This window comes from Kitasatospora sp. NPDC034023, from assembly GCF_055575795.1.
In genome coordinates this window covers 1-40,460 of the sequence record NZ_JBVIRY010000057.1, presented here as the reverse complement: position 1 = coordinate 40,460, position 40,460 = coordinate 1, and the positions used below count along the sequence as shown (strand labels likewise).

The following is a 40,460-nucleotide window of genomic DNA, read 5'->3' as shown; positions in this document are numbered from 1 at the left end:
GGCCCAGACCCCACACCTGCGCCTGCACCGGATCCGCCACCCGCTCCGAACGACCCGTAGCCACCGCCCCACGCGTCACACACCACAACGGCGCACCGACCCCGGCATCGCCCAACGCCTGGACGAGCAGGGTGGTGAGCAGCAGGCCGGTCGACACGCCGTCGGTCCGGCGCTCGTCGAGGGCGAGCAGCGACAGGACGCCTGCGACGGCTGCGCCGTCGGCGACGCGCTGTCCGAGGAGTTCGGTCAGGCCCGAGCGGTCGGTGCGGGCGGCGTCCAGCTCGATCGGGCGGACGTCCACGCCGCGGTCGGTGAGGGCCCGCACCGTGCCGAGCACGGCGGTGCCCTCGGCCGAGCCGGTCGGGACGGCGAGCAGCCAGACGCCGGCGGTCAGCGCGGTGGCGGCCTCGCCGATCGGCTTCCAGGTAGCGCGGTAGCGCCAGGCGTCGGTGGTGGCCTGCTCGCGGGTCCGGCGGCGCCAGGCGGAGAGGGCCGGGAGTACCGAGCTGAGGGGCTGGTCACCGCTGAGGGCGAGAGTGCTGGAGAGCGCGTCGAGGTCGCCGGTGTCGACGGCCTCCCAGAACCGGGCGTCGACGGCGTCGACCGCGGCCGCGGCGGGCGCGGGGGCGGCCAGGTTCTCCAGCCAGTACCACTGGCGTTGGAAGGCGTAGGTGGGCAGGTCGACCCGGCGCGCGCCGGTGCCGGCGAAGACGGCAGGCCAGTCGACGACGCTCCCGCGCAGGTGCAGCAGGGTGAGGGCGGTGGTGAGGGTGCGGGTCTCCGGGCGTCCGGCGCGCAGGGCCGGGGTGAAGAGGGCGTCCTCGGTGAAGCAGTCCTGGCCCATCCCGGAGAGCACCCCGTCGGGGCCCAGTTCCAGGTAGGTGCGGACGCCCCGGCCCTCCAGGACGGAGACGGCGTCGGCGAAGCGGACGGCCTCGCGGACGTGCCGCACCCAGTACCCGGGGTCGGTCAGCTCGGTCGAGGCGAGCGCGCCGGTGAGGGTGGAGACGATCGGAATCCGCGGGAGTTCGTAGGTGATCTGCTCGGCGACGGCGCGGAAGTCGTCCAGCATGCCGTCCATCAGCGGGGAGTGGAAGGCGTGGCTGACGGTCAGGCGCTTGGTGCGGCGGCCCGCCAACTGCGCGACCACGGCCTGGACGGCGTCCTCGGCACCGGAGATCACCACGGAGGTCGGGCCGTTGACGGCGGCGATGCCGACGCCCTCGGTCAGCAGCGGCAGCACCTCCTCCTCGGTGGCCTGCACCGCGACCATCGCACCGCCGCGCGGCAGCGCCTGCATCAACCGGCCACGAGCTGCCACCAGCTTCGCGGCATCCGCCAGCGAGAACACCCCGGCGACGTGGGCGGCGGCCAGCTCGCCGATCGAGTGGCCGGCCAGGTAGTCCGGGCGGACCCCCCAGGACTCGAGGAGGCGGAACAGCGCCACCTCGACGGCGAACAGCGCCGGCTGGGTGCAGCCGGTCTCGCCGATCAGTGCCTCGTCGGCGATCGCCTCGCGCAGCGGGCGGTCCAGGTGGCGGTCGAGTTCGGTGCAGACCGCGTCGAAGGCCGCCGCGAAGGCGGGGTGGGCGGCCGTCAGCTCCGCGGCCATGCCGGCCCGCTGGCTGCCCTGCCCGGTGAACAGGAAAGCGGTGCGGCCGGCGGTGACGGTGCCCTGCAGGACGTCGGCGTTCGACTCGCCGGCGGCCAGGGCGGCGAGGCCGGCCAGCAGGTCGGCGCGGTCCTCGGCGATGACGGCGGCCCGGTGCTCCAGGACGGCGCGGCCGGTGGCGAGCGAGAGGGCGATGTCGCCATCGGTCGCCTCCGCGGGCGTGCCGGCGGTGCGGTCCAGGTGGGTCAGCAGGGCGCGGGCCTGCTCGCGCAGCGCGTCCTCGCTCTTCGCGGAGAGCACCCACGGCTGGACGGCCGGGGCCTGGTCGGCGGGCTTCCGGGTGCGGACGGCGGCCGGGGCCTGCTCCACGATGGTGTGGGCGTTGGTGCCGCTGAAGCCGAAGGAGGAGATGCCCGCGCGGCGCGGACGGCCGGTCTCCGGCCAGGGGCGGGCCTCGGTGAGCAGTTCGACCGCGCCGGACGCCCAGTCGACGTTGGGCGAGGGCTCGTCGAGGTGGAGGCTCTGCGGCAGCGTACCGTGCTGCATCGCCATGACCATCTTGATGATGCCGGCGACGCCGGCGGCGGCCTGGGTGTGGCCGATGTTGGACTTGAGGGAGCCGAGCCAGAGCGGCTGGTCGTCGGTGTGGTCCTGGCCGTAGGTGGCGAGCAGGGCCTGCGCCTCGATCGGGTCGCCGAGGGTGGTGCCGGTGCCGTGCGCCTCGACGGCGTCCACGTCGGTGGCGGTCAGGCCGGCGTCGGCGAGGGCCTGGCGGATCACCCGCTGCTGGGAGGGGCCGTTGGGGGCGGTGAGGCCGTTGGAGGCGCCGTCCTGGTTGATCGCCGAGCCGCGGACGACCGCCAGCACCGGGTGGCCGTTGCGCCGCGCGTCGGAGAGCCGCTCGACGAGGAGCATGCCCGCGCCCTCGGACCAGCTGGTGCCGTCGGCGGCGGCGGAGAAGGACTTGGAGCGGCCGTCGCGGGCGAGGCCGCGCTGGCGGCTGAAGTCGACGAACGCCTCGGGCGTGGCCATGACGGTGACACCGCCGGCCAGCGCCATCGTGCACTCGCCCTGGCGCAGCGCCTGGACGGCGAGGTGCAGCGCGACCAGCGAGGAGGAGCAGGCGGTGTCGACGGTGACGGCCGGCCCCTCCAGGCCGAAGGTGTAGGAGACGCGGCCGGAGGCGATGCTGCCGGAGGTGCCGGTGCCGAGGTAGCCCTCGACGCCCTCGGGGACGGCGCCGAGCCGGGTCGCGTAGTCGTGGTACATCACGCCGGCGAAGACGCCGGTCCGGCTGCCGCGCAGCGTCGCCGGGTCGATGCCGGCCCGCTCGAACGCCTCCCAGGAGGTCTCCAGCAGCAGGCGCTGCTGCGGGTCCATGGCGAGCGCCTCGCGCGGCGAGATGCCGAAGAACGCGGCGTCGAACAGGCCGGCGCCGTGCAGGAAGCCGCCCTGGTCGGCGTACGAGGTGCCGGGGTGGTCCGGGTCGGGGTCGAAGAGGTGGTCGAGGTCCCAGCCGCGGCCGGACGGGAACGCGGAGATCGCGTCGACGCCGCCGGTGACGAGCTGCCACAGCTCCTCGGGCGAGGAGACGCCGCCGGGGTAGCGGCAGGCCATGCCGACGATGGCGATCGGCTCGTCGTCGCGGCGGGCGGGGGCGGCCGCGGGAAGGGCGGACTGCTCCGCGGCGCCGGCGATCTCGGTGCGCAGGTGGGCGGCGAGCGCGGCGGGGGTCGGGTGGTCGAAGATCAGCGTGGGCGGCAGGCGCAGCCCGGTGGCGGCGTTCAGCTCGTTGCGCAGTTCGACGGAGGTCAGCGAGTCGAAGCCGAGCTCGTTGAAGGCCCGGCCGGCGTCGATGGTGTCGGAGGACGCGTGGCCGAGCACGGCGGCGACCCGCACGCGCAGCAGTTCTAGGAGTTCGCGGTCGAGCTCGGCGTCGGAGAGGCCGGCCAGGCGGCGCATCAGGTCCGTGCCGCCGGAGCGGCCGGCGCGGGCGGTCCGCCGGGTGGGTGTGCGGACGAGGCCGCGCAACTGGGCGGGGAGGGTGCCGGCGGCGGCCTGGGCGCGCAGCGCGGCGAGGTCCAGGCGCATCGGGACGAGCACCGGTTCAGCGGTCGCGGTGGCGGTGTCGAAGAGGGCGAGGCCCTCGTCGTCGGCGAGGCCGGTCAGGCCGCTGCGGGCGAGGCGCTGCAGGTCCGCGCTGTCGAGACCGGCGGCCATCCCGCCGTCGGCCCACGGGCCCCAGGCGAGGGAGGTGGCGGGCAGCCCGGTGGCGCGACGGTGTTCGGCGAGGGCGTCGAGGACGGCGTTGGCGGCCGCGTAGTTGGCCTGGCCGAGGCCGCCGAGCACACCGGCGTTGGAGGAGAAGAGGACGAAGGCGGTGAGCGGCTGGTCGGCGGTCAGCTCGTGGAGGTGGAGGGCGGCGTCGGCCTTGGGCCGCAGGACGGTGTCGAGGCGCTCGGGGGTGAGGGCGTCGAGGACGCCGTCGTCGAGGACGCCCGCGGTGTGGACGACGCCGGTGAGCCGGTGTCCGGCGAGTGCGGCGGCGAGGGCTGCGCGGTCGGAGACGTCGCAGCCGGTGACGGTGGCCTCGGCGCCGTGCTCGGCGAGGTCGGCGAGGAGTTCGGCGGTGCCGGGGGCGTCGGCGCCGCGGCGGGAGAGCAGCAGCAGGCTGCGGACGCCGTGCTCGGCCGCCAGGTGGCGGGCGACCAGGGTGCCGAGGGCACCGGAGGCGCCGGTGACCACGACGGTGCCGTCGGGGCCGAACGCGGGGGCGGCGCCGGCCCCGGCCGGGTCCGCGGCGGTACGCGCCCGGGCGAGCCGGGGGACGTGCACCGCGCCCTCGCGGACCGCGAGTTCGGGTTCGCCGGAGGCGAGGGCGCCGGCCAGGACCTCGCCGGGGATGCCGTGCGCGTCGAGGTCCAGCAGGACGAGCCGGTCGGGGTGCTCCAGCTGGGCGGAGCGGATCAGGCCGCGGACGGCGGCGCGGGCGAGGGCGCCGGGGCCGTCGGCCGTGCCGCCGGTCGTGAGGACGAGGCGGGCGGCGCCGAGGCGGTCGTCGGCGAGCCACTGCCGGGCCGCGTCGAGTGCCCGGTGCAGGGCGGCGCGGAGGGCGGCCGGGTCGTCCGGTTGCTCGGCGTCGACGGGGCCGACGGGCAGGAACACCGCGTCGGGGGCAGCGCGGCCGGCCTCGACGGCGGCGGTGAGGGCGGCCGGGTCGGGGTACTGCTCGGCGCCGAGGGCGGCGAGCTCGGGGGTGGCGGCGCCGAGGACGGCCCAGCGGCCGGTGGTGGCGGCGGAGACCGGCAGGGCCGTCCACTCGACACGGAACAGTGCGTCGCTGCGGGCGGCGCGGGCGGCGTCGAGCTGCTCGGCGGAGATCTCGCGCAGCGCCAGGGACCGCACCGACAGGACGGGCTGCCCGGTGGCGTCGGCCGCTTCGAGGGCGACCTCGCCGCGGCCGAGGACGGTGGCGCGCAGGCGCAGCGCGGTGGCGCCGGCGGCGTGCAGGGTGACGCCGTGCCAGGAGAACGGCAGGCCGCCGCGGACGGCGTCGTCGGCGGTGTCCGCGCCGAGGGCGTGCAGGGCGGCGTCGAGCAGGGCGGGGTGCAGGCCGTAGCGGTCGGCGCCGTCGAGGGCGGGCTCGGGCAGGTCGATCTCGGCGAGGATCTCGGTGCCGCGCAGCCAGACGGCGCGCAGGCCCTGGAAGGCCGGTCCGTAGCCGAAGCCCGCGTCGGTGAGCCGGGCGCGGACGTCCTGGACGTCGACGGGCCGGGCGTCGGCGGGGGGCCAGGCGGCGAGGTCGGGTCCGGCCGGGTCGGCGGCGGGGGCGAGCAGGCCGCCGGCGTGGCGGGTCCAGGGCTCGTCGGCGTCGGCGTGCTCGGGCCGCGAGTGCAGGGAGAGGGTGCGGCTGCCGGTCCGGTCGGCGCCGCCGACCACGATCTGCAGGTGGACGCCGCCCCGGTCGGGCAGCAGCAGCGGCGCCTCCAGGGTGAGTTCCTCGACGAGGCCGCAGCCGGCCTGTTCGGCGGCGCGGACGGCGAGTTCGACGAAGGCGGTGCCGGGGAGCAGGACGCTGCCCTGCACGGCGTGGTCGGCCAGCCAGGGGTGGGTGTCGAGGGCGATCCGTCCGGTGAACAGGATGCCGTCGCCGTCGGCGAGCGCGACGGCGGCGCCGAGCAGGGGGTGGTCGACGGCGCCGAGGCCGACGGCGGTGACGTCACCGCCGTCGGAGCCGGGCGCGAGCCAGAAGCGCTCCTGTTCGAAGGCGTAGGTGGGCAGGTCGACACGGCGGGCGCCCTGCCCGGCGAAGACGGCGTCCCAGTCGGGGGCGGCGCCCCGGATGTGGGCCTGGCCGAGTGCGGCGGTCGCGGTGTGCACCTCGGGGCGGTCGCCGCGCAGCAGCGGGACGAACACGGCGGCGTCCGGGTCGGCGAGGCAGTCCGGGCCCGTCGAGGAGAGCACCCCCTCGGGACCGAGCTCCAGGTAGGTGGTGACGCCCTGGGCCTCCAGGGTCCGGACGGCGTCGCAGTAGCGGACGGCCTCGCGGACGTGGCGCACCCAGTACTCGGGGTCGCCGATCTCCTCAGCGGTGACGGTCCGGCCGGTGAGGGTGGAGACGAGCGGGACCTTGGGTTCGGCGTACGAGACGGCCTGGGCGCAGCGGCGGAACTCCGCCAGCACGGCGTCCATGTGGGGCGAGTGGAAGGCGTGGCTGACCGTCAGGCGGCGGGTCTTGCGGCCCTGCTCGGCCCAGTGGGCGGCGACGGCGAGGACGGCGTCCTCGTCGCCGGCGACGACGACGGAGGCGGGGCCGTTGACCGCGGCGACGGCGACGGCGGCCTCGCGGCCGGCGAGGGTGGTGCGGATCTCGTCCTCGGTGGCCTGGACGGCGGCCATGGCGCCGCCGGCCGGCAGTGCCTCCATCAGGCGGCCGCGGGCGGCGACCAGCAGGGCGGCGTCGGCGAGGGTGAGCACGCCGGCGGCGTGCGCGGCCGCGAACTCGCCGATGGAGTGTCCGGCGACGGCGTCGGGACGCAGGCCCCAGGACTCGACGAGCCGGTGGAGGGCGACCTCGACGGCGAACAGGGCGGGCTGGGTGTAGGCGGTGCGGTGCAGCAGCTCGGCCTCGGGGGTGCCCTCGGCGGCGAACAGCACCTCGCGCAGCGGCCGTTCGAGCTGGAGGTCGAGGTGGCCGGCGGCCTGGTCGAGGGCGCGGGCGAAGACCGGGTACGTCTCGTAGAGTTCGCGGCCCATGGCGAGCCGCTGGCTGCCCTGGCCGGTGAAGAGGAAGGCGGTGCGCCCTGGGGCGGTGCTGCCCTGGAGCAGTCCGGGGGCGCCGAGGCCGTCGGCGAGGGCGTCCAGGGCGCGCCGGAAGCCGTCCCGCTCGCCGGCGACCACGACGGCGCGGTGCTCGAAGGCGGTGCGGGTGGTGGCGAGGGAGTGGCCGAGGTCGGCGAGGCGGTGCTCGGGGTGCGCGTCGAGGTGGGCGGCGAGCCGGCGGGCCTGCGCGCGCAGCGTCTCCGGGGTCCGGGCGGAGAGCACCCAGGGCAGCGCCGCGGGCGCGCGGGTGGCGGGTTCGGCGACCGGGATCTCCGAGGTCTGCGGGGCCTGTTCGAGGACGGCGTGGGCGTTGGTGCCGCTGAAGCCGAAGGACGAGACGGCGGCCCGGCGGGGGCGGCCGGTCTCCGGCCAGGGGCGGGCCTCGGTGAGCAGTTCGACCGCGCCGGACGCCCAGTCGACGTGCGGGGAAGGCTCGTTGACGTGCAGGGTCCGCGGCAGGACGCCGTGGCGCATCGCCATGACGGTCTTGATGATGCCGCCGATGCCGGCGGCGGCCTGGGTGTGGCCGATGTTGGACTTGAGGGAGCCGAGCCAGAGCGGCCGGTCGGCCTCGCGGTCCCGGCCGTAGGTGGCGAGCAGGGCCTGCGCCTCGATCGGGTCGCCGAGGGTGGTGCCGGTGCCGTGCGCCTCGACGGCGTCCACGTCGGCGGCGGTCAGGCCGGCGTCGGCGAGGGCCTGGCGGATCACCCGCTGCTGGGAGGGGCCGTTGGGTGCGGTGAGGCCGTTGGACGCGCCGTCCTGGTTGATCGCCGAGCCGCGGACGACCGCCAGCACCGGGTGGCCGTTGCGCCGCGCGTCGGAGAGCCGCTCGACGAGGAGCATGCCGACGCCCTCGCCCCAGGCGGTGCCGTCGGCGGCCTCGGCGAAGGGCTTGCAGCGGCCGTCTGGAGCCAGGCCCCGCTGGCGGCTGAAGGCGACGAAGGAGCCCGGTCCGGCCATCACGGCCGCGCCGCCGGCCAGCGCGACGCCGCACTCGCCGCGGCGCAGCGACTGTACGGCCAGGTGGAGGGCGACCAGCGAGGAGGAGCAGGCGGTGTCGACGGTGACGGCGGGGCCCTGGAAGCCGAAGGTGTAGGAGATCCGGCCGGAGGCGACGCTGGCGGCGTTGCCGGTGACGAGGTAGCCCTCCATGCCGTCAGCGGCCTCGTGCAGCCGGGGGCCGTACTCCTGGGCCTCGGCGCCGATGAAGACGCCGGTGCGGGACTCGCGCAGGCCGGTCGGGTCGATGCCGGCGCGTTCGAACGCCTCCCAGGCGGTCTCCAGCAGCAGGCGCTGCTGCGGGTCCATGGCGAGCGCCTCGCGCGGCGAGATGGCGAAGAAGCCGGGGTCGAACTCGTCGGCGTCGTGCAGGAAGCCGCCCTCGCGCGCGTACGAGGTGCCGGCCCGGTCGGGGTCGTCGTCGAAGAGGCCGGCGAGGTCCCAGCCGCGGCTGGTCGGGAACGGGGAGACGGCGTCGACCTCGTCGGCGACCAGCTGCCACAGCTGTTCGGGGCTGCGGGCGTCGCCGGGGAAGCGGCAGGCCATCGCCACGATGGCGATGGGCTCGTCGGAGGCGCCGACGGAGGCCGGCAGCGGCTCCGACTCGGCGGCCAGGCCGAGCAGTTCGGCACGCAGGTGGCGGGCGAGCGAGGCCGGGGTCGGGTGGTCGAACACCAGGGTGACCGGCAGGCGCAGCCCGGTGGCGGCGGTGAGCCTGCTGTGCAGGTCCACGGCGGCGAGCGAGTCGAAGCCCAGTTCCAGGAAGGGCCGGTCGGCGTCGACGGCGGCGCCGGAGCGGCCGCGCAGCGCCTCCCTGGCGCGGTCCAGGACGAGGCTCAGGACGGTCCGCTGCTGCTCGGCCTCGGAGGAGTCGGCGAGCCGCGCGCGCCAGGACGAGACGCCGTCCGAATTTGCGACATCCGCGCCGGCCGGCTCCGGAATGAATTCCTCGGACTGGTTCATCATCGCGCGCTCCACTACCCGGCTGACGGTATCAAACACCGTTGGCCAGCGTGGCACGGGAATGCGCCGCCGGATAACCCCTTACGGGGCCCCTCAGCACCCCTACGATTTCGGCCGGCTACCCCTAGGAATTCTCGGGGGTGCCGACCGGGAGGAAATCGCGGAATGCGCCCGGCGAATTCCTCACCCACAATCGGGCCACGCTAGCGCGTCCCGGCGGGCCGGTAAAGCGGGCCACCGGAACTCGCGCCCGAGTGGGGCACCGGGGTGCGGGACGTTCACCCCGGGCCGCGACCCGGGTGAGCCGGGTGCCGGTCCGGTCAGTCGCGGACCAGGAACGGCGCGAGGAGCCCGGGCACGGCCTCCTCGGCGAAGGCCAGCCCCTCCCCCTCGGCGACGTCGCGCACCCGGTAGACGCCCGCACCGGCCGCGGTGGCGGCCCCCAGGGTGAGCAGCCCGGCACGGCGCTGGAAGTAGGAGCGGGAGACCGTCCAGCCGATCACGCCCTCGCGCCGGAGGGCGACGGTGCGGCGGACGAAGGTGCCCGACCTGGCCACCAGGTAGGGGCCGGTGAGGCCGTGGCCGAGGGCGCGGTGGGCGTCGGCGGCGAGCAGGGCGCCGGCGGGCAGCAGCACGGCGGCGCTGATCCCGGCGGCGACCAGGAAGGCGGGCAGCCAGATGCCCGGCAGCGCCACCGCGCCGACCACCGGCAGGACGACCAGCAGGGCCCGGTTGAGCCTGCGGCGCAGCGCCCGGCGGGGGTGGCGGTGCAGGTCGGCGCGCTCGGTCGGCGACCGGTCGTCGCCGAGCACCGCGGCGGCGACCCGGAGCACCTCGGAACGCGGTGAGGGCGGCATCAGGGCCCCGCGGGAGCGGTTCTCCTCGGCCGAGCCGAGTCCGCCGGCGACGGCCTGGAGCCGGGCGCCGCCGCCCGAGCGCAGCAGCAGCGGCTCGACCAGCTCGACGCCGCGCAGGCGCCGCTCCTCGATGGAGACCGACCGGTGGATCCACAGTCCGCGCCGCACCCGCAGAATGCCGCCCTCCTCGCGGGCCAGCCGGAAGCCGGACCAGCCCTCGACGTACAGGGCCACCGCGCCGGCGGTGCCGACGGCGGCGACGGCCAGCAGGGTGACCGGGACGGCGACCCAGACGGGCACAGCGGTGAAGGCGTCGGCCGCGCTGCGGACGACGCCCAGCTCCAGCGGGTCGACCTGCATCTCGTGCAGGGTGCGGTAGGCGGCGCCGAGCACGGCGAACAGGCCGCCGACGCCCCAGACGGTCAGCGGGGCGTAGCGGGTCCAGGACGGGTCGAAGGCGGCGATCGTGTCGTCGGCGGCCTGTTCGACCTGCCCGTCGTGGCCGGCGGCGAGCAGCGCCGCGCGCCGGTTGAGCAGGTCCCGGCGGAGCGCGGCGGCCTGGTCGCGGGTGACGCCGTCCAGGGTGAGCGAGCCGCCCGAGGAGCCGACGGCGGCGACGCCGACGGTGACCGCGGCGAGGCCGGCGAGGCGCTGCAGCGGCTTGGCGGTGACGTCGGCGTTGCGGATCCGCCCCAGCAGGACGGTGCGGCGGCTGCGGAACAGCAGGCCCTTGTGGACCTCCAGCCGGTCGTGGGTGACGCGGTAGCGGGTGGTGAGGCAGCGCATCAGATTGATGCCGGCGACCACCCCGAAGGCGATGGTGAGCGAGGCGACCGTGATCAGGGCCTGCAGGTTCGGCGTGCCGTGGCCGCCCAGCGCGGTGCCGGCCGCGGTGGCGGCGGGGGCGAGCAGCCAGCTGAGGTGGACGGGGACGGAGCGCAGGCTGAGCCGCTGCCAGTCGGGGCCCTCCGGCCCGTCGACGGGCGCGGTCCCGGCGCGCTGGCCGGGGACGGTGGCGGGGTCGGCGACGGAGTCGGCGGTGCCGGGCTGCTCGGGCCCTGCGGGTTCGGTACTCATGTGGCGTCCCCCGGGGTGGCCTGGGTGGTGCGGGTCAGGTGCTCGACGACCTCGACGGCCCTGCGGTGGTCGATGCCGCGGATGGTCACGTCGCCGGCGGCGGAGGCCGTGGTGACCTTGATCCCGGCGAGCCCGAACAGCTGCTCCAGCGGACCGCGGACGGTGTCCACGGTCTGGATCCGTGACAGCGGGGCGACCCGCCAGCGCTGCCAGAGCCAGCCGGAGGTCGTGTAGACGGCCTCGTCGGTGGTCTCCCAGCGGTGCACCCGGTAGCGCCACTGCGGCATCACCGCGATGTACGCGACGCCGGGGACGGTGACCGCGAGCAGCACCCACCCGAAGACGAACCGGGCCGGCGGGATCAGGAGGTAGAGCGCGGCGGCGGCCAGGATGAGCGGTACGGGGATCAGCGAGGCCTGCACCGTCCACCAGGCGAGGGCGCGGCGCTCCACCCGGTGCCGCGGCGGCCGCAGCCGGAGTCCTTCGGATGAGGGCATTTCCTGTCCTGTTCCTATCGGATGGTGACCCGGAGGCGTCGGCGGCGGTTCAGCACCACGACCGTGCGTACGAGTACGGTGGCGAGTGCCATCAGCACGAGCGAATTCGAGAACACGTCGGGCCCGCTGATCCGGTACTTGATGGCGAACTCGATGATATCGGCGGTGTACCAGTGCTCGATTCCGTAGACGAAGACCACCCGGGCCGCCGACATCAGGAGCCAGAACAATGCGTAAAGCAGGCCCGCCCGGGTGTACACGTTCCCGTCGGAATCCAGCTCGCCGGGGAGCATCGCCCCGGCGGTCAGGCCCAGGATGATGCCGATGCCGATGCCGACCAGTTGCAGCGAGAGGTCGTTGCCGGCCAGCTGCGGGCTGTGGAAGAACAGCACCATCACGGCGGCCACCGCGATCAGCGGCCGGATCAGGCGCATGGTGGTGACCCGGCGTCGGCCGAGGTCGCTGGCCAGGATGACGGCCAGCACCGTCCCGCTGACCACCAGGGTGGTGGTGAACCCGCTCATGTGGTGCGGCTCCCGAGGATCGTCCGTCGAGGAACGCGGTTCGTCCTCGCTGATCTCCACGCTAGGGACGCGGCGCGGGCGCCGGAACAACCGGTGGACGGACCGGGTGTCCACCGGTCGGTGGACACCCGGGGCGACGGCGCGGCGCGGACCGGCCCGGCCGACGGGCCGCCGGTCGGCGGGTGCACGCGGCGGAGGGCGCGTGGTAGGACTGGTCAGCGTGCCAGCCCGTGCCCTGCCCGACCAGCCCCCCGCCGCCGTCCGTCCCGTCCCCTCCGACCCGCCCGACCCGGGTGCGCCGGGTGCGCCGGACGTCCGCGCCGACGGCGCGCAGGCGGCCTTCCGACAGGATCCGATGGCCCGTTGGGCCGGCCTGTGGGACGCCTACTTCGGGCTCTGCTACCTCGTCACCGCCGGGCTGCTACTCACCTCGCAGGCCGCGCCGGGCCGGGTCGCCGGCGCGGTCGCCGCACTGACCCTGATGGTGCCCTGGTACGCCGCGTTCGGGCGGCCACTGCTGCGCGGCGGCGAACGGCCGCCCCGCAGCCGCTGGTTCGCGGCCGGTCTGCTCACGCTGTTCGCGGTGGCCGCCGTCCTCGACCTGGCCGCCGCCTTCGCACTGTTCGCCGTCTGCCCGATGCTGCTGATGAGCCTGCCGTCCTCGCTCGGGATCGCGGTGGTGCTCTGCGCCAACCTGGTGCCGCCCGCCCTGGTGTGGGTCAGCAGCGGACGGCTCGGCCCCGAGGTGCTCGGCGTGCTGCCGCTGACCCTGCTGGGGATCGCGCTGACCGTGCTGCTGGGCCTGTGGATCACCAGGGTGATCGAACAGAGCCGCGAACGCGGCCGGCTGATCGATGAGTTGGAGCGCAGCCGGGAGCGGGAGGCCCGGCTGTCGCGCCAGGCCGGGATCGCCGCCGAGCGCGAACGCCTGGCCCGCGAGATCCACGACACCGTGGCCCAGGGCCTGACCAGCATCATCGCGCTGATCCAGACCGCGGAGGCGGAGCTGGAGGACGACCCGCAGCTGGCCCGGCGGCACCTCGCACTGGCCGCCAGGTCCGCCGTCGACAACCTGGCGGAGACCCGCGGCTTCGTCGCCGCGCTCACCCCGGCGGCGCTGCGCGGCGACTCGCTGGGCGAGGCGCTGCGGCGCCGGGGCGGGGCGTTCGCCGCCGAGACCGGGCTGACCGTCGACTACACCGCCGAGGGCACCGAGTTCCCGCTGCCGACGGCGGTCGCGGTGGTGCTGCTGCGCGCCGCGCAGGAGTCGCTGGCCAATGTCCGCAAGCACGCGGGCGCCCGACGGGTCGCGCTGCGGACCGAGTTCACGGACGGCGAGGTGCGGCTGACGGTCACCGACAACGGCTGCGGGTTCGACACCGCGGGGCCGACCGAGGGGTACGGGCTGCGCGGACTGCGGGCCCGGCTCGCGGAGACCGGCGGCACCGCCCGGGTGTCCAGCAGGCCCGGCTTCGGGACGGTGGTGGACGTCCGGGTGCCGCTCGGCACCGTCGGCCCGGCCCGGCCCGACGACAGCACCCGCGACGATCCCGACGGAGGGAACCGATGACGCCGCCCGCCCCCGCTGCCCGGGCGATCACCGTGCTGATCGCGGACGACCACCCCGTGGTCCGCGAGGGCCTGTCGGCGATGCTGGAGTCCGCGCCGGGGATCGCCGTCGCGGGGACGGCCGGCGGCGGCGAGGAGGCGGTGGTGCTCGCCGCCTCGCTCGACCCGGACGTGGTGCTGATGGACCTTCGGATGGGCACGATGGACGGCGTCACCGCGACCGCGCGCATCCTGGCGCACTCGCGTCGCCCTCGCGTGGTGGTGGTGACCACGTACGAGAGCGACGCGGACATCCTGCGCGCGGTCGAGGCGGGCGCGGCGGGCTACCTGCTGAAGGGCACCTCGCGCAGCGACCTGATCGACGCGGTGCGGGCCGCCGCCCGCGGCGAGACGGTGCTCTCCCCCGCCGTCGCGGGCCGGTTGTTCCGGGCGCGGGCGCAGGAGGCGCCGCCGGTGTCGGCGCGCGAGCGCGAGGTGCTGCAGCTGGTCGGCCGGGGTCTGACCAACGCCGACATCGGCCGCGAACTGCACATCGGCGAGGCGACGGTGAAGACGCACCTGCTGCGGATCTTCCGCAAGCTGGAGGTGTCCGACCGGACGGCGGCGGTGCTGGCCGCGATGGAGCGCGGGCTGCTGGACTGACCGGGCGGCCGCGGCCGGACGCGCGGCGGGGCCACCGTCCGGGTGCCGGACGGCGGCCCCGCCGAGCCGACCCGGCTCAGGCGTCCGGCGCCGCCGGGCCCGCGCCGGCGAGGGCGAGCTCGGACATCCGGCGCTTGTCCGGCTTGCCGTTGCGGTTGAGCGGGAAGCCCTCCACGACGACCACCCGGTTCGGCTGCTCGTAGACGGGCAGCAGCTCGCCCAGCACTGCCCGCCAGTGGGCGGCGTCGCGCAGCTGCTCGTCCTCGACGAAGAACACCAGGCTGCTGCCGCGCCGCTCGTCCGGTAGCGCGACGATGCGGGTGGCGCAGCCCCCGGCGGCGGCCTTGCGCTCGACGATCTCCGGGTAGAGCGTGTGGCCGTTGCGGTGCACGGCGAACTTCCGTCCGAGGACGAAGAGGTTGCCGTCGGCGTCCAGGTAGCCGAGGTCGCCGGTGCGGAAGACGTCCTGGGCGACCGGGTCGATGCCGCCCTCGTCCGTCAGGTAGCCGATCATCACGTCCGGTGTCTCGACGAGCAGTTCGCCGACGACTCCGGCCGGCACCTCGCGGTCCTCGTCGTCGACGACCCGGATCCGCAGGCCGTCCATGACCCGGCCGCAGGAGACCGCGTTGTCGGCGGTGGCGAACGCGACGTTGCCGGCCTCGGTGCTGCCGTAGCTGTCGAGCAGCGGCAGGCCGAGACGCTCGACGTACAGGTCGGTGAGCGACTGGTCGAGCGGGGCGGCGCCGCTGCAGAACATCCGGACGGCGCCGAGCGAGCGCTCCAGGACGGGCCTCTGGCGCAGGATGCCCAGGATGCTGCGGTAGGTCGCCGGGGTGGCGTCCAGCACGGTGGCCCCGGAGGGGCCGGCCATCCGCAGCGCCCGGTCCAGGCGCTTGTAGGGGGCGATGACCAGCGAGCCCTGCACGATCCACGCGATCAGCACCATCGACAGGCCGTACTGGTGCGAGAACGGCAGCAGCGGCAGGAGCACGTCCTCCGCGGTGTGGCCCATGTGGTGGGCGTTGCGCTCCAGGTTCTTCAGGAACCGGCCGCCGTTCTTGACGATGCCCTTGGGTGCGCCGGTCGAGCCGGAGGACCACATGATCAGTGCGTCGTCGAGGTCGCACCAGGCGCCGAAGTCCAGGTGCTGATCCGTCACCCTGACCTCGGGGGCGACGGAGATCAGCTCGTAGAGGTGGACCGGATCGGCCTCCGGCGGGACCGGCGCGTCGTCGTCCACCAGCACCAGCTTGGTGCCCGCGCGGCGGATGATCGAGCCGGTCGCCTCTCGTTTCTCCTGCTGGTCCACCAGGACGACCGAGGCGCCCAGGTGCATCAGGGCGAAGAGCACGGAGACGTAGCTCACGGAGTTCCCGGCCTTCAGCAGCACCCGGCTGCCGAGTCCGACGCCGCGCTCGCGCAGCACCTGCGCGACCCTCAGGGTGTCCTGCTCGAACTCGGCGAGCGTCGCCGCCGAGTCCTCCGCAAAGATCTTTGCCGCCATCGGCTCACTCTTCCTTCTCGTACTCGGCGGCCACCGAGGGGGCGCGCCCGCCACTGCGGCGCGCGGGCGTCGGATCCGGGGCCGAGGGGGAGGTCCGCGGCAGTCGGCTGACGCGGCCTTGGGTCGGGCGCCCGTGGCGCCGGGCGCGCCGCACGACCGGCGGTCGGGGCCCGGCCGGGATCGCCGGAGCTCCGCCACGTCCGGGACGTTACCGACGGGTCGGCGGCTGCAGTACCCCTATCCGCCCCCACCCCTGCGGGGTCGCCCCGGCCCGTCAACTCCCCTTCACCGCAACCGTGCTGGACGTTCAGGGCCGCGGCACGGCGATCGCCGTCAGGACCAGGCCGGACGCGGCCAGCCAACGCCCCCGGAAGCCGGGCAGCCGGCGCCCGGCCACCACCGGGCCGGGGACGAGCAGCCGTGCCGTGAAGGTGCCGTCCGGGGAGAGCACCAGGGTCGCCTCGGTGAAGTCGAGCATCAGCCCGGTCAGCGGGAACCACGCCTTGTAGACGCTCTCCTTCGCGCTGAACAGCAGCCGGTCCGGGTGGAGCTCGGGCCGCGCGCGGCGCAGGGCGGCGAGCTGCGGCAGCTCCTCCGGGCGGCCGATCGCCTCCAGGACGCCCTCGGGCAGCGGCAGGTCGGACTCGGCGTCGATGCCGAGGCTGAGCAGGCGGTCGGCCGGGGCCAGGGCGGCCGCGCGGTAGCCGGCACAGTGCGTCATGCTGCCGACCAGGCCGTCCGGCCAGCGGGGTTCCCCGCGCGGACCGGGCACCAGCGGGACCGCCGGGCGGCCGAGGGCGGCCAGGGCGCGTCGGGCGCAGGCCCGGACCGCCCGGAACTCCGCCTGCCGCAGCGGCACCGACGCCGCGATGTGCTCCTGCTCCTCGGGGAAGAGCTCCGGCGCCTCGGCGGCCGCGGTCGGCAGCACCCCGGTGGACTCCGCCACCGCGACCCCGTCGGGCAGGATCCGTTCGATCACCGGGCACCCCGCTCGGGCAGGATCCGGGTCAGCCCGGCCGGCGCGCCCGGTCCGCGTCGGCGCCACTCGCGCGGGTAGCCGACCGACACCTCCTCGAAGCGGACGCCGTCGTAGCGGGTGCTGCGCGGGATGTGCAGGTGCCCGTAGACGACGGCCGCCGTGCGGAACCGGGTGTGCCAGTCGGCTGTGGCGGTGGTGCCGCACCACTGGGCGAACTCGGGGTAGTACAGGACGTCGGTCGGGGTGCGCACCAGCGGGTAGTGGTTGACCAGGACGGTCGGCACCGCCGGGTCCTCCGCCGCGAGCCGGCGTTCGGTGGCCGCCACCCGGGCCCGGCACCAGGCCTCGCGGCTCGGGTAGGGGTCGGGGTGCAGCAGGTACTCGTCGGAGCAGACCACGCCGCTCTCGTGGGCCCGGGCCAGGGCCTGCGCCTTGGTCCGGGTGCCCGGCGGCAGGAAGGTGTAGTCGTAGCCGACGAACAGCGGCGCGATCCGCACCGGGCCGCCCTCCCCGTGCCAGAGCGGGTAGGGGTCCTCCGGGGTGTGCACGCCGAGGCCGCGGCAGATGCGCACCAGGTGCTCGTAGCGGGCGACGCCGCGCAGCGCGACCGGGTCGGAGGGGTGGGTCCACAGTTCGTGGTTGCCGGGTGCCCAGACGACGGTGGCGAAGCGCTCGGCGAGGACGCCGAGGGCCCACTCCACGTCGGCCGCGATCTCGCCGATGTCACCGGCGACGATCAGCCAGTCGCGCGGGCCGTGCGGGCGCAGGCCCTCGACGATCGCGCGGTTCTCCTGGTAGCCGATGTGCAGGTCGCTGGTCGCGAAGAGCGTGCCGTCCGCCGCACCGGGGTGGTTCGTCAAGGGGTGGTGCCTTCCTCGGGGCCGCTCGGCCGCGCGTGTGCGCCGACGGCCGGTCAGGCGGCTGGTGTGAGTGCCGTTTCGGGGGCGAGCGTGCTGGTGCTGAAGTTGTCGACGGTGCAGCGCAGCCGGCGCAGCAGCCGGTCGCGTCCGACGATGGTGATCCGGTCGACGCCGAGGCCGGCCAGGGTGGCCACCACGCCGGGCCAGTTCATCGGGCGGACGAATCCGCCGAGCAGCCAGGCCGAGGCCTGCGAGGCGCTCTCCACCAGCGAGCCGTCCTGGTCGGAGACGATCGGCACGCGCGGGTCGCGCAGCCGGTAGCGGGCGAGGACGTCCTGCTCGACGCGGTCGCGCAGCGGGCCGAAGATGCTCGCGTGCGCGGGCGGGCGCATCGTGTACAGGGAGTAGCCCCCGCTGTCGCCGATACGGCGCTTGAAGCCGTCCAGGGCCCGTTCGGAGAGCGAGACCATGCAGAGATCGTGGTCGAGCCGGGAGGAGACCTCGTACCACTCCCCGGCGTCGGCGAGTTCGGCGAGCAGCTCGTCGAGCAGCTCCGGGCCGATCTTGACGAAGGAGTGGGTGACGATGTCGCGGTGGTGCTCGGTGAAGTACGCGGCCTCGCAGCGGGCGGTCTCGGCGACCAGGCTTACGGCCTCCTCGAAGGGCAGCACGCCGGCGTGCGCGGCGGCCGCCGACTTGCCGAAGCTGACGCCGGCGCAGTAGTCGGCCGGCTCCTGCCGGCCGGTGGCCAGACCCCACTCGACCAGGGCCAGCGAGGCGACGAAGGAGGCCACCTGCGCGGTCTCGGAGTAGTCGTCGTCGCTGTCGCGCAGCGCGTCGAAGACGCTGTGGCCGAGCACCTCGTCGGCGGCCGCGAAGTACTTCCGCGCGCCGGCGTTGACCACCATGAAGCGGCCGAAGTCGGCGAAGCGCGAGGGGCCCATGGCGGGGAAGACGAGTGCGTTGCTCCCCGGCTCACCGGTCGTCATGTCAGCCCGTTCTGTCGGCGGTTCGGGACGGGACGGGGCCGGCCGGCGGTGCCGGGGGCAGGGGTCCCGGTGGAACACAACCGCGCCGGCCGGGGCGGCCGCCACCCCTGTCGGCACCCCTGCGGCCCCTAGGCCGGCGGCCGCGGCGGACCCTCGCTGACCAGGGGTTGTCGGGGCGGGCGGCGTCCGCCTAGCGTCGGTGGCGGCGAACGACGCCCGGGGACGACGGCACCCGCTACCTGAGGACGCACGCGATGAGGATTGCTTGCTGGCAGGCCGCGTGCGGCTCCCCCGACGTCCCGCACCTGGTGGCGCGGCTGCGGGAGGCGGCCCGCCGGGCCGCCGAGGCGGGCGCCGAGCTGCTGGTCGCGCCGGAGATGACCCTCGGCGGCTATCCGCTGCGGCCCGGCAACCTGGCCGAGGCCTCCGGGCCGGTGGACGGCCCGCACTGCGCGGCCGTCTCCGCGGTCGCCCGGGAGTTCGGCATCGCCGTGGTGCACGGCTGGCCGGAGGACGACGGCACCGGCGTCTACAACGCGGCCCGGTTGGTGGGCCCGGACGGCGGCACCCTCGCGGCCTACCGCAAGGCGCACCTGTTCGGCGACGTGGACGCCTCCCGCTTCGCCCCGGGCGACCGCGGCGTGGTGCAGGCCCGCCTCGGCGGGCTGACCGTGGGGCTGCTGGTCTGCTACGACGTGGAGTTCCCCGAACCGGTGCGGGCGCACGCGATGGCCGGCACCCAGCTGCTGCTGGTGCCGACGGCGCTGATGCGGCCCTGGGACGTCGTCGCCAGGACCCTGGTGCCGGCCCGGGCCTTCGAGAGCCAGCTGTACGTGGCGTACAGCAACTGGATCGGCGCGCACGGCGGCCTGGACTTCTGCGGGCTGACCACGGTGGCCGCGCCGGACGGCACGCGGGTGACCCTGGAGGAACCCGTCGAGGGTCTGCTGCTGGCGGACGTCGACCCGGCCGTGGTGGCGAAGGCGCGCGCCGACACTCCCTATCTCCACGACCGGCGTCCCGAGCTCTACGAGGGTCTGCCCGCCCGACTGGGCTGACCCTGTGGGCTGGGCCCCGAAAGGTGTCCCATGTCTCCCGGTACCGGCGCGTTCTCGCGTGAACTGACCGCCCCGCTGACGATGTTCGGCCCCGACTTCCCGTTCGCCTACGACGACTGGCTGGCTCATCCGGCCGGGCTCGGCCGGGTGCCGGCCGAGCGGCGCGGCACGCCGGTCGCGGTGGTGGGCGGCGGCGTTGCGGGCCTGGTGGCCGGCTACGAGCTGCTGCGGCTGGGCCTGCGCCCGGTGGTGTACGAGGCCGGGGAGCTGGGCGGCCGGATGCGGGCGGTGCCCTTCCCGGCGGATCCGGCGGTCTCGGCCGAGATGGGCGCGATGCGCTTCCCGCAGTCGGCGCGGGCGCTCTTCCACTACGTGGACGCGCTCGGTCTGGAGACCAGTCCGTTCCCCAACCCGCTGTCGGCGCACACCCCGAGCACCCTGGTGCACCTGAACGGCGAGCACCGGGTGGCGCGGACGGCGGAGGACCTGCCGCCGGTGTACCGGGAGGTGTCGGACGCCTGGGAGAAGACGCTGCTGGAGCAGGCCGAGCTGGCGGTGGTGGAGGCCTCCGTCCGTCGGCGCGACGCCCCGCTGCTGAAGGCGGTGTGGAACCGGATGGTGCGCACCCTGGACGACCAGTCCTTCTACGGCTTCCTGGCGGCCTCGCCGTACTTCCGCTCGTTCCGGCACCGGGAGATCTTCGGACAGGTGGGATTCGGCACCGGCGGCTGGGACACCGACTTCCCCAACTCGATCCTGGAGGTGCTGCGGGTGGTGTTCACCGGCGCCGACCAGGACCAGGTGCGGCTGGTCGGCGGGACCGGCGGGTTCGTGGACGGGCTGTGGACGCGCCCGGCCGGCCCGGGCGGGCACTGGCCGGCCGGTACTTCGCTGGCCACCCTGCACGGCGGGCGGCCGCGTCCCGGGGTGCGGGCGCTGCGCCGGGCCGGCGACGGCGTGGAGGTGACGGACGCCGACGGGGTGTCGGAGCGCTACGCGGCGGTGGTCTTCACACCGCACGTGTGGACACTGCTGAACCGGGTCGCGTGCGACCCGGCCCTGCTCTCCCAGCAGCACTGGACGGCGGTGGAGCGGACCCACTACATGGGCGCCTCGAAGCTGTTCGTCCTGACGGACCGGCCGTTCTGGCTGGATCGCGACCCCGCCACCGGCGCGGACATGATGAGCATGACGCTCACCGACCGTGCGCCGCGCGGGGTCTACCTGTTCGACCAGGGCGGCCCTGATCGGCCGGGCGTCATCTGCCTGTCGTACACGTGGAACGACGACTCGCTGAAGTTCGCCACGCTCAGCGACGAGGAGCGGCTGGAGGTCCTGCTCGCGCGGATGGCGGAAATCTATCCCACGGTGAATCTCCGCAGGCATATCATCGGACCGCCCGTTACGGTGACTTGGGAGACCGAGCCGCTGTTCATGGGCGCCTTCAAGGCGAACCTGCCCGGACAGTACCGCTATCAGCGGAGGCTGTTCACCCAGTTCGTGCAGGACGGCTTCCCGGCCGGTCAGCGCGGGTTCTTCCTGGCCGGGGACGACGTCTCCTGGACGGCGGGATTCGCCGAGGGCGCGGTCACCACCGCACTCAACGCGGTATGGGGCGTGGTGCACCACCTCGGCGGCGCCACCGACCCGGCCAATCCCGGCCCCGGGGACGTCTTCGACGAGATCGCGCCGCTCCTCCTGCCGGAGGAGTGAGCGCACGCCTCGTGGGCAGGCATGCGGGTGTCGGGCTGGGTAGCGATGGGGGACGGCAGCGGTGGACGCTAGGTGGGGGCTGGGCCCGGGACGGCCGGGCACGAGGCGACCGGACCTCGGGTGTCGGGAGCCGTGCCGGTCCGGCCCGCCGCCCCGGAGCCGGACGGAGGCCGGCGGCGGCGCAACACCGGACCGGGCAGGACGGGCGATGGCACAGCTGATCAGCGCGGCGGAGACGACCTGGGTGAAACTGCTCACCGGTCTGGCCGCCGACGAGTTCGCCGAACTGCTGGAGTCACTCCGCCCCCTCGCCGGAGACGACGGGCCGCGGGCCGGCCGGCGCTGGGCTCTCGGACTGGAGGACCGGGTCCTGCTGGTGATGACGTACCGGCGAACCGATCTGACCATGCGTGAGGTGGCCACTCTCTTCGGCATCTCGAAATCCGCCGCCGACCGCATCGTCGGCCACCTCGGCCCGCACCTGGCGTTCACCGGCACGCTGCGCAGCCGCCGCTGCCGGCTGATCGTCCGGGACGGGACCGCGAACGACACCGGCGGCGTCCCTCCGCAGGACGGCGACCGCTCCGACTGCCGGCAGCCGTAGGTCACTGCCCTCAGGCCCCGGACATCGGCCCCGGCCCGGCGGGTCGCATCCCGCGCCGACCGCGGCCGGACCCGCCGCACACAACCGCTCCACCTCACGACCACCGAATCGCCCACCCACGGACGGCCGGTTTCCCTCAGCAGCACTCCGCTGCGGGAAACCGGCCGTTCGCTTGTATGTCCGAGTAATTACGGGACAGTTACGGAAATGAGCGACCCCGGACGGCGCCGGCGGGTACCCCTGTTCGGAAGTTGACGGCTCCGGGCCGCCGCACGGGCGGGCGGCAGCCCGGCGAGATGGGCGATTAGCCCGGATTTGCGGCTTCGACCCCGCCGAACGGGGGCCCCTACCCCTACCCCTAGGGCTCCTAGCGGCTACCAATCTTGATCAGTTCCTGATGGCAGGTATCGTCCGGCGGGGTTCGGCAGTGTTATGTTCTGACCAGTTGTCCCGCAACTCCTTTTCACGGCCTCGGCAGACGGCCACAGTGGCGGAGCGGACGGGCATGCAATCCGTGCGATCGCGATTCTGGTTGAATCCCGGATCATTCTTCATTCGGGCCGGACCGGAATTGTCGCCGCCAGTTCACCGGGGGAACAGTGTTCAACGCTATGGGATATGGCATTCAACACGTTGGGAACAGGCAGCCGAACGGATCGCCTCGAAACAGATCCAGACGCACCGTCAACTTCGTTTTCTCGCCTGCCAGTCAGTGAGGCGAGCGGCGCCGCCAGCGAGGACTCGCCCGGTGGGCAGCGGTGCCGACGCCCCGATCCCGGCGAACCGACGCCCCGTCGACCGGCCCCCGCGAGCCGAGGCCCGGAGGCCTGCCGGGAACGCCTTTGAACATTCCGTGCCGCCGTGCGCGAACGCGCCCCCGTACCCGGGCATTCGCCACGGTCGGCTGTCGGGAACCGAAGCGAGGAGCCCAGCACATGACGCCCCGAACCGAATTGATCGAACGTGGCGAGGAATTGCTCCAGCTGAGCCGAATCACCACCGACGCACTGAACGGGGTGGGAGCGGTCGGCCTGGTGGCAGGACCGGTCGCCACCGGCAAGAGCGTCCTGCTCAGCGCACTGTGCGAGCAGGCCCACACGGCAGGCTTCGTCACCCTGCGTGCCGTCGGGGCGCAGGCCGAGGACCACACGCCGCTCAGCATCGCCGGCCAGCTGCTGCGCCACGCCCCGCTCAACCCGGCGCGCCACGAGCACGTCCAGCGCCTGCTGCGGCTCGCCGTCACCTCCGCCGCGGCCGCCGGGACCGATGCGCCGCCCGCCCTCCACGCACGGACCGGCCCGGACTCCGACGCGGGCCGACCGGCCCGGCTCTGCGGCGATCTGGTCCAGGAACTCTGCGCCGTCCTGTTCGAACTCTCCACCGTGTCGCCGATCCTGATCTGCGTCGACGACGTGCACCACGCCGACGAGCACTCCCTGCAGTGGCTGCTCTTCCTGATCCGACGGCTCGGTTCGGCCCGGATCGCCGTGGTCCTGGCCGAGCGCACCGCCTCCCAGCACCCGCAGCCCGCCTTCCACGCCGAACTGCTGCGCCAGCCGAACTGCCGCCGTGTGATGCTCGGCCCGCTCAGCCACGACGGCGTCAGCGCCCTGACCGGCGCACGGCTCGAGGACGGCCGGCGCACCGTCGGGCAGCGCGACGAGGAGCTCGCGGCCCCCGAGCTCTGCGCCCGGGTCGATGCCCTGACCGGCGGCAACCCGCTGCTCGTCCACGCCCTGCTGGACGACCTACGGACCTGTACCCGGCTGCCCTCCGAAGCCCGGTCCGCCACTCTGGGGGCCGGCTACGCCTTCTCCCAAGCCGTCGTCAGCTGCCTGCACCGCAGCGAGGCCTCGGCGCTGGCGGTCGCCCGCGGCATCGCCGTCCTCGGCGACGAGAGCTGCGTCCAGGTGCTCGGCCACCTGGTGGACCGCTCCCCCGCCTCGGTCGAACGCGTGATCAGAGGTCTCGACTCGGCCGGCATGCTGGAGCACGGCCGCTTCCGCCACCCGGCGGTGCGCACCGCCGTCCTGCACGACACCGACGCCGGCGAGCTCAGCCGCCTGCACTTCCGCGCCGCCCACCTGCTCTACACCCGGGGCGCCCCCGAGCGGGCCATCGCCGAGCAGCTGCTGGCCTCCACCGAACCCGGCGAGGCCTGGAGCACCAAGGTGCTCTGCGACGTCGCCCGCGAGGCGCTGGTGGACGGCGACGCCGCACTGGCCCGGCGCTGCGTCGAGCACGCCCACCGCAGCTGCACCGACCGCCGCCGGCGCGGCGAGGTGCTGACCCTGCTGGCCGGCGTCGAGTGGCAGCTCCAGGCCGGCAACGCCGTCCGCCACCTGCCGCAGCTCACCTCCGCCCTGCGCTCCGGCGACCTCGGCGAACGCCAGTCCGTCGTGGTGCTCAAGTACCTGCTGCGGCACGGCCGGCTCACCGAGGCCTCGGCCATCCTCGAACACATCATCGGCCAGCAGTGGACGGTCGAGAGCCGCACCGCCGCCGAACTGCAGACCGTCAAGCTCATGCTCTCCAGCTCCTACCCCGGCGCCATCGCCGACCTGCCGCCGCTCGGTCCCTGCCGGGTCGACGAGGGGCACACCCCCGCCGCCGTCCGGGCCGACCCGCAGCTGCAGGCCGCCGCCGTCCTGGACGAGGTGCTCAGCGGGCGGGCCCGCGAGCACACCTTCCTCGCCGCCGAACAGGTCCTGCGCAGCCTGCGCCTGACCTACCGCTCGTGGGAGCAGGCCGAGTTCGCCCTGCTCGCGCTGATCTACGGCGACCAGCTGGACCGGGCGGCGCTCTGCTGCGACCAGCTGCTGGAGCGGATCGGCAACGCCGCCGAGGGCTGGCGCCCGCCGCTGCTGGCGCTGCGCAGCCAGATCGCCGCCCGCCAGGGCCGGCTGGCCGACGCCGAACGCGACGCGATGGCCGCCCTGGAGGCGATGCCCTGGCAGGGCTGGGGCGTCAACATCGCCCTCCCGCTGGCCACCCTGCTCTGCGCGCAGACCGCGATGGGCAAGTACGAGGACGCCGCGGAACTGCTCAACCGCCCGGTGCCGCAGGCCATCTACAAGACCCGCTACGGCCTGCACTACCTCTATGCGCGAGGCGAGTTCCGGCTGGCCACCAACAACTCCCAGGCCGCCCTGGACGACTTCACGATCTGCGGCGAGATGATGCAGGACTGGGACCTCGACCTGCCGAGCGTGGTGCCGTGGCGCGGCGCCGCGGCCCGGGTGCACCTGCAGGCCGGCGACTCCCAGAAGGCCAGGGTGCTGATCGACGAGCAGACCCGGCGCCTGCAACCAGGGCCGTCCCGCTCCCGCGGCATGACGGTGCGCCTGAGCGCCGCCGTCGCCGAGCTCAAGCACCGCCCCTCACTGCTGCGGCAGGCCGTCGACGAGCTCCAGCGCAGCGACTCGCCGATCGAGCTGGCGCTGGCGCTCGCCGACCTCGGCTACACCCACCAGAAGCTCGGCGACCACAAGCGTTCGCGGATCATGATGACCCGCGCCTGGCAGCTGGCCAAGGAGCACCGGGCCGAGCCCATCCAGCGCGGCCTGTCGAACCTGTTCTCCGACGTCCGCGAGGAGGTTCCGCAGACCGCAGGGGGCGCCTCTGCGGGCGGCCTCAGCGACGCCGAGCGCCGGGTCGCCTCGCTGGCCGCGCTCGGGCACACCAACCGCGAGATCGCGCGTGAGCTGTTCATCACCGTCAGCACCGTGGAGCAGCACCTGACCCGGGTGTACCGCAAGCTCAAGGTCACCCGGCGCAGCGACCTGCCGGGCGAACTGTGCCTGGCGGCCGGCGGGGGCACCGCCGGCTACGCCTGATCCCCGATCGCTCCCGCAGCCCGCTCCGCGCTCCGCACCGGCGCGGCAGAACGACCACATCACCTCTCCTCATGCGCCGTCGGCCCCGCTCGCCCAGCGGGGCCGACGGCGTACTGCCGCCCGGTCAGGCGGAGTGCGCGGCGAGCCCGTCGGTGATCTCGGCCAGCACCTCCCGCTGGTGCGCGGCGAGGTAGAAGTGGCCGCCGGGGAACACCCGCAGCCGGAAGTCGCCGGTGGTCTCCTCGGCCCACGCCTTGGCCTCCTCCACGCTGGACTTCGTGTCGTCGTCGCCGATCAGCGCCACGATCGGGCTGCTCAGCGGCCCGCCCTCCGGGCGGCGGTAGGTCTCGATCGCCCGGTAGTCGTTGCGGATCGCCGGGAGGATCATCCGCAGGATCTCCTCGTCGCCGAGCAGTGCCGTGTTGGTGCCGCTGAGCGTCTTCAGCTCCGCGACCAGGCCGTCGTCGTCGCGCAGGTGGACCCGCTCGTCCCGGTGGGTGGCCGGCCCGCGGCGCCCGGAGGCGAAGAGCACGGCCGGGGCGCGCCCGTCCGCCTCCAGCCGCCGGGCCAGTTCGAAGCCGAGGACCGCACCCATGCTGTGCCCGAACAGGGCAAGCGGGCGGTCGTCCTCGACCGGGGCGAGCACCCGGTGGATGCGGTCGGCGAGCTCGGCGACCGTCCCGATGCCGGGCTCGGAGCGGCGGTCCTGCCGGCCGGGGTACTGCACGGCGAGCACCTCGATGCCCGGCGACAGTGCGGCGGACACCGGGAAGTAGAAGCTCGCCGAGCCGCCGGCGTGCGGCAGGCACAGCAGCCGCACCGGGGCGTCCGGGGCCTGGTGGAAGCGGCGGATCCAGAGGTCGTAATCGGCGGGGTCGGGCGCGGTCATGCGGGATCTCTCTCTTCGGTCGAAGGACGGGTGGGTGGGTCGGTGGGTCGCGGTTGTGCGGGGGGGGCCGTCCCGGCCCGCCGGGGGTCGGGCCGGGACGGCGCGGACGGCACCGGCACTCGGGGCCGGTGCCCGTGGCGGTGCCGGCGCCGCCGCGGCGGGAGGCGCCGGCACCTGGCTCAGCAGACCTCGCGCAGCCAGTTCTCGATCAGCCCGGCGGTCGCGGCGGCGTGCTCCTCCATGACGGTGAAGTGGTCGCCGAGACCGTCGAGCACGGTGTGCTCGTGCGGCCAGGAGGCCCGGGCCCCGCTGGTGAGCGCCTCGGCGCCGGCGCCGGGCGCGGAGAGCGACTCGGGCGCCCGCACCAGCAGCGTCGGAGCGGCGATCCCCGCCGGGCGCCAACCGGTGAACAGCCGCAGGTAGCCGCCCATCGCGGTGAGCCTGGCGTCGTCCATCGGCACGTACGCACCCTCGCGCGCCAGCATCGCGCCGGTCAGCACGGGCAGCAGCTCGGCGACGGAGGCCGCCCCGCCGCCCGCTGTCGGGGCGCCGGGCGCGGCGGGCGCCGTGAAGGAGTAGGTGTCGACCAGCACGACGGCGGACGGTCCGGCGCCGAGCTCCTCCAGCCGGGCCGCGGTCGCCTGGGCGAGCAGGCCGCCGGTCGAGTGGCCGAGCAGCACGAACTTCGCGCCGTCGGCGACCCGCAGCACGCTCTGCGCCGCCAGTTCGAGGATCGCCGCCGCGTCTGCGGGCAGCCGCTCGCCGTGGAGGAAGCCGGGCAGCGGCAGCGCGTTCACCGCCCGCCGCCCGCGGAAGGCCGCGGCCAGCCGGGCGTACTGGTGCGGCCCGGAGATCGCCAGCAGCGAGGGCAGGCAGACCAGCAGCGGCTGCTCCGGCCCCTCGGCGAGCCGGACCGGCTCCATCGCGGGCGCCGACGCCGACGCGGCCTCGGCCGCGTCGAAGGCCGGACGGAAGCGCGAGGCCGCGAACAGCAGCTCCATGAACTCGCCGCTGCGGCCCGTCGCCGCCGCCGACCGCAGCAGGGCGCCGATGCTGCCCAACGGCCGCCCGCTCTCCCCGTTGCCGGCCGCCGGCTCCGTACCCGGCCCGTCCGTCGCAGCACCGGACGTCCGGGACGCCCCGAGCAGGGTACGCAGCCTGGCGGCCACCAGCCGCGGCGCCGGGTGGTCGAAGAGCAGCGTCGCCGGCAGCCGCAGGCCGGTGGCCGCGGCGAGGCGGTTGCGCAGCTCCACGGAGGTCAGCGAGTCGAAGCCCAGCTCCAGGAAGGCCCGTTCGGCGTCCACGGCGTCCGGCCGCGGGTGACCGAGCACGGCCGCCGCGTGCATCCGGACGAGCTCCAGCAGGATGCCGTCCTGCTCCTCGGCGGACCGCCCGGCCAGCCGCTCGGCCAGCAGCTGCGGCGAGGAACCGCCGGCCGCCGCGGAGCGCCGCAGCGGGATGCGGACCAGGCCGCGCAGCAGCGCGGGCACCCGGCCGGTCGCGGCGGCGCCGGCCCGTACCCCGGCCAGGTCGATCCTGGCCGGTACCAGCAGCGCGCCACCGGGGCCGGCGGCGGGGTCATCGGCGTCGGCGGGGGCCCGGGTGGCGCCGGCGAGCGCCAGTGCGGTGTCGAAGAGGGCCAGGCCCTCGGCGGAGGAGAGCCCCATGACGCCGCCGCGGGCCAACCGCCGGACGCCCTCCTCGCCGAGGTCGCCGGTCATGGTGCTCTCCTCGGCCCACAGGCCCCAGGCGAGCGCGGTCGCGGGCAGGCCGGCGGCGCGGCGCCGCTCGGCGAGCGCGTCCAGGAAGGCGTTGGCGGCCGCGTAGTTGCCCTGGCCCGCCATGCCGAACACGCCGGCGGCGGACGAGAAGAGGACGAACGCGGCCAGCGGGTGGCCGGCCGTCAGCTCGTGCAGGTTCCACGCCGCGTCGACCTTCGGGCGCAGCACGGCGTCGAGCCGTTCGGGGGTGAGCGAGGCGAGCAGGCCGTCGTCCAGCACACCGGCGGCGTGCACGACGGCGGTCAGCGGGTGCGCCAGGCCGTCGAGCAGCGCGGCCAGGGCGGCGCGGTCGGCGACGTCGCAGGCGGCGAGCGTCACCTCGGCGCCGAGCGCGGTCAGCTCGGCGGACAGCGCGTCGGCCCCTTCGGCGTCCGCACCCCGGCGCGAGACCAGCAGGAGGCGCCGCGCGCCGTACGCCGTCACCAGGTGGCGGCTGACCAGCGCACCGAGCAGGCCGAGCGCGCCGGTGACCAGCACCGTGCCGTCCGGGTCGAGCGCGGGCCCCGTGGCGTCGGCCGTGTCGGTGGAGTCGGTGGCGTCGGGCACCCGCGCCAGGCGCGGGGCGAGCGCGTCCCCGGCGCGCAGGGCCACCTGGGGCTCGCCGCAGTCGGCGGCACGCGGCAGGACGTGCAGCGAGGCCGGGTCGGCGTCCAGATCGACCAGGACGATCCGGTCCGGGTGCTCCGCCTGGGCCGTCCGCAGCAATCCCCACGCGGCCGCCGCCGCCAGGTCGCCGGGGGTCGCCGGGCTGTCGGCGGTGGCCTCCGGATCGGCGGGGGCCGTCGCCCCGCGGGTCACCACGACCAAGCGGGAGTCCGCGAACGGCTCCAGGTCGAGCCACTGCTGGAGGAGTCCGAGCAGGGCGTGCAGCCGGGCACGGGTCGCGGACACCGGGTCCGTCCCGTGCTCCGACGGTCCGCCGAGCAGCGGGAGGACGACGGTACCCGGGGCGGCCGCACCGTCCGCGACGGCGGCGGACAGCGCGTCCAGCCCGCCGTACGGGGTCGCCCCGCCGAGGCCGAGCAGCCGAGCCGCATCCGCCGCAGCACCGGCACCCGGGCCGCCGAGGTCCGGCTCCGCGGCCAGGACCGCCCAGCCCTCGCCCGGCGCGCTCGCGGCGGGCGGGCCCAGCGGCACCGGCGACCAGTCGACCCGGAACAGCGACTCGTGGAAGGCCGTCCGACCCGCCGACAGCCGGTCCACCGCGACCGGCCGCAGCACCAGCTGCTCGACCGTGGCGACCGGCGCGCCGGTGCCGTCCGCCACTGCCAGCGAGACCGCGTCGGCGCCCTGTGCGGTGATCCGCACCCGCAGCGAGGCAGCCCCCGCCGCGTGCAGGCGCACCCCGCCCCAGGCGAACGGCAGCCGGGCCTGTCCGGCACCGGCCAGCACACCGCCGAGGCCGATGGCGTGCAGCGCGCCGTCCAGCAGCGCCGGGTGCAGTCCGTAGCGGGCTGCCTGGTCGTGGCTCTCCTCCGGCAGCTCCACCTCGGCGAACAGGTCGCCGTCGCGGCGCCAGGCCGCGCGCAGGCTCCGGAACAGCGGGCCGTAGTCGAACCCGGCCGCCGCGAAGCCCTGGTAGACGGTGTCGACCGGGACGGCCTCGGCAGCGGCCGGCGGCCACTCGGACAGGTCGGGGCCGGCGTCGGTCGAAGGAGCTGCGGACAGCTGGCCGGCGGCGTGCCGGATCCACGGCTCCTCCGCCTCGGCAGCCTCCGCCCGGGAGTAGAGGCTGACGGTGCGCCGGCCGCCGTCGTCCGGTGCGCCGACCCAGAGCTGGACCTGCACCCCGCCCTGCGCGGGCAGGAACAGCGGTGCCTCCAGAGTCAGTTCGTCCAGCCGGTCGCAGCCCACCTGGTCGCCGGCCCGGACGGCCAGCTCCACGAACGCGGTGCCCGGCAGCAGCACCAGCTCACCGACGGCGTGGTCGGCCAGCCACGGGTGCGAGTCCAGGTCGAGCCGGCCGGTGAACAGGTACCCCTCGCCGTCGCCGTCGGCCAGCGCGAGGGACGCGCCGAGCAGTGGGTGGTCGGCGGACCCGAGACCGGCCGAGGTGACGTCGCCCAGCCAGCCGGTCAACGGGCGCGGCCAGTAGTTCTCCCGCTCGAAGGCGTAGGTGGGGAGTGCGAGCGGCGGGACGGCGGTGGTGCCGGCGAAGGCGGCGGCCCGCCAGTCGACGGCCACGCCGCGCACCCACGCCTCGGCCAGCGAGGCCAGCACCCGGCGCGAGCCGCCCTCGCCGCGGCGCAGCGTGCCCACGGTCACCGCGTCGTGCCCGGCCGCCTCGGCAGTGTCCTGCACCGCCATCGCCAGCACCGGATGCGCGCTGACCTCGATGAACGTACCGACACCCTGCCCACGCAACAGGGCCTCGGTCGCCTCGGCGAACCGGACGGTGGTACGGAGGTTGGTGTACCAGTACTCGGCATCCATGGCGGAACCGTCGACCAGCTCACCGGTCACCGTCGAGAACACCGGCACCGAGCCCGCCCGCGGACGGACCTCCGCAAGGACCTCCAACAGCTCGGCACGGATCGACTCCACCTGCGCGGAATGCGAGGCGTAATCCACCGGGACACGACGGGCACGAACGCCGTCCACCTCACACGCGGCCAACAACTCCTCCAGAGCGGCCGGCTCACCGGACACCACCACCGCCGACGGACCGTTCACCGCCGCGACCGACACCCGATCCCCGTCACCGAGACGCTCACGCACCTCCTCCACCGGCAACGCCACCGAGACCATGCCACCCAGACCCGCCAGACCACCCGCGATCGCCCGGCTGCGCAACGCCACCACCCGGGCACCGTCCTCCAACGACAACGCACCCGCCACCACCGCGGCAGCGATCTCACCCTGCGAATGACCCACCACCACACCCGGCTCCACACCGGACGCACGCCACACCTCCGCGAGCGACACCATCACCGCCCACAACACCGGCTGGACAACGTCCACCCGATCCATCCACGCATCACCCTCGACGCCCCGAACCACCTCCAGCAGCGACCAGCCGTCCACGAACGGCGCCAACGCCGCCCCACACTCCGCCATCCGCCCAGCGAACACCGACGACGACTCCAACAGCTCCACCGCCATCGCGGCCCACTGCGAACCCTGACCAGGAAAGACGAACGCCACCCGGCCCGCCGAACCGCTCACGCCCCTGATCTGACCGGCCGACACGCCGTCGGCCGCCAGGGTCTCCAGGGCCGCCCGGAGCTCGGAACGGTCGGCGCCGACGAGCACGGCACGGTGTTCGAAGGCAGCTCGGGTCGACGCCAGGGCGACACCGACCGCCTCCGGCGCGGTGTCCGGTTCGCCGTCCAGCAGGTCGAGCAGCCGCTGGGCCTGGCCGCGCAGCGCGCCGGCCGTGCGGGCCGAGAGCACCCACGGCAGACCGGAGGTGAGCGCGACCAGCGGTGCGCCGTCCTGGTCCGCCGCTTCCACGGCCTCTGGTTCCGGGGCCTGCTCCAGGATGATGTGGGCATTGGTGCCGCTGAAGCCGAAGGAGGAGACCGCCGAGCGGCGTGCCCGCCCGTTCTCCGGCCAGGGACGGGCTTCGGCGAGGAGTTCGACGGCGCCGGCCGACCAGTCGACGTGCGAGGACGGCTCGCCCACGTGGAGGCTCTTCGGCAGCACCCCGTGCTGCATCGCCAGCACCATCTTGATCACGCCGGCCGCCCCCGCCGCCGCCTGGGTGTGGCCCATGTTGGACTTCACCGAGCCGAGCCAGAGCGGACGGCCCTCCGCGCGCCCCTGACCGTAGGTGGCGAGCAACGCCTGTGCCTCGATCGGGTCGCCGAGGGTGGTGCCGGTGCCGTGCGCCTCAACGGCGTCGACCTCGCCGGCCGTCAGCCCACCGCTCGCGAGCGCCTGCCTGATGACCCTCTGCTGGGACGGGCCGTTGGGCGCCGTCAGGCCGTTCGACGCGCCGTCCTGGTTGACGGCACTGCCGCGGACGATGCCGAGCACCGGGTGGCCGTTTCGCCGGGCGTCGGAGAGCCGCTCGACCAGGATCATGCCGACGCCCTCGCCCCAGCCGGTGCCGTCCGCGTCGTCCGAGAACGCCTTGCAGCGGCCGTCGGCGGCCAGGCCGCGCTGGCGGCTGAACTCCACGAACGTGCTCGGCGTCAGCATCACCGTCACACCGCCCGCCAGCGCGAGCGACGACTCGCCGGTGCGCAACGACTGACAGGCCAGGTGCAGCGCGACGAGCGAGGAGGAACACGCCGTGTCGATCGTGACCGCCGGCCCCTCCAGGCCGAAGGTGTAGGAGACGCGGCCGGAGGCGATACTGCCCGAGGTGCCGGTGCTGATCTGGCCCTCGGCTCCCTCCACCGACTGCTGGAGCACCATGGCGTAGTCGTTGTACATCACGCCGACGAAGACACCCGTGCGGCTGCCGCGAACCGTTCGCGGGTCGATGCCGGCCCGCTCGAAGGCCTCCCAGGACGTTTCCAGCAGCAGCCGCTGCTGCGGGTCCATCGACATCGCCTCACGCGGCGAGATCCCGAAGAACCCCGGGTCGAACTCGCCCGCCCGGTGCAGGAATCCGCCCTCGCGGACGTACGAGGTGCCTTGGTGGTCCGGGTCCGGGTGGTAGAGGGTCTCGACGTCCCAGCCTCGGTCCTCGGGGAAGGCCGAGAGCGCGTCCCGCCCGTCGGCGACCAGTCGCCACAGGTCCTCGGGCGATTCGACCCCGCCGGGGTAGCGGCAGGCCATGCCGACGATCGCGATCGGCTCGTCGTCCAGGGCCGTGCTCACGTCGGCGGCGGCCTCCGGCAGCGCACCGAGCAGCTCGGTGCGGAGCTGCTCGGCGAGCGCGGCCGGGTTCGGGTAGTCGAAGACGAGGGTGGCGGGCAGCCGCAGGCCCGTGACGCCGTTGAGGCGGTTCCGCAGCTCGACGGCGGTCAGCGAGTCGAACCCGAGGTCCTTGAAGGCCCGGTCCGGATCCACGGCGGCCGCACCGCCGTAGCCGAGCACCTCCGCCACCTCGCCGCGCACCAGGTCGAACAGCAGGGTCTCCCGCTCCGCGGCACCGAGCGCCGCCAGCCGAACGGCCAGCGCCGACCCCGCGCCGACCCGGGACCCCGCGGCGGTGGCCCGGCGCAGCGGCGCCCGGACCAGCCCGCGCAGGACCGGCGGCAGCATGCCCGCCTCGGCCTGGGTGCGGAGTCCGGCGAGGTCGAGGCGGATCGGCACCAGGACGGCGTCGTCGCGGTCACCGGCGGCGTCGAGCAGGGCGAGGCCCTCGGCCGTGGACAGCGCCTGCACGCCGCCGCGAGCCATCCGCCGCACGTCCGCGTCGCCCAGCTCTCCGGCCATACCGCCGCCGTCCTCCGCCCACAGCCCCCACGCCAGGGACTGCCCCGGGAGACCCGCGGAGTGGCGGTGCTCGGCAAGGGCATCCAGGAAAGCGTTCGCGGCGGCGTAGTTCGCCTGACCCGCCGCACCGAACACCCCGGCCGCGGAGGAGAACAGCACGAACGCGGCGAGCGGACGGTCCTTCGTCAGCTCGTGCAGGTTCCACGCCGCATCCACCTTCGGACGCAACACGGCATCCAACCGCTCAGGCGTCAGGGACGGCACGATCCCGTCATCCAACACACCCGCCGTGTGGACGACCGCGGTCAACTCCACACCCGCCAGCACCACGGCCAGCGCGGCACGATCCGCCACATCACACGCCGCGAACGACACCTCCGCACCCAGACCGGCCAGCTCCGCCGCCAACTCCACCGCACCCGGGGCCGCTTCGCCACGACGCGACACCAACAACAGACGACGAGCCCCGTACTCCACCACCAGATGACGGGCCACCTGCCGACCGAGCGAACCCGTCGCACCCGTCAGCAACACCGTCCCCGCAGGGTCCAACGCCCGCAGACCCACGGCCGGGGAGTCCGTCCCGGCGGCCCGCATCAGCCGCCGGGCGAAGGCCTCGCCGGCGCGCAGGGCGAGGTCGGGCTCCTCGGCGTCGAGCGCATTCGGCAGGGCCTGCAGCGAGGCCGGGTCCTCGTCCAGGTCGATCAGGGTGATCCGGCCCGGGTTCTCCGACTGCGCCGAGCGCAGCAGGCCGTGCACCGCGGCGGCCGCCAGGTCCTTGCCGGAACTCGCGCCCCAGGTGACCATCACCAGGCGGGAGTTCGCCCACACGTCCGCTGCCAGCCACTCCTGCAGCAGCGCCAGGGTGTGCCGGACAGCCGCATGCGCGGCGGCCACCGGATCGGGGCCGAGCACAGTGGGGACCGGGAGCACCAGGATGTCGGGGACGGCCTCGGCCGTTGCCACCGCAGCCAGACCGGCGAAGCGGACCGCACCGGGCAGGCCCAGCCCGTCCTCACCCAGCACCCCGATCGACCCGGCCGACGCGGAGGACGGCAGGACCACCGGCAGCCACTCGGGGCGGAACAGCCAATCCTGCCGGCCCCCCGCCAACTGCTCAGGGGCGAAGGGCCGCAGGATCAGGGTGCCGACCTCGGCCACCGGCCGGCCCGTGCCGTCCGCCACGGCCAGCGACACGCCATCGGCGCCGACCGCGCCGATCCGTACGCGCAGCTCGGTCGCGCCGGCGGCGAACAGCGACACGCCCGACCAGGAGAACGGCAGCCGCCCCTGGCCGGTGTCCTCCAGCACCCGGCCCGCGCCGACCGCGTGCAGCGCAGCGTCGAGCAGTGCAGGATGCAGGCCGAACGATGTCGCCTCGGCCCGCGCGTCCTCCGGCAGCGCCACCTCGGCGAAGATCTCGCCGTCCCGCCGCCACGCCGCCCGCAGGCCCTGGAACACCGGCCCGTACGCGAACCCGGCCGTGGCGAAGGCCTCGTACACCTCGTCCACCGCGAGCGGCTCGGCACCGGCCGGCGGCCACTCGGCCAGGTCGAATGGGGCAGACGTACTCCCGCCGGTCGCAAGCACACCGGCAGCGTGGCGCGACCACGGCTCGTCCAGCGGTGCATCCTCCGGCCGGGAGAAGACCGCCACCGACCGGCGGCCGGAGTCGTCCGGGACGCCGACGGAGAGCTGCACCTGCACGGCACCGCGCGGCGGAAGCACCAGCGGCGCCTCCAGGGTCAGTTCCTCCAGCAGACCGCACCCGACCTGGTCACCGGCCCGGACCGCCAGCTCGACGAACGCCGTGCCGGGCAGCAGCACGCTGCCGGCCACGGCGTGGTCCGCCAGCCACGGGTGGGCGTCCAACGACAGCCGCCCGGTGAACACATGGCCGTCCGCGTCGGCGAGCGCCAACGAGGCACCGAGAAGCGGGTGGTCGGCCGCCCCGAGGCCGGCGGACACCACGTCCCCCACGAACCCGCGCAGCGGCCGCGGCCAGAAGTACTCGTGCTGGAAGGCGTAGGTGGGCAGGTCCACCCGGCGGGCACCGGTGCCGGCGAACACCGCCTGCCAGTCGACCTTCGCACCGAGCACGTGGAGTTGGCCGAGCGCGGTGGTGATGCTCTCCGGCTCGGGGCGGTCGCGGCGCAGGGCGGGGGTGAGGACGGCGTCGCTGTCCTCGGCGAGGCAGTGCTGCGCCATGGCGCTGAGCGTGCCGTCCGGGCCCAGCTCCAGGAACGTCCGGACGCCTTCGCCCTCCAGCACGTGCACCGCGTCGGCGAAGCGGACGGCCTCGCGAACGTGCCGCACCCAGTACTCGGGGTCGGTCAACTCGGCCGACACGAGCGAGCCGCTCAGCGTCGACACGATCGGGACCCGCGGCTCCGCGAAAACCACCTCGGCGGCCACGGCGCGGAACTCCGCCAGCATGCCGTCCATCAGCGGCGAATGGAACGCATGACTGACGGTGAGCCGCCTGGTCCGGCAGCCGTCGGCCGTCAGCTTCTCCGCGACGTCCAGGACGGCCTGTTCGGTGCCAGAGATCACCACGGACGCCGGCCCGTTGACGGCAGCGATGCCCACCTCGGCCGTCAGCAGCGGCAGCACGTCGGCCTCCGCCGCCTGGACGGCCACCATCGCGCCGCCGCGCGGCAGCGCCTGCATCAGCCGGCCACGCGCCGCCACCAGCCGGCACGCGTCCGCCAGCGAGAATACGCCCGCCACATGCGCCGCAGCCAGCTCACCGATCGAATGCCCCGCCAGGAAGTCCGGCCGCACACCCCACGACTCGACCAACCGGAACAGCGCCACCTCCAACGCGAACAACGCCGGCTGCGTGAACCCCGTCTCGCTGATCAGCTCCGCATCCGCGACCGCCTCACGCAGCGAACGCCCCAACAGCGGATCCAACTCCGCACACACCGCATCGAACGCAGCCGCGAACACCGGGTAGGAGGCATACAGCTCCCCACCCATCCCGACCCGCTGACTGCCCTGCCCCGCGAACAGGAACGCCGTGCGACCACCCGTCCCCGCAACCCCACGAACCCCTGCCGAGCCGCCCGCGGCCAGCGCCTCCAGACCGGCCAGCAACCGCGCCCGGTCATCACCGACCAGCGCCGCCCGCTGCTCGAACGCCGAACGGGCCGTCGCCAGCGTGAACGCCACATCGGTCAGCGCGAGACCCGGATCGGCCGCCAGCCGCCGCGCCAACCGACCGGCCTGCTCCCGCAGAGCCTGCTCGGTACGGCCCGACAGCACCACCGGCACCGGCCCAGGCACCGCGGGCACATCCACCGCGGGCACATCCACCGCAGGCACGTCCACCGCGGGCCCATCCACCGCATCGGGAAGCGCCTCCACCGCCGGCGCCTGCTCCAGGATGATGTGGGCATTGGTGCCGCTGAAGCCGAACGAGGAGACCGCCGACCGGCGCGGTTCGCCGGTCTCAGGCCACTCCTGCGCCTCGCTGAGGAGCTCGACGGCCCCTGCGGTCCAGTCGACGTGCGAGGACGGCTCGCCCACGTGCAGGCTCTTCGGCAGCACTCCCCGCTGCATCGCCATGACCATCTTGATCACACCGGCCGCACCGGCCGCCGCCTGGGTGTGGCCCAGGTTCGACTTCACCGAGCCCAGCTTCAGCGGGCGCCCGCCCGGGCGGCCCTGGCCGTAGGTGGCGAGCAGGGCCTGTGCCTCGATCGGGTCGCCGAGCGAGGTGCCCGTGCCGTGCGCCTCGACCGCATCGACCTGGTCGCCGGTGAGCCCGGCGTTGCCGAGCGCCTGCCTGATCACCCGCTGCTGCGACGGGCCGTTCGGCGCGGTCAGGCCGTTCGAGGCGCCGTCCTGGTTGACCGCCGACCCGCGGACCACGCCGAGCACCCGGTGGCCGTTGGCGAGCGCGTCCGACAGCCGCTCGACCAGGATCATGCCGACGCCCTCGCCCCAGCCGGTGCCGTCAGCGTCGTCCGAGAACGCCTTGCAGCGCCCGTCGGCGGCCAGGCCCCGCTGGCGGCTGAACTCCACGAAGGTGCCCGGAGTCAGCATCACGGTCACACCGCCGGCCAGCGCCAGCGTCGACTCACCCTGCCGCAGCGACTGACAGGCCAGGTGCAGCGCCACCAAGGACGAGGAGCAAGCCGTGTCGATCGTGACGGCGGGTCCCTCCAGCCCCAGCGTGTACGAGACCCGGCCGGACGCGATGCTGCCCGAGGTGCCCGTCCCGATCTGGCCCTCGGCTCCCTCCACCGACTGCTGGAGCAGCATGCCGTAGTCGTTGTACATCACGCCGACGAACACACCGGTCCGGCTGCCGCGCAGGCTCACCGGATCGATGCCGGCCCGCTCGAACGCCTCCCAGGAGGTCTCCAGCAGCAGCCGCTGCTGCGGGTCCATCGACATCGCCTCACGCGGGCTGATGCCGAAGAACGCCGGGTCGAACTCCCCCGCCCGGTGCAGGAATCCGCCTTCCCGGGCATAGGAGGTGCCCGGGTGGTCGGGGTCGGGGTGGTACAGGTTCTCCACGTCCCAGCCGCGGTCCTCCGGGAAGGGGGACACGGCGTCCCGCCCGTCGGCGACCAGGCGCCACAGGTCCTCCGGCGACTCGATCCCGCCCGGGAAGCGGCAGGCCATGCCGACGATGGCGATCGGCTCGTGCTCGCCGTCCTCCATCTCCTTCAGCCGTCGGCGTGTCTCGTGGAGGTCCGCCGTGACGCGCTTGAGGAAGTACCGGAGCTTGTCCTCGGCCGCCTGGTCTGCCGGCATGTCGGGTCACCTTTCAGGATGGTGCGGTGGGTCGGGCGGTGGCGGGGTCAGGAGATGCCGAATTCCTTGCCGATGAAGTCGAAGAGGTCGTCATCGGTGGCCTCCGCGAGCTCCTCGGTGACGGCGGCGTTCTCGGCCGGGGCGGCCTGCTGGTCGTTCCACCGGGTGAGCAGTGACTGGAGCCGGTGGGCGACCCTCAGGTGGCCCTCGTCGTCAGCCGGTGTCCCCACCAGCGCGGCCTCCAGCCGGTCCAGCTCGGCCAGCAGCGGCAGGACGGCCGCCGCCGGGTCGGGCACGGCCTCCGCCCGCAGCAGCGCCACCAGGGCCGCCGGAGTCGGGTAGTCGAAGACGAGGGTGGCGGGCAGCCGCAGGCCCGTGACGCCGTTGAGGCGGTTCCGCAGCTCGACGGCGGTCAGCGAGTCGAACCCGAGGTCCTTGAACGCGCGACCGGCATCCACGGACCCGGCGCCCGGGTAGCCCAGCACAGCCGCGACCTCGGAGCAGACGAGGTCCGTCAGCACGGCCTCGCGGTCCTCCTCGGGGACGCCCAGCAGTCGCTCCGCCAGCGACGGGCCGGCGGCGTGGACGGCCGTCCCCGCGGCCCGGCGCAGCGGCGCCCGGACCAGCCCGCGCAGGACCGGCGGCAGCATGCCCGCCTCGGCCTGGGTGCGGAGTCCGGCGAGGTCGAGGCGGATCGGCACCAGGACGGCGTCGTCGCGGTCACCGGCGGCGTCGAGCAGGGCGAGGCCCTCGGCCGTGGACAGCGCCTGCACGCCGCCGCGAGCCATCCGCCGCACGTCCGCGTCGCCCAGCTCTCCGGCCATACCGCCGCCGTCCTCCGCCCACAGCCCCCACGCCAGGGACTGCCCCGGGAGACCCGCGGAGTGGCGGTGCTCGGCGAGGGCATCCAGGAAAGCGTTCGCGGCGGCGTAGTTCGCCTGACCCGCCGCACCGAACACCCCGGCCGCGGAGGAGAACAGCACGAACGCGGCGAGCGGACGGTCCTTCGTCAGCTCGTGCAGGTTCCACGCCGCATCCACCTTCGGACGCAACACGGCATCCAACCGCTCAGGCGTCAGGGACGGCAGGATCCCGTCATCCAACACACCCGCCGTGTGGACGACCGCGGTCAACTCCACACCCGCCAGCACCGCCGCCAGCGCGGCACGATCCGCCACATCACACGCCGCGAACGACACCTCCGCACCCAGACCGGCCAGCTCCGCCGCCAACTCCACCGCACCCGGGGCCGCTTCGCCACGACGCGACACCAACAACAGACGACGAGCCCCGTACTCCACCACCAGATGACGGGCCACCTGCCGACCGAGCGAACCCGTCGCACCCGTCAGCAACACCGTCCCCGCAGGGTCCAACGCCCGCAGACCCACGGCCGGGACCGCGGCTTCGCCCGTCCTGGCCAGGCGGAGCGCGGTGGCGCTGCCGGCCCGCAGCGCGAGCTGCGGTTCGTCGGTGCCGAGCGCGCAGGACAGCGCCCGCTGCGAGGCGGGGTCACCGTCCAGGTCGATCAGGGTGATCCGGCCCGGGTTCTCCGACTGCGCCGACCGGAACAGACCCCGCACCGTGGCGGCCGGGAGGTTCGCCTCGCCCGCGTTGCGGGTGACGACGACCAGACGGGAATCCGCGAAGGCGTCCGCTGCCAGCCACTCCTGCACCAGCTCCAGGGCCTCCCGCACGGCCTTGTGCGTGGCCGCGGCAAGGTCAAACCCGGTCCCGACGGCGACCGGGAGCACCAGGATGTCGGGGGTGACACCGCCCTCGGCGATGTCCGCCAGGTCCGCGAAGGCGATCGCGCCGGCCAGGCCCAGGCCGTCCCCGCCCAGGACACCGATCACACCGTCGGGCGCCGACACCGGCAGCGAGACAGGAGTCCACTCCGGACGGAAGAGCGCATCATGGCCGCCCTGCGCGGCGAGCTGCTCCGGCGAGAACGCCCGCAGCACCAAGGAGTCGACCGTCGCGACCGGCGCACCGGAGGCATCGGCCACCGCGAGCGAGACCGCCTCGGCCCCCACAGCGGAGATCCTGACCCGCAACTCCCCCGCACCGGCCGCGTGCACGGA

At 74.8% G+C, this 40,460-nt stretch carries 17 protein-coding genes; 6 read left to right on the top strand and 11 right to left on the bottom strand.

Annotation, left to right across the window (positions count from 1 at the left end; genetic code table 11):
• The 4 genes from ACZ52R_RS40415 to ACZ52R_RS40400 all read right to left on the bottom strand — a co-directional run.
• Positions 1-8,911, bottom strand: an 8,911-nt coding sequence (locus ACZ52R_RS40415) for an SDR family NAD(P)-dependent oxidoreductase (protein ID WP_465755280.1), incomplete at its 3' end; no start/stop codon positions are given.
• Between the two features lie 305 nt (positions 8,912-9,216).
• Positions 9,217-10,830: a PH domain-containing protein gene (locus ACZ52R_RS40410; RefSeq protein ID WP_465626387.1), complete on the bottom strand. Its 1,614-nt coding sequence runs from the start codon at positions 10,828-10,830 to the stop codon at positions 9,217-9,219.
• Positions 10,827-11,327 (bottom strand): PH domain-containing protein, encoded by a 501-nt coding sequence (locus ACZ52R_RS40405; protein ID WP_465755279.1) that lies wholly within the window; start codon positions 11,325-11,327, stop codon positions 10,827-10,829. Before ACZ52R_RS40405 ends, ACZ52R_RS40410 begins: the two co-directional genes overlap by 4 nt.
• Positions 11,328-11,341: 14 nt before the next feature.
• A complete protein-coding gene (locus ACZ52R_RS40400) occupies positions 11,342-11,851 on the bottom strand; it encodes a hypothetical protein (protein ID WP_360509054.1) in 510 nt (169 codons plus the stop codon).
• A 220-nt stretch (positions 11,852-12,071) separates the two neighbouring features.
• Here ACZ52R_RS40400 and ACZ52R_RS40395 point away from each other — a divergent pair, with 220 nt between their 5' ends.
• On the top strand, positions 12,072-13,421 hold the full coding sequence (locus ACZ52R_RS40395) for a sensor histidine kinase (protein WP_465626383.1): 1,350 nt from the start codon (positions 12,072-12,074) through the stop codon (positions 13,419-13,421).
• Complete coding sequence (locus tag ACZ52R_RS40390; protein WP_360509058.1) at positions 13,418-14,062, top strand: response regulator transcription factor; 645 nt, start codon at positions 13,418-13,420, stop codon at positions 14,060-14,062. Before ACZ52R_RS40395 ends, ACZ52R_RS40390 begins: the two co-directional genes overlap by 4 nt.
• 76 nt (positions 14,063-14,138) lie before the next feature.
• On the opposite strand, the gene ACZ52R_RS40385 is transcribed toward ACZ52R_RS40390, so the two are convergent.
• From ACZ52R_RS40385 to ACZ52R_RS40370, 4 genes are all read right to left on the bottom strand, one after another.
• Positions 14,139-15,569, bottom strand: a complete 1,431-nt coding sequence (locus ACZ52R_RS40385; RefSeq protein ID WP_465626381.1) for a class I adenylate-forming enzyme family protein — start codon at positions 15,567-15,569, stop codon at positions 14,139-14,141.
• A gap of 307 nt (positions 15,570-15,876) precedes the next feature.
• Positions 15,877-16,548, bottom strand: coding sequence for a 4'-phosphopantetheinyl transferase family protein (locus ACZ52R_RS40380; protein WP_360509062.1), 672 nt, complete (start codon positions 16,546-16,548; stop codon positions 15,877-15,879).
• Positions 16,545-17,408, bottom strand: coding sequence for a metallophosphoesterase family protein (locus ACZ52R_RS40375; protein WP_465626377.1), 864 nt, complete (start codon positions 17,406-17,408; stop codon positions 16,545-16,547). The genes ACZ52R_RS40380 and ACZ52R_RS40375 overlap by 4 nt, the downstream gene beginning before the upstream one ends.
• A gap of 53 nt (positions 17,409-17,461) precedes the next feature.
• Positions 17,462-18,397: an ACP S-malonyltransferase gene (locus ACZ52R_RS40370; RefSeq protein WP_465626375.1), complete on the bottom strand. Its 936-nt coding sequence runs from the start codon at positions 18,395-18,397 to the stop codon at positions 17,462-17,464.
• A 254-nt stretch (positions 18,398-18,651) separates the two neighbouring features.
• Between ACZ52R_RS40370 and ACZ52R_RS40365 the strand changes: the two genes are divergently transcribed.
• From ACZ52R_RS40365 to ACZ52R_RS40350, 4 genes are all read left to right on the top strand, one after another.
• Positions 18,652-19,455, top strand: coding sequence for a carbon-nitrogen hydrolase family protein (locus tag ACZ52R_RS40365; RefSeq protein ID WP_465626373.1), 804 nt, complete (start codon positions 18,652-18,654; stop codon positions 19,453-19,455).
• A 30-nt stretch (positions 19,456-19,485) separates the two neighbouring features.
• Positions 19,486-21,168, top strand: a complete 1,683-nt coding sequence (locus tag ACZ52R_RS40360; protein WP_465626371.1) for a flavin monoamine oxidase family protein — start codon at positions 19,486-19,488, stop codon at positions 21,166-21,168.
• A gap of 208 nt (positions 21,169-21,376) precedes the next feature.
• Positions 21,377-21,772 (top strand): helix-turn-helix domain-containing protein, encoded by a 396-nt coding sequence (locus ACZ52R_RS40355; RefSeq protein ID WP_465755278.1) that lies wholly within the window; start codon positions 21,377-21,379, stop codon positions 21,770-21,772.
• Positions 21,773-22,707: 935 nt separating this feature from the next.
• The gene (locus ACZ52R_RS40350; protein ID WP_465626368.1) at positions 22,708-25,608 is read left to right on the top strand and encodes a helix-turn-helix transcriptional regulator; all 2,901 of its coding nucleotides are present in this window, start codon (positions 22,708-22,710) and stop codon (positions 25,606-25,608) included.
• A 124-nt stretch (positions 25,609-25,732) separates the two neighbouring features.
• Here the strand turns inward: ACZ52R_RS40350 and ACZ52R_RS40345 are convergent, their stop codons facing one another.
• The 3 genes from ACZ52R_RS40345 to ACZ52R_RS40335 form a co-directional block, all read right to left on the bottom strand.
• The gene (locus ACZ52R_RS40345; protein ID WP_465755277.1) at positions 25,733-26,497 is read right to left on the bottom strand and encodes a thioesterase II family protein; all 765 of its coding nucleotides are present in this window, start codon (positions 26,495-26,497) and stop codon (positions 25,733-25,735) included.
• 179 nt (positions 26,498-26,676) lie between these two features.
• Positions 26,677-38,376 carry a type I polyketide synthase gene (locus ACZ52R_RS40340; RefSeq protein ID WP_465755276.1) on the bottom strand — a complete coding sequence of 3,900 codons (11,700 nt, stop codon included), beginning with the start codon at positions 38,374-38,376 and terminating at the stop codon, positions 26,677-26,679.
• 47 nt (positions 38,377-38,423) lie between these two features.
• Positions 38,424-40,460: type I polyketide synthase (locus tag ACZ52R_RS40335; RefSeq protein ID WP_465755275.1), on the bottom strand; the 2,037-nt coding region annotated here is incomplete at its 5' end.

Excerpts from the sequence above, each read along its gene's own strand:
- ACZ52R_RS40370 (WP_465626375.1), bottom strand. The coding sequence starts at position 18,397 with ATGACGACCGGTGAGCCGGGGAGCAACGCACTCGTCTTCCCCGCCATG.
- ACZ52R_RS40350 (WP_465626368.1), top strand. The coding sequence starts at position 22,708 with ATGACGCCCCGAACCGAATTGATCGAACGTGGCGAGGAATTGCTCCAG.
- ACZ52R_RS40365 (WP_465626373.1), top strand. The coding sequence starts at position 18,652 with ATGAGGATTGCTTGCTGGCAGGCCGCGTGCGGCTCCCCCGACGTCCCG.
- ACZ52R_RS40340 (WP_465755276.1), bottom strand. The coding sequence starts at position 38,376 with ATGCCGGCAGACCAGGCGGCCGAGGACAAGCTCCGGTACTTCCTCAAG.
- ACZ52R_RS40360 (WP_465626371.1), top strand. The coding sequence starts at position 19,486 with ATGTCTCCCGGTACCGGCGCGTTCTCGCGTGAACTGACCGCCCCGCTG.
- ACZ52R_RS40355 (WP_465755278.1), top strand. The coding sequence starts at position 21,377 with ATGGCACAGCTGATCAGCGCGGCGGAGACGACCTGGGTGAAACTGCTC.
- ACZ52R_RS40410 (WP_465626387.1), bottom strand. The coding sequence starts at position 10,830 with ATGAGTACCGAACCCGCAGGGCCCGAGCAGCCCGGCACCGCCGACTCC.
- ACZ52R_RS40385 (WP_465626381.1), bottom strand. The coding sequence starts at position 15,569 with ATGGCGGCAAAGATCTTTGCGGAGGACTCGGCGGCGACGCTCGCCGAG.
- ACZ52R_RS40400 (WP_360509054.1), bottom strand. The coding sequence starts at position 11,851 with ATGAGCGGGTTCACCACCACCCTGGTGGTCAGCGGGACGGTGCTGGCC.
- ACZ52R_RS40345 (WP_465755277.1), bottom strand. The coding sequence starts at position 26,497 with ATGACCGCGCCCGACCCCGCCGATTACGACCTCTGGATCCGCCGCTTC.
- ACZ52R_RS40405 (WP_465755279.1), bottom strand. The coding sequence starts at position 11,327 with ATGCCCTCATCCGAAGGACTCCGGCTGCGGCCGCCGCGGCACCGGGTG.
- ACZ52R_RS40390 (WP_360509058.1), top strand. The coding sequence starts at position 13,418 with ATGACGCCGCCCGCCCCCGCTGCCCGGGCGATCACCGTGCTGATCGCG.